The organism is Pseudomonas edaphica (genome assembly GCF_965277385.1).
Classification (GTDB): Bacteria; Pseudomonadota; Gammaproteobacteria; order Pseudomonadales; family Pseudomonadaceae; genus Aquipseudomonas; species Aquipseudomonas edaphica.
This window is the reverse complement of the sequence record NZ_OZ255725.1, coordinates 2,862,854-2,918,438: the sequence shown is the minus strand read 5'-3', so window position 1 is coordinate 2,918,438 and position 55,585 is coordinate 2,862,854. Positions and strand designations below refer to the sequence as shown.

52 protein-coding genes, 2 tRNA genes and 1 pseudogene (1 of these 55 only partly in view) are annotated in these 55,585 nt (G+C 60.3%); 21 read left to right on the top strand and 34 right to left on the bottom strand.

What is annotated here, in order from left to right; translation table 11 throughout:
- From ACQY47_RS13235 to ACQY47_RS13215, 5 genes are all read right to left on the bottom strand, one after another.
- On the bottom strand, positions 1-174 hold the 5' portion of the coding sequence (locus ACQY47_RS13235; RefSeq protein WP_428557223.1) for an EamA family transporter. 690 nt of this gene lie to the left of the window's left edge; 174 of the gene's 864 nt are visible here — the first part of the coding sequence; the start codon lies at positions 172-174; its stop codon lies off the left edge, out of view.
- Between the two features lie 158 nt (positions 175-332).
- Positions 333-689 (bottom strand): DUF1493 family protein, encoded by a 357-nt coding sequence (locus ACQY47_RS13230; protein WP_017135374.1) that lies wholly within the window; start codon positions 687-689, stop codon positions 333-335.
- 269 nt (positions 690-958) lie between these two features.
- Entirely contained in the window at positions 959-1,591 is a 633-nt protein-coding gene (locus ACQY47_RS13225; RefSeq protein WP_225933021.1) for a DUF1493 family protein, read from the bottom strand.
- On the bottom strand, positions 1,591-2,112 hold the full coding sequence (locus ACQY47_RS13220; protein WP_239694285.1) for a hypothetical protein: 522 nt from the start codon (positions 2,110-2,112) through the stop codon (positions 1,591-1,593). The genes ACQY47_RS13225 and ACQY47_RS13220 overlap by 1 nt, the downstream gene beginning before the upstream one ends.
- Before the next feature lie 535 nt (positions 2,113-2,647).
- A complete protein-coding gene (locus ACQY47_RS13215) occupies positions 2,648-3,685 on the bottom strand; it encodes a S8 family serine peptidase (protein ID WP_428557222.1) in 1,038 nt (345 codons plus the stop codon).
- Between the two features lie 163 nt (positions 3,686-3,848).
- Here ACQY47_RS13215 and ACQY47_RS13210 point away from each other — a divergent pair, with 163 nt between their 5' ends.
- A complete protein-coding gene (locus ACQY47_RS13210; RefSeq protein WP_428557221.1) occupies positions 3,849-5,786 on the top strand; it encodes a RecQ family ATP-dependent DNA helicase in 1,938 nt (645 codons plus the stop codon).
- A 23-nt stretch (positions 5,787-5,809) separates the two neighbouring features.
- Positions 5,810-6,241, top strand: coding sequence for an acyl-CoA thioesterase (locus tag ACQY47_RS13205; RefSeq protein WP_428557220.1), 432 nt, complete (start codon positions 5,810-5,812; stop codon positions 6,239-6,241).
- A gap of 157 nt (positions 6,242-6,398) precedes the next feature.
- Here the strand turns inward: ACQY47_RS13205 and ACQY47_RS13200 are convergent, their stop codons facing one another.
- The 3 genes from ACQY47_RS13200 to fdhD all read right to left on the bottom strand — a co-directional run bounded on the left by ACQY47_RS13200 (position 6,399) and on the right by fdhD (position 10,389).
- Positions 6,399-6,878 (bottom strand): YMGG-like glycine zipper-containing protein, encoded by a 480-nt coding sequence (locus ACQY47_RS13200; RefSeq protein ID WP_017135379.1) that lies wholly within the window; start codon positions 6,876-6,878, stop codon positions 6,399-6,401.
- A gap of 326 nt (positions 6,879-7,204) precedes the next feature.
- On the bottom strand, positions 7,205-9,553 hold the full coding sequence (locus tag ACQY47_RS13195; RefSeq protein WP_170039542.1) for an FdhF/YdeP family oxidoreductase: 2,349 nt from the start codon (positions 9,551-9,553) through the stop codon (positions 7,205-7,207).
- A complete protein-coding gene (gene fdhD, locus ACQY47_RS13190) occupies positions 9,550-10,389 on the bottom strand; it encodes a formate dehydrogenase accessory sulfurtransferase FdhD (protein WP_428557219.1) in 840 nt (279 codons plus the stop codon). Before fdhD ends, ACQY47_RS13195 begins: the two co-directional genes overlap by 4 nt.
- Before the next feature lie 234 nt (positions 10,390-10,623).
- On the opposite strand from fdhD, the gene lysM reads away from it, so the two are divergent.
- Complete coding sequence (lysM, locus tag ACQY47_RS13185) at positions 10,624-11,064, top strand: peptidoglycan-binding protein LysM (RefSeq protein ID WP_138453661.1); 441 nt, start codon at positions 10,624-10,626, stop codon at positions 11,062-11,064.
- Between the two features lie 154 nt (positions 11,065-11,218).
- Here lysM and yrfG read toward each other — a convergent pair whose 3' ends face one another.
- Positions 11,219-11,881 (bottom strand): GMP/IMP nucleotidase, encoded by a 663-nt coding sequence (gene yrfG / locus ACQY47_RS13180; protein WP_428557218.1) that lies wholly within the window; start codon positions 11,879-11,881, stop codon positions 11,219-11,221.
- Between the two features lie 87 nt (positions 11,882-11,968).
- On the opposite strand from yrfG, the gene nudE reads away from it, so the two are divergent.
- Both nudE and cysQ read left to right on the top strand, forming a co-directional pair.
- Positions 11,969-12,535, top strand: coding sequence for an ADP compounds hydrolase NudE (gene nudE / locus ACQY47_RS13175; protein ID WP_017135384.1), 567 nt, complete (start codon positions 11,969-11,971; stop codon positions 12,533-12,535).
- Positions 12,532-13,368 (top strand): 3'(2'),5'-bisphosphate nucleotidase CysQ, encoded by an 837-nt coding sequence (cysQ, locus tag ACQY47_RS13170; RefSeq protein WP_017135385.1) that lies wholly within the window; start codon positions 12,532-12,534, stop codon positions 13,366-13,368. The genes nudE and cysQ overlap by 4 nt, the downstream gene beginning before the upstream one ends.
- Before the next feature lie 128 nt (positions 13,369-13,496).
- Here the strand turns inward: cysQ and ACQY47_RS13165 are convergent, their stop codons facing one another.
- From ACQY47_RS13165 to rfbB, 5 genes and pseudogenes are all read right to left on the bottom strand, one after another.
- Positions 13,497-13,952 carry a thioesterase domain-containing protein gene (locus ACQY47_RS13165; protein ID WP_428557217.1) on the bottom strand — a complete coding sequence of 152 codons (456 nt, stop codon included), beginning with the start codon at positions 13,950-13,952 and terminating at the stop codon, positions 13,497-13,499.
- A gap of 17 nt (positions 13,953-13,969) precedes the next feature.
- Positions 13,970-15,355 (bottom strand): sigma-54-dependent transcriptional regulator, encoded by a 1,386-nt coding sequence (locus ACQY47_RS13160; protein ID WP_017135387.1) that lies wholly within the window; start codon positions 15,353-15,355, stop codon positions 13,970-13,972.
- A complete protein-coding gene (locus tag ACQY47_RS13155; protein ID WP_017135388.1) occupies positions 15,352-17,160 on the bottom strand; it encodes a sensor histidine kinase in 1,809 nt (602 codons plus the stop codon). Before ACQY47_RS13155 ends, ACQY47_RS13160 begins: the two co-directional genes overlap by 4 nt.
- Positions 17,161-17,225: 65 nt before the next feature.
- Positions 17,226-17,420 (bottom strand): annotated as a pseudogene (locus ACQY47_RS13150) (dTDP-4-dehydrorhamnose 3,5-epimerase family protein); the annotation flags it as partial.
- A gap of 88 nt (positions 17,421-17,508) precedes the next feature.
- Positions 17,509-18,591, bottom strand: coding sequence for a dTDP-glucose 4,6-dehydratase (rfbB, locus tag ACQY47_RS13145; RefSeq protein WP_138450815.1), 1,083 nt, complete (start codon positions 18,589-18,591; stop codon positions 17,509-17,511).
- Positions 18,592-18,897: 306 nt separating this feature from the next.
- Here rfbB and aguA point away from each other — a divergent pair, with 306 nt between their 5' ends.
- Together aguA and ACQY47_RS13135 are read left to right on the top strand one after the other, a co-directional pair.
- A complete protein-coding gene (aguA, locus tag ACQY47_RS13140; RefSeq protein ID WP_428557216.1) occupies positions 18,898-20,004 on the top strand; it encodes an agmatine deiminase in 1,107 nt (368 codons plus the stop codon).
- Between the two features lie 234 nt (positions 20,005-20,238).
- A complete protein-coding gene (locus tag ACQY47_RS13135; protein WP_017135392.1) occupies positions 20,239-20,457 on the top strand; it encodes a hypothetical protein in 219 nt (72 codons plus the stop codon).
- 309 nt (positions 20,458-20,766) lie between these two features.
- On the opposite strand, the gene ACQY47_RS13130 is transcribed toward ACQY47_RS13135, so the two are convergent.
- Positions 20,767-22,854 carry a TonB-dependent receptor gene (locus ACQY47_RS13130; protein ID WP_099549511.1) on the bottom strand — a complete coding sequence of 696 codons (2,088 nt, stop codon included), beginning with the start codon at positions 22,852-22,854 and terminating at the stop codon, positions 20,767-20,769.
- A gap of 408 nt (positions 22,855-23,262) precedes the next feature.
- On the opposite strand from ACQY47_RS13130, the gene ACQY47_RS13125 reads away from it, so the two are divergent.
- From ACQY47_RS13125 to ACQY47_RS13115, 3 genes are all read left to right on the top strand, one after another.
- Complete coding sequence (locus tag ACQY47_RS13125) at positions 23,263-24,549, top strand: OprD family porin (RefSeq protein ID WP_056860697.1); 1,287 nt, start codon at positions 23,263-23,265, stop codon at positions 24,547-24,549.
- A gap of 338 nt (positions 24,550-24,887) precedes the next feature.
- Positions 24,888-25,109 carry a tautomerase family protein gene (locus ACQY47_RS13120; RefSeq protein WP_428557215.1) on the top strand — a complete coding sequence of 74 codons (222 nt, stop codon included), beginning with the start codon at positions 24,888-24,890 and terminating at the stop codon, positions 25,107-25,109.
- Positions 25,106-25,807, top strand: coding sequence for an SDR family NAD(P)-dependent oxidoreductase (locus ACQY47_RS13115; protein ID WP_428557214.1), 702 nt, complete (start codon positions 25,106-25,108; stop codon positions 25,805-25,807). Before ACQY47_RS13120 ends, ACQY47_RS13115 begins: the two co-directional genes overlap by 4 nt.
- 264 nt (positions 25,808-26,071) lie before the next feature.
- On the opposite strand, the gene ACQY47_RS13110 is transcribed toward ACQY47_RS13115, so the two are convergent.
- The 3 genes from ACQY47_RS13110 to ACQY47_RS13100 all read right to left on the bottom strand — a co-directional run bounded on the left by ACQY47_RS13110 (position 26,072) and on the right by ACQY47_RS13100 (position 27,302).
- Positions 26,072-26,356: a DUF3077 domain-containing protein gene (locus tag ACQY47_RS13110; protein ID WP_068931363.1), complete on the bottom strand. Its 285-nt coding sequence runs from the start codon at positions 26,354-26,356 to the stop codon at positions 26,072-26,074.
- Positions 26,357-26,865: 509 nt separating this feature from the next.
- A tRNA-Thr gene (locus tag ACQY47_RS13105) sits at positions 26,866-26,941 on the bottom strand.
- 127 nt (positions 26,942-27,068) lie between these two features.
- Positions 27,069-27,302, bottom strand: a complete 234-nt coding sequence (locus ACQY47_RS13100) for a DUF2790 domain-containing protein (RefSeq protein ID WP_428557213.1) — start codon at positions 27,300-27,302, stop codon at positions 27,069-27,071.
- Positions 27,303-28,025: 723 nt separating this feature from the next.
- Here ACQY47_RS13100 and bcsQ point away from each other — a divergent pair.
- Positions 28,026-28,925 carry a cellulose biosynthesis protein BcsQ gene (gene bcsQ / locus ACQY47_RS13095; protein ID WP_236446701.1) on the top strand — a complete coding sequence of 300 codons (900 nt, stop codon included), beginning with the start codon at positions 28,026-28,028 and terminating at the stop codon, positions 28,923-28,925.
- Between the two features lie 241 nt (positions 28,926-29,166).
- On the opposite strand, the gene ACQY47_RS13090 is transcribed toward bcsQ, so the two are convergent.
- The 5 genes from ACQY47_RS13090 to ACQY47_RS13070 all read right to left on the bottom strand — a co-directional run bounded on the left by ACQY47_RS13090 (position 29,167) and on the right by ACQY47_RS13070 (position 33,375).
- Positions 29,167-30,354, bottom strand: coding sequence for a methyltransferase (locus tag ACQY47_RS13090; protein ID WP_428557212.1), 1,188 nt, complete (start codon positions 30,352-30,354; stop codon positions 29,167-29,169).
- Positions 30,335-31,024 carry an ABC transporter permease gene (locus tag ACQY47_RS13085; protein ID WP_026013808.1) on the bottom strand — a complete coding sequence of 230 codons (690 nt, stop codon included), beginning with the start codon at positions 31,022-31,024 and terminating at the stop codon, positions 30,335-30,337. The genes ACQY47_RS13090 and ACQY47_RS13085 overlap by 20 nt, the downstream gene beginning before the upstream one ends.
- 38 nt (positions 31,025-31,062) lie before the next feature.
- On the bottom strand, positions 31,063-31,758 hold the full coding sequence (locus ACQY47_RS13080) for an ABC transporter permease (protein WP_017138658.1): 696 nt from the start codon (positions 31,756-31,758) through the stop codon (positions 31,063-31,065).
- 77 nt (positions 31,759-31,835) lie between these two features.
- Entirely contained in the window at positions 31,836-32,588 is a 753-nt protein-coding gene (locus tag ACQY47_RS13075) for an ABC transporter substrate-binding protein (RefSeq protein ID WP_017138657.1), read from the bottom strand.
- A gap of 13 nt (positions 32,589-32,601) precedes the next feature.
- Positions 32,602-33,375: an ABC transporter ATP-binding protein gene (locus ACQY47_RS13070; protein WP_017138656.1), complete on the bottom strand. Its 774-nt coding sequence runs from the start codon at positions 33,373-33,375 to the stop codon at positions 32,602-32,604.
- Positions 33,376-33,929: 554 nt separating this feature from the next.
- Here ACQY47_RS13070 and gabP point away from each other — a divergent pair.
- The gene (gene gabP, locus ACQY47_RS13065; RefSeq protein ID WP_099549508.1) at positions 33,930-35,321 is read left to right on the top strand and encodes a GABA permease; all 1,392 of its coding nucleotides are present in this window, start codon (positions 33,930-33,932) and stop codon (positions 35,319-35,321) included.
- Between the two features lie 280 nt (positions 35,322-35,601).
- On the opposite strand, the gene ACQY47_RS13060 is transcribed toward gabP, so the two are convergent.
- Entirely contained in the window at positions 35,602-36,015 is a 414-nt protein-coding gene (locus tag ACQY47_RS13060) for a hypothetical protein (RefSeq protein ID WP_017138654.1), read from the bottom strand.
- Between the two features lie 72 nt (positions 36,016-36,087).
- Complete coding sequence (locus tag ACQY47_RS13055; protein ID WP_428557211.1) at positions 36,088-36,996, bottom strand: alpha/beta hydrolase family protein; 909 nt, start codon at positions 36,994-36,996, stop codon at positions 36,088-36,090.
- Between the two features lie 169 nt (positions 36,997-37,165).
- Here ACQY47_RS13055 and ACQY47_RS13050 point away from each other — a divergent pair, with 169 nt between their 5' ends.
- Together ACQY47_RS13050 and ACQY47_RS13045 are read left to right on the top strand one after the other, a co-directional pair.
- Positions 37,166-38,131, top strand: a complete 966-nt coding sequence (locus tag ACQY47_RS13050) for an arsenic resistance protein (RefSeq protein ID WP_428557210.1) — start codon at positions 37,166-37,168, stop codon at positions 38,129-38,131.
- 88 nt (positions 38,132-38,219) lie between these two features.
- Entirely contained in the window at positions 38,220-39,827 is a 1,608-nt protein-coding gene (locus tag ACQY47_RS13045; protein ID WP_428557209.1) for an ArnT family glycosyltransferase, read from the top strand.
- 8 nt (positions 39,828-39,835) lie between these two features.
- Here the strand turns inward: ACQY47_RS13045 and ACQY47_RS13040 are convergent, their stop codons facing one another.
- The 5 genes from ACQY47_RS13040 to ACQY47_RS13020 all read right to left on the bottom strand — a co-directional run bounded on the left by ACQY47_RS13040 (position 39,836) and on the right by ACQY47_RS13020 (position 44,405).
- A complete protein-coding gene (locus tag ACQY47_RS13040; protein ID WP_058422640.1) occupies positions 39,836-40,510 on the bottom strand; it encodes a hypothetical protein in 675 nt (224 codons plus the stop codon).
- A 166-nt stretch (positions 40,511-40,676) separates the two neighbouring features.
- A tRNA-Phe gene (locus ACQY47_RS13035) sits at positions 40,677-40,752 on the bottom strand.
- A gap of 103 nt (positions 40,753-40,855) precedes the next feature.
- Positions 40,856-41,128 carry an oxidative damage protection protein gene (locus ACQY47_RS13030; RefSeq protein WP_056860676.1) on the bottom strand — a complete coding sequence of 91 codons (273 nt, stop codon included), beginning with the start codon at positions 41,126-41,128 and terminating at the stop codon, positions 40,856-40,858.
- On the bottom strand, positions 41,125-42,192 hold the full coding sequence (gene mutY, locus ACQY47_RS13025) for an A/G-specific adenine glycosylase (RefSeq protein ID WP_138449385.1): 1,068 nt from the start codon (positions 42,190-42,192) through the stop codon (positions 41,125-41,127). The genes ACQY47_RS13030 and mutY overlap by 4 nt, the downstream gene beginning before the upstream one ends.
- Positions 42,189-44,405: an AsmA family protein gene (locus ACQY47_RS13020; protein ID WP_017138647.1), complete on the bottom strand. Its 2,217-nt coding sequence runs from the start codon at positions 44,403-44,405 to the stop codon at positions 42,189-42,191. The genes mutY and ACQY47_RS13020 overlap by 4 nt, the downstream gene beginning before the upstream one ends.
- 326 nt (positions 44,406-44,731) lie before the next feature.
- Between ACQY47_RS13020 and ACQY47_RS13015 the strand changes: the two genes are divergently transcribed.
- The 7 genes from ACQY47_RS13015 to ACQY47_RS12985 all read left to right on the top strand — a co-directional run bounded on the left by ACQY47_RS13015 (position 44,732) and on the right by ACQY47_RS12985 (position 50,727).
- On the top strand, positions 44,732-46,393 hold the full coding sequence (locus ACQY47_RS13015; RefSeq protein ID WP_099549501.1) for an OFA family MFS transporter: 1,662 nt from the start codon (positions 44,732-44,734) through the stop codon (positions 46,391-46,393).
- Between the two features lie 324 nt (positions 46,394-46,717).
- Positions 46,718-47,311 carry an imidazoleglycerol-phosphate dehydratase HisB gene (hisB, locus tag ACQY47_RS13010; protein ID WP_017138645.1) on the top strand — a complete coding sequence of 198 codons (594 nt, stop codon included), beginning with the start codon at positions 46,718-46,720 and terminating at the stop codon, positions 47,309-47,311.
- Positions 47,311-47,949, top strand: coding sequence for an imidazole glycerol phosphate synthase subunit HisH (hisH, locus tag ACQY47_RS13005; RefSeq protein ID WP_017138644.1), 639 nt, complete (start codon positions 47,311-47,313; stop codon positions 47,947-47,949). The genes hisB and hisH overlap by 1 nt, the downstream gene beginning before the upstream one ends.
- Complete coding sequence (locus tag ACQY47_RS13000) at positions 47,949-48,209, top strand: DUF2164 domain-containing protein (protein WP_122305409.1); 261 nt, start codon at positions 47,949-47,951, stop codon at positions 48,207-48,209. Before hisH ends, ACQY47_RS13000 begins: the two co-directional genes overlap by 1 nt.
- A gap of 92 nt (positions 48,210-48,301) precedes the next feature.
- A complete protein-coding gene (gene hisA / locus ACQY47_RS12995) occupies positions 48,302-49,051 on the top strand; it encodes a 1-(5-phosphoribosyl)-5-[(5-phosphoribosylamino)methylideneamino]imidazole-4-carboxamide isomerase (RefSeq protein WP_122718177.1) in 750 nt (249 codons plus the stop codon).
- A gap of 83 nt (positions 49,052-49,134) precedes the next feature.
- Positions 49,135-49,905, top strand: coding sequence for an imidazole glycerol phosphate synthase subunit HisF (gene hisF / locus ACQY47_RS12990; RefSeq protein ID WP_017138643.1), 771 nt, complete (start codon positions 49,135-49,137; stop codon positions 49,903-49,905).
- Between the two features lie 66 nt (positions 49,906-49,971).
- On the top strand, positions 49,972-50,727 hold the full coding sequence (locus tag ACQY47_RS12985; RefSeq protein WP_395600390.1) for a substrate-binding periplasmic protein: 756 nt from the start codon (positions 49,972-49,974) through the stop codon (positions 50,725-50,727).
- On the opposite strand, the gene ACQY47_RS12980 is transcribed toward ACQY47_RS12985, so the two are convergent.
- The 4 genes from ACQY47_RS12980 to ACQY47_RS12965 all read right to left on the bottom strand — a co-directional run bounded on the left by ACQY47_RS12980 (position 50,680) and on the right by ACQY47_RS12965 (position 55,444).
- Positions 50,680-51,954, bottom strand: coding sequence for a Vps62-related protein (locus ACQY47_RS12980; RefSeq protein WP_428557208.1), 1,275 nt, complete (start codon positions 51,952-51,954; stop codon positions 50,680-50,682). The genes ACQY47_RS12985 and ACQY47_RS12980 overlap by 48 nt on opposite strands.
- Before the next feature lie 63 nt (positions 51,955-52,017).
- Positions 52,018-52,803, bottom strand: coding sequence for a divergent polysaccharide deacetylase family protein (locus tag ACQY47_RS12975; RefSeq protein WP_428557207.1), 786 nt, complete (start codon positions 52,801-52,803; stop codon positions 52,018-52,020).
- Between the two features lies 1 nt (position 52,804).
- Complete coding sequence (locus tag ACQY47_RS12970; protein WP_170039035.1) at positions 52,805-54,118, bottom strand: S41 family peptidase; 1,314 nt, start codon at positions 54,116-54,118, stop codon at positions 52,805-52,807.
- Positions 54,119-54,148: 30 nt separating this feature from the next.
- Positions 54,149-55,444 carry a murein hydrolase activator EnvC family protein gene (locus ACQY47_RS12965; protein WP_017138638.1) on the bottom strand — a complete coding sequence of 432 codons (1,296 nt, stop codon included), beginning with the start codon at positions 55,442-55,444 and terminating at the stop codon, positions 54,149-54,151.
- Positions 55,445-55,585 lie beyond the last annotated feature (141 nt).

Here is a 55,585-nt window from a genome sequence, read left to right as displayed (position 1 = left end):
AGATTTGAACAGGAAGGCCGGGAAGATCACCAGCAACAGGGTCATGATCAAAAAGCCGAGGGCTTGGCCGAAATACACCGCGCGTTTAACGCCGACGGCTCGGGCGTTGAGGCCCACGAGAAAGTCCGTGCCGCCCCAGAGCAGGGCGGCCAGCAGGCCCATTATTACGTCCATGTAAGGTCCTTGTCGTTGTGTCAGCAACTTCAGTGTGGGAGCCGGGCTTGTCGAATCGTCGCACCGCCGCGATTCAGGCGACTCGGTCTGTCAGTAATACCGAGGTGATGCCATCGCAGGCAAGCCAGCTCCCACACCGGTATTCGGTGGTCTTGGGATCAGCTCAAGTTTTCCAGGGTTTGCGTATCCCAACTATGGGTCTTGATCGCCAGGTAGAGCATGCCGATGGTCAGCGGCACCTTATCGCCCCGGCCCTTGGCGCGGCGCTTGAGGAACACATCGAACACCGGCGGTTTGAAGTAACGATAAGCATCGTAGTCGCCCAAGTCGAGGGCAAACTCTTGCTCCATCGCTTCCATCAATTGCTTGGCCTCGGCGCCGTCGCAGCCGAGCTCGAGGTTGATCGAGGTTTCGAGGCGCAGGGTCTTGTGCTTCGGCAGGCCGATTTCTTCGTGCAACAGTTGCAGAAGCTGCTGCATCACGGGGTCTTCGGGGAAGTTGGGGGCCAGGTTCATGGTGGGGGCACGCAGGAGTGGGTGGGGGGGAGGATTGCGTTGGCGACGGAATTTGTTTCGGGTGATGAAGAGTGCCAAGCCTATCAAGAATACGAAGATAGGGAGCAAGGGCATTCTAAGGATTACTGCCATGTAGGGTAATAAGAACGTCAATGCCAGGCCGGTTACGAGGCACGTGATTGCAAGGCGTTTTCTCAGAATAGAGTCAGTGATCTGGTAATGCAGTAAAAGGTAAAAACCAAAGAAACAGGCTATTTGCAGGACGATATTCATGACTCTTGAAATCTCCTTGCTTCGAGTGCCCGTGTGTTCCAGCGTTTGGCTTTGACGGCCTGGTAGAGCATGTCGATGGTGAGCGGGATTTTGCCTTTGCTGCCTCTGTCCACATGTCTCAAATACATGTCAAAGCCTCGACGCTTGAAATAGCGATTGCTCCTGTAGTCTCCGAACGTCATGCCGAAATCTTGCTTCAGTGCGGCCATCAATTTTCTAGCCTCAGAGCTGCTGCATCCGAGATCATGATTTATTGAAGTGCTGAGGCTGAGAGCTTGATGTTTGGGCAGGCCCACGTCTTCATTCACGAGCTGCAGGAGGTGACGCATGACGGGGTCGTCGGGAAAGTCGGCTGCCAGGTTAAGTGTGGGGGCGACGAGCAATGGGTGAGAGGACCTGATTCGGCTATAACGGTGCCGATCCAGATATAGGCCCGAGCCTAATAGCAACGCACCTATAGGCAGGCTTGGGAGTCGAACTTCCTGTGCCCAGTAAGGGAGCCATATTGCGCAGATCAGGCCCACAGCGAACAGTAATAAACCGACATATTTTCTAAGGTTTTTGGACCTCATTTTGTTGTCCAGGACAACGCTCACCACGATAAAAATGATCCATTGGACGTATTCCATCAACGTCTCCCTCCTCCCTGAAATTGAATGACCATTGCAGACATTGAGCGCTGAGGACCTATTCCTCCGTCTACCTGAGCTTCACTTCCGACGATCACATCACCTGCGTGATAACTGCGAATGATGTTTTTGGTGAATAGACCCACTGTGACGCCGACAACGCGTGCTACAGGTTTCGAAAGCGGGTGAAGGGGAACGCTGAAGGCCCCAGCCAGTAGCAAGGTGACGATGGTCCCGCGTTCGTTAAGCAGTTCAGCTTGTTGTCGGGTCAGTGGCTTGGAGATCGCGACTGTCATCTTGCAAGGCAAATCTCGGGCGAACATCTTTTCGTAGAGATCCACCAGTCGATAGCGCACTTCGTTTGCCGAAGTACCAGCTTCCAGCAAGCAGAGGTTTGTCAAAGCGTGCTTGTGGGTGGGTAAAACGGTAAGGCGAATCACCGTGAAGGTGACGCCGTAATGGCCGATGTATTGAGTCCTTTCGATATTCACGGGTTTTTGCCGGGACAGTTGAGAGGTCACCAGTTTCGGTCATATGAAGGGAGGTTATGTAGAGGGTGAGATAGCTGTTTTAAGCAGTTTGGGAAGAGGACTACACGGGGTTTGTCTGCTTCCCACAAAGCTTTCCGGCATTTGCGATTTGACAGTGATTTTTTTGGCAACACCCAGCCAATGTGGGAGCCGGGCTTGCCCGCGATGGCGGTGTGTCAGGCAGGGAAATATTGCCTGACACACCGCCATCGCGGGCAAGCCCGGCTCCCACAGGTTTAGCTCAGTGGCTGGCTTGGTTGGGGCTGCGTGTCGACTGCCGGTTGCAGTTGAACGTGCTGCGCTGCTTCCAGCAGATCACAACCATCCTGCACCAGCAGATATAGGGCGTTGTTAGATCGTTCCCACGCTCCTGCGTGGGAATGCCTCCCGTGACGCTCTGCGTCACCAATGCCTAAGCTTAAAGCCGTGCGCGGAGGTGGGACGCGGAGCGTCCCGGGCGGCATTCCCACGCAGAGCGTGAGGAACGATCAGTCAGAACGGCTTCATGGGACGGCCATCGCCAAGCCTACAGACGCGAAGCCGCATCCAGGTCCATCAACCCGCGTCCGTAGGCTTCGCTGTTGGCATAGATGCCCGTCCGATTGGCGGTGCTGAGCAAGCGTTCGCGAACCTGCTGCGGGGTCATTTCGGGAAAGCGGCTCTGCAATGCCGCCAGGGCGCCGCTGACCAACGCGGCGGCCGGGGAAGTTCCAGCAGTCGGCCCATAGCTGCCATCTTTCTGTGTCGTCAGCAGGCCCGCACCACCATCGCCACCCGGTACGGCAATGCACCAGCGCGCGGCAAGCCCGCAGTAGTTGGACTTGAGGTTGATCGCGCTACCATCATTTTTGAGGGCCATGACGGCGATCCAACCTTTTTCCAGTTCCGGCACCAAGGCAGGCAGGCCGGGTTCGGCAAGAGGCTCGCGTTTGACCTCGTTGCCGGTGGAGAACACAAAGACCGCGCCTTCAGCCACCAGGTGTTTGGCCGCCTCCAGTGAGTCGCCCATCAGGCGTTCATAGATCGGCACTTCATTGGTGTTGGCTTCAATGGGGTTTGCCCAGGAGTTACTGAAAAAGCGTGCGCCTTGGGCATGTGCCAGGCGCCAGCCCTGGGCAATTTCGCTGTCGAAATAAAACGGCTCCTTATCGTCGCCGAAGCGCATGGGGATTAACTGGGCGTTGAAGGCGATCCCGTGCATGCCTTGAGCGTTCTTGTTGGCGGCGAGAATACCGGCCATTTGCGTGCCGTGGCACTTGATGTCGACAGTGCCAGGCTGTTGGCGAACAAAGTCGTAACCGATGTCGGCCAAGCGCCCTTGGAACTCAGGTAATTCACTGTTGAGGCCTGAGTCTATCAGCGCCACTTTCACGCCTTGGCCAGTGCCGCCACGCGCATAGAGGGTGGATGCCTTGACGATGGGCAGTGCATTTGCGGCGAAGTATTCGGGCGTTTCAAAGGCATGCACGGCCAGTTGCTCGGAGGTGGGTTTCGGCGGCGTTGCACAGCCCATCAGCAGAAAGGGCATTGCGAGGAGCAAAGAAAACGGTGGCATGCGAGACATTCACGACTCCTTGTCGGGGCTTGTAATCAAGCGTGCTACTGTCTGCATTTTTGCGCGGTCTTGCTGGTTTTCTCTGTATCAGTTTGTAGCGTTTATCCCCGACCGTTTACCGATCGCTGGTCTATGTTTTTGACTCGTTCAGCGGTCAACGGAGTGACAGCTTATGCACAACACCCTCCAACAGGTCTTTGGTTACCCACAGTTTCGTTTGGGCCAGGAGGCCGCGATCAGCGCGGTGCTGGCCGGTCGTTCGGCTGCGGCTATTTTCCCCACCGGCTCGGGCAAGTCTTTGTGTTATCAGCTGTCGGCGGTGCTGTTGCCGCACCTGACGCTGGTGGTGTCGCCGCTGTTGGCGCTGATGCAGGACCAGTTGGGTTTCCTGCAACGCCATGGCATTTGTGCTGGCAGTATCGATTCGGCGCAGAGCCGTGAAGATGCCAATGAGGTGATGGCCCGCGCGCGTTCGGGTGAGTTGAAGATTTTGATGATTTCCGTGGAGCGCTTAAAGAACGAGCGCTTCCGTAACTTCCTGCAAAGCGTGCAGATTTCCTTGTTGGTGGTGGATGAGGCGCACTGTATTTCCGAATGGGGCCACAACTTCCGCCCGGACTATCTGAAGCTGCCGGACTACCAGCGCCAGTTCAATATCCCACAAGCGTTGCTGCTGACGGCTACAGCCACGCCCAAGGTGATTGCCGACATGCAGGCCAAGTTCGCCATTGCGCCGGATGATGTGATCACCACGGGCTTCTACCGGCCCAATCTCAACTTGTTGGTAGAGCCGGTGAGCGGCCACGACAAACGCCGGCGCTTGGTCGAGTGGATGAGCGCGCGGGCCAATCAGCCGAGCATCGTTTACGTCACGTTGCAAAAAACCGCCGAGCAGATTGCCGAACACCTGAACCGCAATGGCATCCAGGCCGAGGCGTATCACGCCGGGTTGCCCCACGATAAACGCGAAGGTATCCAACAGCGTTTCATGGGCGGGCGCTCCAATTGCATTGTTGCCACCATCGCGTTCGGCATGGGCATCGACAAGAGTGATATTCGCAACGTGGTGCACTTCGACCTGCCCAAGTCTATCGAGAACTACAGCCAGGAAATCGGCCGCGCCGGGCGTGACGGGCAGCCGTCCGACTGCCTGGTGCTGGCCAACCGTGACAGCCTCAATGTGCTGGAAAATTTTGTGTATGGCGACACACCGGAGCAGGAGGGCATTCGCCGTGTACTGGAGGAGTTGCAAGCGGCGCGAAGCGAAGGCCAGTGGGAGTTCCTGCTGAGGTCGCTGTCGGACCACAGCAACATCCGCGAGCTGCCGCTCAAGACGCTGCTGGTGCAGTTGGAACTCAAGGGTGTGATCGCACCGCGCTATGCGTTTTACGCCGAATACCGCTTCAAATACCTGATCGAACCCGAGGCGTTGCTGGCGCGGTTTTCCGGCGAGCGGCAGCAGTTTGTCGCGGCGATCATCCAGGTGTGTAAACGCGCCAAAACCTGGGCGACGGTGGATTTCGATGCGCTGTACCAACAGCACAATGCCGAGCGCAGCCGTGTGGTGAAGGCGCTGGATTACTTCCAGGAGCAGGGTCTGATCGAGCTGGAAAGCAAGCAGATGACCGAGGTCTACAGCCTGCTCGATACCGACTTTGATCCGCGGGTGCTGAGCGCCGAGTTATACACAGGCTTCAAGCACCATGAAGTGACGGAAGTGGCACGGATCCACGCCATGCTTGAGCTTTTTGCTACCGAGCATTGCCTGGGGCAGCGCCTGGCCAAGTACTTTGGCGATGAAAATGCCCCTCAACGCTGCGGGCATTGTTCGGTTTGCCACGGCCATGTCGCACATTTGCCGCCGCCGCCGAGTTTGCCGCCACTTGTGGATAAAAACTTCATGGAGCTGTGCGGTGATTTTATCCACAGGCATCATGAGCACACCATGAACCTGCCAGAAGCGGAACGGCTGACGCGGTTTCTCGGCGGTATCAGCGTGCCGCTGTTTACCAAGCTGAAGGCGCGGGCCATACCGGGGTTTGCGGCGCTGGAGGATTACCCTTACGCCGAGGTGCGTGAGTGGGCGCAAGCCCACCTGAATGACTTGTAAACCCACTTTCCAGAGAACCGCCCATGCCTGACTCAATGCCGCAACGCGCCGATTACCGTCACTTCCAGCCGATCATCACGCGTTGGCACGACAACGATGTGTATGGCCATGTGAACAACGTCACCTACTACAGCTTTTTCGACACGGCGGTGAATACCTACCTGATTGAAGAAGGTCGGCTGGATATTCATGACGGTGAGGTGGTGGGGTTTGTGGTGAGTTCGGCGTGCGATTATTTCGCCTCGATCGCGTTTCCGGATCGCCTCGACATCGGCCTGCGCGTGGGCAAACTCGGTAACAGCTCGGTGCAATATGAGTTGGCGGTGTTCAAGGCCGGCGAGGTTGAAGCCTGTGCGGCGGGGCGCTTTGTGCATGTGTTTGTGGATCGGGCGTCGAACCAGCCGGTGGCGATTGCGGGGAAGTTGCGCGAGGCGTTGGAGCGGTTGGTGGTTTGAGGCCCTTTTTCATGCAATGAAAATCAAATGTGGGAGCTGGCTTGCCTGCGATAGCGGTGGGTCAGGACGCACATCTAACCCTGACCCACCGCTATCGCAGCGATGCGGCGACCCGACAAGCCAGCTCCCACAGGGGGCCAGCTGTGTTCTTTAGAACTTACCGATGACGGTAGTGATGCTTGTTCTTGCGATGCCCATAGGCATGCCCGCGTCCACGGTGGTCATCTCGATCGTAACGACGGTTGTCACGCCCGCGGTAGCGGCGGTCGTCGTCATCGCTCTTGTTGCCCATGTAGTTGCCCAGCGCGCCACCTGCACCACCGCCGGCTGCTGAGCCGACCAGTGCGCCGGTGCTGCCGCCCATGCTGCGGCCCACGACGTTGCCGCCGGCTGCGCCCAGTGCGCCACCAATGGCGGCTTCGCCACGGCTGCGTCTATCGGCACCCACCGCACTGCCGCCTGCGCCACCCAGGGCTGCGCCGATGGTGGAACCTGTGTTGCCGCCCAACTGCTGGCCGACAACCGAACCTAGAACCCCGCCCAATGCGCCGCCCACACCGGCTTCGGTGGTGCCACCGGCCATGGCTGCGCCACTGACCAGGCCAAGGGACAACAAGAGAATCGAGGAGAACTTCATAGAGAGACCTCAAGAGGATGACGGCGCGATCCTGAGGTTGTATCGAGGCGCTGACAATCGAAAACCGACCGGCGGTAGAGGTTGTATACAATTCGCTAAGTTGCTGTTTTGTATAGGGAACTTAAGTCTATTTTGTGAGTCTTTAGCTACTTCGGAAGGGCCGCTTTTATGCAAAAGCGGCTTTTTTTGTGCCTGAGTAAAACTGCCGGCATTGTTCTCTTGTGGCGAGGGAGCAAGCTCGCGCTGGGTTGCGCAGCGACCCCAACATTATTACGGGCGCTACGCACCCGAGCGGGAGCAAGCGCCCTCGCCACGATGGGCTCTGCTTAGGCTGAACGGGCCATGATCAAGCCACTGTCGCTCGCCGCTTCCAGGCAAATCGCGACGAACTTCGACGTCGGCGTATGGCTGCCATCCCCGGTGCTTTCCAGCGGCACCAGCGGGTTCACTTCCGGGTAGTACGCCGCCGCCTGGCCCGCCGGAATATCAAACGCCAGCAAGGTAAAGCCCTTCACGCGGCGCTCGCGGCCATCTTCCCACAGCGACACAATGTCAGCCTTCTGACCCGGCTTGAAGCCCAGGCGGATGATGTCGGCTTCGTTGACGAACAGCACGTCACGCTGGCCTTTGACCCCACGGTAGCGGTCGTCCAGGCCATAAATGGTGGTGTTGTACTGATCGTGGGAACGCATCGATTGCATGATCAGGTCCGGCACCCGCCCTGTGGCGTGGGTGCGTTCGTGGATCAGGTCTTTGGGCAGCACGTTCGGACGGAAATTGGCGCGGCCCGACGGCGTGTTCCAGCGGCGTGCGCCGGCGGAGTTGCCCAGGTAGAAACCGCCTGGGTGTTTGATGCGTTCGTTGAAGTCCTTGAAGCCTGGGATGGTATCGGCGATCAAGTCGCGGATGCGCCCGTAGTCGGCCACCAGCCAGTTCCAGTCCACCGGCTTGCTGCCCAACGTGGCGGCGGCAATCCCGGCCAGAATCGCCGGCTCGGACTTCATCAGCTTCGACAGCGGCTGCAGCTGGCCATTGGAGCCGTGCACCATGCTGAACGAGTCTTCCACTGTCACGGCTTGCGGGCCGTCGGCCTGGATATCGATGTCGGTACGGCCCAGGCACGGCAGGATCAGCGCGTCTTTGCCGTGCATCAGGTGGCTGCGGTTGAGCTTGGTGCTGATCTGCACGGTCAGGTCGCAGCTGCGCAGGGCTTCAAAGGTGCGCGGGCTGTCTGGCGTGGCTTGGGCGAAGTTGCCGCCCAGGCCGATAAACACCTTGGAACGGCCTTCGAGCATGGCGTGGATCGCTTCGACCACGTTGTGGCCATTGGTACGCGGCACCTGGAACTGGAAGCGGCGCTCCAGCGAATCCAAAAACGCCACCGGCGGGCGTTCGTTGATGCCCATGGTGCGGTCGCCCTGCACGTTACTGTGGCCGCGCACCGGGCACAGCCCGGCGCCTGGACGGCCGATGTTGCCGCGCAGCAGCATCAGGTTGGCGATTTCCTGGATGGTCGGCACCGAATGGCGATGCTGGGTAATGCCCATCGCCCAGCACATGATCACGTTTTTGCCTTTGGCGTACATGCGCGCCGCTTGCTCGATCTCGACCAGGGTGAGGCCGGACTGCGCGACGATTTCATCCCATGGGGTGTCGTCGATCTGGCCCAGGTACTCCAGCACGTTGACGCTGTGTTCATTGAGGAAGTCGTGGTCGAACACCGCCTCTTTGCCTTCGGCCTGGGCCTGGCGTTCCCACAGCAGCAGGAACTTGGCCATGCCGCGCAGGATGGCCATGTCGCCACCCAGTGCCGGGCGGAAGTACGCGGTGTTGGTCGGTTTGTCGCCGTTGGTGAGCATTTCCAGCGGGTGTTGCGGGTGCTGGAAGCGTTCCAGGCCACGCTCTTTGAGCGGGTTGATGCACACCACCTGGGCGCCACGTTTTACCGCTTCGCGCAGCGGCTCAAGCATGCGCGGGTGGTTGGTGCCGGGGTTCTGGCCCCAGACGAAAATCGCATCGGCATGTTCGAAGTCATCAAAGGTCACGGTGCCTTTGCCTACGCCCACGCTTTGCGCCAGGGCGACGCCGCTGGCTTCGTGGCACATGTTCGAGCAGTCCGGGAAATTGTTGGTGCCGTAGGCACGCACAAACAGCTGGTACAGGTACGCCGCTTCGTTGCTGGCCCGGCCCGAGGTGTAGAACTCGGCCATGTCCGGGCTTGGCAGGGCGTTGAGGTGCTTGCCGATCAGGTCAAAGGCGGCATCCCAGCTGATGGCTTTATAGCGATCGGTCTCGGCGTCGTAGCGCATCGGCTCGGTCAGGCGGCCCTGGTATTCCAGCCAGTAGTCACTCTGCTCCAGCAGTGCAGTCACGCTGTGCTTGGCGAAGAAGGCCGCGTCCACACGGCGCTTGGTGGCTTCCCAGTTGACCGCCTTGGCGCCGTTCTCGCAGAACTTGACCATGCCGCTTTCCGGCGAGTCGCCCCAGGCGCAGCCAGGGCAGTCGAAACCGCCGTTCTGGTTGGTCTTGAGCATCATGCGCAGGTTTTTCATGGCGTTGTCGCTGGTCAGCCAGGCCTGCGCCACGCTGATCAGTGCACCCCAGCCGCCGGCCGGGCCTTTGTAAGGCTTGTAGCGCGGAGTCGGGGTTTGGTCGGCTTGGTGATGCAGGCTCATGGCTGGTTCTCCATCGCAGGGCTGTAGACCCGCGGCGCACTTTTCTGCGGCAGGTGGATGAGATTGAGGTTGTGCCGGCGCGCCCATTGCAGGGCCAGGCCGGTGGGCGACGACAGGCTGACCAGGGTCTGGATGCCTGCGCGCAAGACTTTCTGGATCAATTCGAGGCTGCAGCGGCTGGTGACAATGGCCAGGCCGCCGTCGGTCGGAATTTTTTGGCGGATCAGCGCGCCGATCAATTTATCCAGGGCGTTATGTCGGCCGATGTCTTCGCGGCCCATCAGCAACTCGCCCTGGTTATTCATAAAGATCGCCGCATGCACCGCGCCGCTGTACTGGCCCAGGGGCTGAAACGCGCTGATGCGTTGGCGCAGGCCGTCGAGCCATTCGGCGGGCGGCAAGGGCGCACCGGGCAGCACTTGCAGGTCCGGCAAGGCTTGTTCTACGGCCTCTACGCCGCACAGGCCGCAGCCGCTGGTGCCGGCCAACTGGCGGCGTTGCTGCTTGAGGTTCCAGAAGGCGCGGCTGGAAATCTGTACGTGAGCGTATTGGGCAGAGCCCGTGCCGCTGAGTTTTAGATCATAAATATCGCTAACGTCGGCGATAATGCCGCTGCCGATGCTGAAGCCGACGATAAAGTCTTCCAGGTCGGTGGGCGTCACCAGCATCACCGCCTGGCTGATGTCGTTGTAGGCAATCGCCAACGCCACTTCTTCGGCCAATGCAGTGCTGGCTACTTCCGTGTGTTCCAGATTGCAAAACTGGTAGCTCTGGCTGGCGGCTGGCGCTGGCGTTTCGAGGGCAGGCGCCGCGCAGACTGGGCGCTTGGCGTTCATGGGGCAGTACCACCGAGGGAATGATCAATGTTTAGACTAGGCGCGACAAAGGGTCGCGTCTAATCGGCTGTACTGATCTATTGATAGATGGCGTCGATCAAGGCGCGTGTTGCGGGCTTATTCCTGCCAGCGCGCAGGCTAGCGTGTTTGGGTCTTTGGCGTGCCTGGAACCCAAGACTGCAGGACTGGTCTAGTCTTGGGCATCTGGAACTTAAACCCCAAGGAGAGCGCACCATGAGTATTTTTAGCTTTGTTAAGGAAGCAGGCGAGAAGTTGATTGACCTGTTGACGCCGGGTAACGCCAATGCGAGCGATGAGCTGAAGGATCACATCAGCAAGGTAGGGCTCGGAAATCCGAACATCACCGCAACCGTTGAGGGCGACAAAGTCACCGTTAAAGGTGAAGTTGCCACTCAGGAAGAGAAAGAGAAAATCATCCTGGCTGCGGGCAATATCGCCGGTGTTGGCAGTGTGGATGACCAGATCACCGTGACTGGCCCGGCCGCGGCAGCCGCCCGTTTTGTCACCGTTGCAAAAGGTGACACGCTCAGCGCTATTTCCAAGCGCGAATATGGCGATGCCAACAAATACCAAAAAATCTTTGAGGCCAACAAGCCGTTGTTGTCGCACCCGGACAAAATTTACCCAGGGCAAGTACTGCGTATTCCTGAGTAACACACAGAGCTAACTGTGGGAGCAGCTTTGTGTGGGAGCCGGGCTTGCCCGCGATGCAGGCAGCGCGGTGTGTCAGTCACACCGCGGTGATGCAATCGCAGGCAAGCCAGCTCCCACACTGGCCAGCTCCCACATTCACATTCCCACATTTACATTAGAGCCCGGCAATCAGATCTCGGTAATCATCGACTGCCGCAAACTCCCCTGTGTCCTTTGGCCCTTTCTTACTGTCCGGCTCTTTGACCGCCAGCAAATGCCCCACGCCAAACTCGCGCGCACTGCGCAGGATCGGCAAGGTGTCATCAATAAACAGGCTGCGGGACGGGTCGAACTGGATGTCGGCTTGCAACGCATCCCAGAATTGCCGGTGTTCCTTGGCGAAACCGTAGTCGTGGGAACTGATCAACCGCTCGAAATACGGCGCCAGTTCAATGCGCTCCAACTTCAATGACAGCGAATCACGATGGGCGTTGGTGATCAAAATCACACGCTTGCCGGCCTGTTTGATTGCCGCCAGAAAGGTGTCCGCGTCCGGGCGCAGGGCGATCAGGTGGGCGGTTTCCAGTTTGAGTTCGCGCACCGGAATGTTCAGCTCGGCACTCCAGAAATCCAGGCAATACCATTGCAACTGTCCGGCGTTACGCTCGAACAGCGGCTGCAACTCCATGTCGGCCATGGCCCGGCTCACGCCGTGCAGTTGCGCGTAGCGCTGGGGCAGGTGCTCCATCCAGAAGTGGTTGTCGAAGTGCAGGTCGAGCAAGGTGCCGTCCATGTCCAGCAGGACGGTGTCGATGGCGTGCCAGGGCAAAGAGGGCATGGGGCGTTCTCATGTAAGTAAAGATATCCGACACAGACAATCGGAAAAGCCACGGTATAGTAACCCGATCACGCCAAGGAGCCGCTTATGCGCCAGAAACCCACCGTCCTCGCCCGCGAAATAGTCGCCAGTAGCCGTTTGTTCCGCGTGGAGGAAGTGCAATTGCGCTTTTCCAATGGCGTAGAACGGACCTACGAGCGCCTGGTAGGCCGCGGTGCCGGTTACGGCGCGGTGATGATCGTGGCGATGATCGATGCCGACCACGCGTTGCTGGTGGAAGAGTACTGCGGCGGTACCGACGAATATGAATTGTCGTTGCCCAAGGGCCTGATCGAACCCGGCGAGGACGTACTGGCGGCGGCCAACCGCGAGCTCAAGGAGGAGGCCGGTTATGGCGCGCGCCAGTTGGAGCACATTACCGAACTGTCCTTGTCGCCTGGCTATATGAGCCAGAAAATCCAGGTGGTGCTGGCCACCGAGCTGTATGAAGAGCGCCTGGAAGGCGATGAACCTGAGCCCATGCGTGTGGAGCGCGTCAACCTGCGCGAGCTGTCGATGCTGGCGCAAAACGAGCAGTTCAGTGAAGGCCGTGCATTGGCGGCCCTGTATTTGGTACGAGACCTGTTGACCCAGCGTGGAGCTTTTGTCGCATGAGCGAACTGTTTTTAGGCCATCCGTTTATTGCCCCTGTGATCGAGCTGGCACGCCAGGCAGGTGAAGTCATCCTGCCGTATTGGCGTGCGGACGTAGCGGTCACCGCCAAGGCGGATGATTCACCGGTGACGGCGGCCGACCTGGCGGCTCACCATCTGATCCTGGCGGGCCTTACCGCTCTGGACCCGAGCATCCCGGTGCTGTCCGAAGAAGACGCCGATATCGACCAGAACGTGCGTGCCGGCTGGCAGCGCTGGTGGTTGGTGGACCCGCTGGATGGCACCAAGGAGTTTATTTCCGGCAGCGAAGAATTTACCGTCAACATTGCGTTGATCGAGCAAGGCCGCGTGGTGTTTGGCGTGGTGTCGATGCCCACCAGTGGCCGTTGCTACTTCGGTGGCGCGGGCCTGGGCGCGTGGCGCTCGGACGTGAGTGAGGCGCCCAAGCAGATCCAGGTACGCCAGACCCCAGCGGCCGGCGAGGCGTTTACCGTGGTTGCCAGCCGCCGCCATAGCAGCCCGGAACAGGAACGCTTGCTCAGTGGCTTGAGCGAAGGTTTGGGTGAGCTGAAATTGGCGAATATTGGCAGCTCGCTGAAGTTCTGCCTGTTGGCCGAAGGCAGTGCCGATTGCTACCCGCGTCTGGCGCCGACGTCGCAGTGGGACACTGCCGCAGCCCAGGGTGTGCTGGAAGGGGCGGGGGGTGAAGTGTTGGAGTTGAGTGGCGCGCCGTTCAGCTATCCGGCGCGGGCTTCGTTGTTAAACCCGTTCTTTCTGGCGTTGCCGGCCAAGGCAGCGTGGCGCGAGCGCCTGCTGACCCTGGCCCGTTCTTGAGGCCACAACAGGTCAAAATGTGGGAGCTGGCTTGCCTGCGATAGCGGTAGATCAGTCACTAATGAGGTGACTGTAAGACCGCTATCGCAGGCAAGCCAGCTCCCACAGTTGGTTTTGTGTTGTGACGGTTAGCGGTGCAGGACGTATTGGCCAGTAAAGTTGACTGCTCGTTCTTCACTGCCCTCATTCACAATCCACGTCTCCAACGCCAACCGCGCCCGGCCATAGCGTTTGTATGTCGCCACAAAGCGCTTCCACACCTTGTCTTCCGGCGCCGCGCAAATAGCGATCGCATCCTGAGTCACAGGCAGTGGATAACTGATCTGTCCTTCCTGAATCACGATATGCCCGTCTTCGACACCTTCTTCGCGCAGTTTCAGGTGTAGCCAACCCCAACCCGCCAATACGGCGCCGCAATAGAGGCTGCCGCCAAACATGGTGCTCTTGTGGTTGATATTGGCCTGTAAGGGCAGGTGCAGCTGCAGTTGGCTGTGTTGCCAGCCGAGCACCTTGAGGCCCATTTCCCGGGTGAGGGGGATGTCGTGGTGAAGGATCGATTCCAGGTAGCGGCTGTCGCGGTTCATGGCGGTCTCTTGGCGGGTCATTCGTCGTCGGCGCTGTGGCTGGCGCTGTCGGCGAAGTTCAGGCCGTGCTTGCGCAGTTTGTCGTGCAGGGTTTTGCGCGGGATGCCCAGGGCTTCGGCGAGGCTGCGCACCGAGCTGTGGGGGCGGGTCAGCTCGGCGGCGATCAGGCTTTTTTCGAACTGCTCGACCTGATCGCTCAAACCGCCAGAGGTTGACGTCAGCACGCCCGCGGCGGGGTTGTCCGCCGTGGCGTCCAGTGCCAGTTCGAGCCCAAGGGCAAAGCGCTCGGCTGCATTTTGCAGTTCGCGCACATTGCCCGGCCAGCTGTGGCGCAACAGCAGGGCACGTTGGCCCGGTTGCAGCTCGTGCAACGGCAGGCCGTGGCGACTGCTGGCTTCGTCGGCAAAATGCTGGAACAACATCAGTGCGTCTTCACCCCGCTCGCGCAGTGGCGGAATGCGCAGCGGCGCGACGTTGAGACGGTAGTACAAGTCGGCCCTGAAGCGTCCCTGGTCGGCGGACTGGCGCAGGTCTTCCTTGGTGGCGGCGATGATGCGGATATCCAGCGGGATCAGCTGATTGCCACCCAGACGCTCGACCACTCGCTCCTGCAACAAACGCAGCAATTTGACCTGCACATCCAGGCTCATGCTTTCGATTTCATCGAGGAACAGCGTGCCGCCATTGGCGAACTCGAACTTGCCGATGCGGCGTTTCTGCGCGCCGGTAAAGGCGCCCGGCTCATGGCCGAACAGTTCGCTTTCGACCACCGATTCTGCCAGGGCACCGGCGTTTATCGCCACAAAAGGCCCACTGCGGCGGCTCGACAGGTCATGCAGGGCGCGGGCCACCACTTCTTTGCCGGCGCCGGTTTCGCCGAGGATCAACACATCGGCGCGGGTTGCCGCCAGGGCGCCGATCTGCTCGCGCAAGCGCAGCATCTGCGGCGAATGCCCGACCAGGCGCGTGCTCAGTTGCTGGCGATCACTGAGGGCCAGGCGCAGGCTGCGGTTATCCAGCACCAGGCGGCGCAAAGCCAACGCGCGGCGCACGCTGTCGAGCAGGGCATCACTGGCGAACGGTTTTTCGAGGAAGTCATAGGCCCCGGCGCGCATGGCCTGCACCGCCAGCGGCACATCGCCGTGGCCGGTTATCAGCAGCACCGGCAGGTCCGGGTCCTGGCCGTGCAGTTCAGCCAGCAGCTCCAGGCCGTCCATGCCGGGCATGCGGATATCGCTGACCACCACGCCCGGCCAATCGCGGGACAGGCGCGCCGTGAGGCCCGTGGCTTCGCCCAGGGTCAGGACTTTCAGCCCGGCCAGGTCCAGGGTCTGGCACAGAGCCTGACGCAAGTGTGGATCGTCGTCGATCAACACCACCTGGATCTGGTTATCGATACTCATACACTGCGGTCCTCGGACGGTTGCAGACTCACGCCCGGCGAGCCGGCACGCAATTTCAGGGTTAACAGTGCGCCACCTTCCTTGTGGTTGGCGAACAACAATTCGCCGCCAAAGGCACGCATCAAGGTGTCACAGATCGCCAGGCCCAACCCCAAACCCTGGGTGCGGGTCTTGGTGGTGTAGAACGGCTCGCTGGCGCGGCCCAGGGCTTCCATGCAAAAACCTGGGCCGTTGTCGCGAATGTACAGGTTGACGCCCTGTTCGGTGGTTTGGGCACTCAGCCACAGTTTGCGCGGCGGGCCTTTTTCGGTGAGGGCGTCGAGGGCGTTGGCCAGCAGGTTGCCGAGCACCTGGCGCAGGCGGGTTTCGCCGGCTTGCACCCACAAGGTCGCCTCGGGCAAGTCGCGGATCAACTCGACTTCCATCGAGCGCCGCCGTTTGGCCAGCAACGCCAGGGCATCGTCGAGTGCCGGTTGCAGGGCTACGCTTTCCGGGGCGTGGCGGTCGCGGCGGGCGAAGGCGCGCAAGTGCGCGATGATCGAGGCCATGCGCCCGGTCAGTTCGCTGATCAGCTTGAGATTGCCACGGGCGTCGTTGGTACGTTCGTGGTCGAGCAGGATCTCGGCGTTTTCCGCGTAACTGCGGATCGCCGCCAGCGGCTGGTTGAGTTCGTGGCTGATACTCGCCGACATGGTGCCCAGCGCCGACAGCTTGCCGGCCTGCACCAGGTCATCCTGGGCGCGCACCAGTTCCTGCTGGGCGTGCTCACGCTCCAGCACCTCCTGTTTGAGGCGGCGGTTAAGGCCTTCGAGGTCGCTGGTGCGCTCGATCACACGCGCTTCCAGTTCGCGGCGGGCCTTGGCTTCGAAGGCGATGCGCTCCAAGTAGTGGCGACGGCGCTGCATCATCAAACCCAGCAGCAACATCAGCACCAACAGCGTCGCGCCGCCAACGGCCACTACGGTGCGCACCGGGCGATTGATCAGCGAGCGCGGTGCAAGAATTTCCACGGTCCAGCCGGTCTCGGCGATGGCCGTGGATTGGCGCAGCCATGCCGTGGTGCTCAACGCCAGCGGTTGCGGGTCGCGGGTCGGGTAGGGCTGTATGGCGATGATTGCCTGGCGCTCTTGCGCCGTGAGCGGCCGGGTCGCCCGGAATCGCCATTGCGGGCGTGAGGTGAGGATGACCACGCCGTTGTGGTCGGTCACCAGCAGTTGCTCGGGGGTTTTGCCCCATAGACTTTCGGTGTGGTCCAGGTCAACCTTGACCACCAGCACGCCGATTATTTTGGCGCCATCGCGTACAGCGGCGGCGAAGAAGTAGCCGCGTTTGGCCGAGGTGGTGCCCAGGCCGAAAAACCGTCCCAGGCGCCCGGCCATGGCTTCGCTGAAATAGGGCCGGAACGAGAAGTTACGGTCGACAAAACTGTCCTGCTTGTCCCAGTTGGAGGCGGCGAGGGTCTTGCCGGTGGTGTCCATCAGGTACATCACTTCCACCCCGGCCTGGGCGGCAACGTCCTTGAGCAGCAGGTTGGCGTTGGTCAGGTTGGCGCTGACCTGCGGCGCATCCAGCGCGGTGCGCAGGGCCGGCAAGTCACCGAGGATCTGCGGCAGCACTTCATAGCGGTGCAGGGTGCCGAGGAGGTTGGCGACGTACAGGTCGAGGGTCTGACGGTTTTGCCCGGCGAGTTCGCTGCGGTAATAGCGCTCGGCCAGATGCTCCAGCGGCCACAGCAGCGGTGCCAGGCACAACGCCAATAAGGCGAGGCTGCGCCAGCGAGGTCTACGCGGGAGGGGTGGAGTCATGGGAGTCATGCGCCTGTGGGAACAGGCGCATTATGCCTAGGGCCGGCGTGCAAGGCACTCGCCGGTCATGCAAACAGATCGGCGTCTGCCAATGCCTTGCCGTTCTGATCCTTGGCGGACAAGGTCGGTGCGCCCTCAAACTGCCAGTCAGTCTTGAATTCCGGGTCGTCCCAGCGAATACAACGCTCTGCCGAAGGCGTGTAGTAATCGGTGGTTTTGTAGAGGAACTCGGCAGAGTCGCTGAGCACCACAAAACCATGGGGTCGAGGATCAATACTTCGGGCAACTCCGTAGCGATCACACTCATCGGTTGCACTCGCCGGGTGAACAGGTCGTGTGATCAAAACCTTATGCGATCAGGTCTTTTGGGTCGGTATTGCCCAGGCGCTCGCCTTGATAGCTGCCGTCCTGGACCCTGCGGCACCAGTCCAGGTTATCGAGGTACCACTGCACGGTTTTGCGCAGGCCGGTTTCAAAGGTTTCTTCCGGAACCCAGCCCAGCTCGTTTTCGATCTTGCTCGCGTCGATCGCGTAGCGCTGGTCGTGGCCTGGGCGGTCTTTGACGAAGGTGATCAGGTCGGTGAACTTCTCCACACCGGCCGGGCGTTGTGGCGCCAGTTCTTCGAGCAGGCCGCAGATGCCGCGTACCACGTCGATGTTCTTTTGCTCGTTGTGACCGCCGATGTTGTAGGTCTCGCCGACCACACCTTCGGTGACCACTTTCAACAAGGCGCGGGCGTGGTCTTCGACGAACAGCCAGTCGCGGACCTGCAGGCCGTCGCCGTAGACCGGCAGTGGCTTGCCGGCGAGGGCGTTGAGGATGACCAGCGGGATCAGTTTCTCGGGGAAGTGGAACGGCCCGTAGTTGTTTGAGCAGTTGGTCAGCAGCACCGGCAAGCCATAGGTGCGCTGCCAGGCGCGGACCAGGTGGTCGGAGGCGGCTTTACTGGCCGAATACGGCGAGCTGGGTGCGTAAGGCGTGGTTTCGGTGAACAAGTCATCCACGCCGTGGAGGTCGCCGTACACTTCGTCGGTGGAAATATGGTGGAAACGGAACGCGCTCTTGGCCGGTTCTTCCAGGGTCTGCCAATAGGCGCGGGTGGCTTCCAGCAGGCTGTAGGTGCCGACGATGTTGGTCTGGATAAAGTCCGAGGGGCCATCAATGGAACGGTCGACGTGCGACTCGGCGGCCAGGTGCATGATGGCCTGCGGCTCAAAGCGCGCCAGCACGGCGCTGACGGCGGCCTGGTCGATGATGTCGGCCTGCACGAACTCATAGCGGCTGTTGGCGGCGATGCTGGTGAGTGACTCCAGGTTGCCGGCGTAGGTGAGTTTGTCCAGGTTGAGCACTTCGTGCTCGGTGTGTTGAATCAAGTGACGAACCAGGGCAGAACCGATGAAGCCGGCGCCGCCGGTAATGAGAATGCGCATTCAGAGAGCCTTTTTTCCAAGACAGAGATTAAGCCAGAGCATAGCTTGAGTGGCGCAACGGGGCGGCGCAAGCATACTCGGGTGAAGAAGGGTTGCCTTGATCGCCTGCGCGAGTTGGGTTTCCATAACGCAGCGTGGATTTCTTTGTCGACATGTTGTCGAAGGTGCTCGATGAGCAACTATAGGTAGTCGATTGTTATCGACTAAGGCTTGTCATACTTGTCGGCTATGATCTTTTATCACTTCTAAAGCCGATTTTTATCCGTTATAAAGTCGACCTTCACCCCATTCGGAGTCCTGAACGCCATGACCACCCTGCACAGCACACCTCGCGCCGATGGCTTCTACATGCCTGCCGAATGGGCGCCACAAACCCAAACCTGGATGATCTGGCCCGAGCGCCCGGACAACTGGCGCCTGGGCGGCAAGCCGGCGCAGGCGGCTCATGTGGCGGTGGCCAAGGCCATTGCGCGCTTTGAACCGGTGACCGTCGCAGTGTCTGCCGGCCAGTACGAGAACGCCCGTGCGCGCCTGGATGTGCCCAATATCCGCGTGGTGGAAATGTCCAACGACGACGCCTGGGTGCGCGACACCGGCCCGACCTTTGTGATCAATAACAGCGGCGAAGTGCGCGGCGTGAACTGGGATTTCAACGCCTGGGGCGGCTTTGACGGCGGCCTGTATGCGCCGTGGAGCCGCGATTCGCAGGTGGGCGGCAAGATCCTCGAGATCGAACGTGCGCCGCGCTACCGCACCGAAGGCTTCGTGCTGGAAGGCGGTTCGATCCATGTCGACGGCGAAGGCACCGTGATCACCACCGAAGAATGCCTGTTGAACCGCAACCGCAACCCGCATCTGGACCGCGCGGCGATCGAAGCGGTGCTGCGTGACAATTTGGCGGTGGATAAAGTCATCTGGTTGCCGGACGGCCTGTTCAACGACGAAACCGACGGCCATGTGGATAACTTCTGCTGCTACGTGCGCCCTGGCGAAGTGTTGCTGGCCTGGACCGATGACCCGCAAGACCCTAACTACGCGCGCTGCCACGCCGCCATGGCCGTGCTGCAAAGCAGCACGGACGCTAAAGGCCGCCCGTTCACAGTGCATAAAATGCTGATCCCAGGCCCGTTGTACGCCACCGAAGAAGAATGCGCCGGTGTCGATCCGGTAGACGGCTCGCAGGAGCGTAATCCTACTGTGCGCCTGGCGGGCTCCTACGTGAACTTCCTGATCGCTAACGGCGGTATCATCGCGCCAAGCTTCGACGACCCGCTGGACAGCCAGGCCAAAGAGATCCTGCAGAACCTGTTCCCGCAGCACGAAGTGGTGATGGTGCCGGGCCGTGAACTGTTACTGGGCGGCGGCAATATCCATTGCCTGACCCAACAACAGCCGGCACCGCACAAAAACTGAGTGCGGTTGTAACAGCGTTTGAGTGAACGCCGAGCGCTACTTGTTTATAGCGCTTGCAGCAAGCCCGCAGCCTGGCTAGGTTGCGGGCTTTTTTGTGTCCGAATGCCTATAAACACGGGACATTGGCATAGCTCTTGTATCGGTGTTGCCACAGTGTCCCAAGGTGATGACTGCACAGTTCTGTCACAAACCTTGAGTAAGTTAGCCGCTCACGCAGTAGGAGAGAGCGCTGAAATGAATGCCGATATCAACCCGATCTACACGCGCCCGTTCCACCCGACGCGGGTTAGCGGTGATGCCATCCATGCGCTGGCGCTATGGTTGAAGGCAAACGGCTCGCGACAGGTGAGGCAGCAACAGCCTGATGTGCGCAGTGTCATGAGTGAGCGCTACCCGGCGGGGTTGTTCAGTGAGGATGAGCTGCTGGCGTTGTGCGAACTACTGAAAACCTGAAGAACACCTGAAGAACACCAAGATCAACTGTGGGAGCTGGCTTGCCTGCGATGGCGTTCTGTCAGTCAGCGGCTTTCCAGCAGACACACCGCTTTCGCAGGCAAGCCAGCTCCCACACTGACCGAGTGAAATTTAGAAGTTGTAGGTGCCTGTTGCCCGCAGGCTCGCTGAGCTAGCGCAAAAACTGAAGACCACTGAGATCAATAGTGGGAGCTGGCTTGCCTGCGAAGGCATTCTGTCAGCCAGCGACTTTCCAGCATATACACCGCTTTCGCAGGCAAGCCAGCTCCCACATTGACCGAGTGAAACTTAGAAATTGTAGGTGCCTGTCACTACCAGGCTACGTGGCTCGCCCGGTTGGATCTGCGCTGCACTGGTGGCCGAGGCGTAGTAGTTTTTGTCCGCGATGTTGTTCAGCGCCGCACGCACGTCCCATTCTTTCTGGCGGAACCCGGCCAGTGCATCCCAGCGGCCGTAACCAGGCAGCACCACAGTGTTGAGGTTGTCGGCGTAACGGTCGCCCACCAGCGTCAGGCCGGTTTCTGCGTACCAACCCATCTCCGGTTTCCAGGTGATAAACAGGCTGGCGTTACGCTTGGCGACGTCGCTGATGCGTTTGCCTTCAAAGCCGTTGTTGTCCTTCACCACCTTGGCATCCTGCAGGCCGATGCCGCCGCGTACATACCAGTTGCCGACGACTTTGCCGGTGGCGGTCAGCTCCACGCCGCGTGAGCGTTGCTCGCCGGTGAGCAGGGTGATGGTGCGGTCCAGTGGGTCGCTGGTGCGGCGGTTGTAGAGCTCCAACTCGTACACGGCCAGGGTGGTGCTCAGACGGTCGTCGAGCCAGTCGCTTTTAACCCCGATTTCCTTTTGCTTGGTCAGCTCGGGGCTCAGGTCGTTGACGGCGCCTGCAGCATTGGGGGTGATGCCGATCAAGCCGCCGCCGGCCGGCGAGAAGGTTTTGCTCCATGAGGCATAGAACGAGTGGTGTTCCAGCGGCGTCCAGACCAGGCCGATGCGCGGGCTGGTGCTGTGGCTGTCGACCGCCTGCTGGGTGTTGAGCAGCTTGCTGGTGGTGTCCACTTCAAAGTGGTCGTAACGCAGGCCGGCCAGCACTTGCCATTGATCGTTGAGGCGCAATTGGTCCTGCACGTAAAGGGCGCGGCTTTCGACTTCGGTGTGGTTGTTGCTGGAAACACTCATGCGCCCGGTGTGGCTCAAGTGGCGGTCGGGCTGGTTGAGGTCCAGGCTCGGCACGGCCTGGCCGCCACGGTTGGTGGCGGTGGCGCTGTACAACTTTGGATCACGGCGCTGGCTGCCCAGCTCCAGGCCGGTGAGCAGGCGGTGCTCCAGGCCGAAAGTGTCGAACCCGCCTTCCAGCTCAAGGTTGTTGAACACGTTGCGGGTGTTCAGGTCTTGTTGCCAGCGCTGGCGCGAGACTTTGTTGGTTTTTGGGTCGTAGCCGACCTGGTAGGTGTTGTCGAAATCGCTGTCGAGCTTGAACACGCCGAGGGTGTGGCGCAGCTGCCAGTTGGCGTTGAGTTCATAAGCCAGCTTGGAGCGCAGGGACTGGGATTTGTCGTCGATGTAATCGCGGCTATCGAAGTAGGTCGTGCTGCGGCTCACATCGGCCGGGCGGCCGTTGACCCCGGGAATGCCACGGTCCGGCGTGCGGTTGTAACGGCTGTATTCGTATTGCACCAGCCAGTTCAGGTCCGGCGTCAGTTGCCAGCTCATCGACGGCGCGAACAACTGACGATTGCCGCTCACACCGTCGCGAAAGCTGTTGTTGTCCTGGTTGCCCATGTTCAGGCGCAGGCTGATGTTATCCGTTGGGTCGGTGCTGAGGTCGGCATACAGGCTGCGCAGATCCTGGCTGCCGCCTTGGGCTTCGATGCTGGAGGTGTGGCCCGCCTGGGGCAGTTTGCTCACGCGGTTGACGATCCCGCCCTGGCCGCCGCGCCCGTACAACACGGCGGCCGGGCCTTTGAGCACTTCGATGCGCTCGATGTTATGCAGGTCGCGCACGTACTGGCTGTCGTCGCGGATGCCGTCCAGGTAGAAGTCATTGCTCGCGTCAAAACCCCGGATACGCAGGCTGTCGAAGCGCGTATCGGCGCCGCTGCTGACGTTGGGAATGCCGCTTAACGCCTGCCCCAGGTCGTTGGTGCCGTAGGAACGCAGGCTTTCGGTTTTAACCGAGTCGATGGCCTGGGGCACGTAACGCACCGAGGTGGCAGTACGGGTGGCGGTGTTGGTCTCCTTGACGCGCGGGTCGTCTTCGTCGGCTTCGGCGCTCACCGACGTTTCGGGCAAGACCGTGGCGGCACAGGCGAAACCGGCAGACAGCAAAACAGAAAGCCCAAAAGTGATGGGCGTCAGGCGAGAGGCAGGCATGGGAAGTCGATCCAAAAGTGTTGGAAAAAGGAAAGTGCGCGAATGGTAATGCTTTGCATTTGCGCAGGTTATCTATTCCCAAACATACCCTCGTCAAAAATGTTACATAATGTGTTTTCTTGACGAATCAGACGATTTTTCAGGCTCGAGCGAGGGCCTTGGAATGCACCGCTTAGAATTATTTCGCCTAAATACAGACGATTCACGAAATTGACACATAGTTCAACGCGCGCATAGGATTGCGCCCAACGCCTGTGGCTCACCGCCATGACTCATCCAATAAAAAAAGGCCCGCGGCAGTTCAGTCGTCCGCGGGCCTTGTTTTTTCTGGAGGAAGTCGACACCAGAAAAGCGACACGGAGCCTGGTGTCACAGCGCGTACTCAACCAGTAATAAGGAATATAAGAAATGTTGAAGCAACGGATGAGTCTGATCGCTCTGGGGATTTTGAGCGCATCGACAGCAATGGCTAACGACCAGGAGCAATCCAAGGGTTTCGTGGACGACAGCCACCTGAACATCGCAGCACGTAACGCCTACATCAGCCGTGACTACAAAAACGGCAAGCAAGACAAAGCCGAATGGGGCCAGGGCTTCATCGGCAAGTTCGAATCCGGCTTCACCCAAGGCACCGTCGGTGTGGGTGTGGACGTGATCGGCCAATACGCTATTCGCCTGGACGGTGGTAAAGGTCGCAGCGGCGCTGGCGGTATCGACTTCTTCAAGCAAGGCGACAGCGGCGAAGCCGCCAACGACCTGGCCAAGGGCGGCGCTGCCGTGAAGTTCCGTGTCTCCAACACTGTACTCAAGTACGGTGACCAGATGCCGGCTGTGCCTGTGCTGCAGTACGACAACTCCCGTCTGTTGTCGGAAACCTACACCGGTACTTCGATCGTTTCCAAAGAGATCGCCGGCCTGCAACTGGACGCCGGTCACTTCACCAAGGAAGCTCGCAAGAGCGCCGAAGGTTCTGACAGTGGCGCGCTGAAAAGCATCGACTACATCGGTGGTAGCTACAAATTCACCGAAAGCCTGTCGGCCGCGTTGTACGCCTCCAACATGCAGGACGTGCTGAAGAAGCAATACGTCAACGTCAACTACGTGCTGGCCCTGCCAGAAAAGCAATCGTTGACCTTTGACTTCAACGGCTACAAAACCAAGCTGGACCGCAGCTTCGCCCTGGAAAACCAAGGTGATGCGGACGCCCGCGACAACAAAATCTGGAGCCTGGGCGCTACCTGGGCTGTTGGCCCGCACAGCTTCACCCTCGCTCACCAGCGCAGCACCGGTGACACCGGCTACCTGTACGGCGGCTACCGCAACGCTGGCGGTATCGGCGACGGCGGCAATACCATCTTGCTGGCCAACTCCTACTGGTCCGACTTCAACGGCAAGGACGAGCGCTCCTGGCAAGCAGGCTACGGCCTGGATTTCAGCGCCTTCGGCGTGCCTGGCCTGACCTACAACATCGCTTACGTGCGCGGCACCAACATTGACGACGGTTCCAACCGTGGCAGTGGCACCGAGCGTGAAATCTTCAACCAGTTCAAATATGTCGTTCAAAGCGGCCCAGCCAAAGACCTGAGCCTGCGCGCTCGTGCGTCGTGGTTGCGCGTCTCCAGCAACGCCAGCAACTACAACGTAGGCGGTAACGAAATCCGTCTGTTCGCCGACTACCCGATCAACGTTTTCTAATTGATCGCACGTCGCGCCTGATGCCAGGCGATAAAAAACCCCGACTGGTTCGGGGTTTTTTTATGCCTTTGGATCAGCGACGGTGATCGTTCCCACGCTCTGCGTGGGAACGCCTCTAGGGACGCTCCGCGTCCCGCCGTCAACGATCAAGGGTAGTTTTTTATCAGTTTTGCGGACGCCAGCGGGAGGCGTCCAATCGTGTAGAAGTACCGCGGGAACTTGTTACACCACATCACTAATGTAGTACTCAAACCCCCATTTATCTCGACTCAGCGCACGCCTAAATTGACCCCACTGCCGGCCCATCACCCCGATGCCCGCCCATTGGAGCCATCACCATGCCCTTCGTCAGCCTGCGCATCACCCGTGACGGCGTGACCCCTGAGCAAAAAGCCCAGGTCATCGCCGAGTTCACCGAAACCCTCGAACGCGTGCTCAACAAGCGCCCGGACCTGACCCACATCGTCATCGAAGAAATCGACACCGATAACTGGGGCTACGCCGGCATCACCACCACCGAATACCGCACATCCCAAGCCCTTACCGGAGAAACACAATGAGCAAAGTCGTGATCATTACCGGTGCCTCCCAAGGCATCGGCGCCGCCGTGGTTCAAGCCTACCGCGCCCTCGATTACCGCGTGGTGGCCACCTCGCGTTCGATCCAGCCATCCACCGACCCGAACATCCTCACGGTGCCCGGCGACATCGCCGACCCGGCCACCGCCCAGCGCGTCATCCGCGAAGCCCTGGCCGCCTTCGGGCGCGTCGACAGCCTGATCAACAACGCCGGCATCTTCATCGCCAAACCCTTCACCGCCTACGCCCAGGACGATTACGCCAACGTGCTGGCAGTGAACCTCAACGGCTTTTTCTACATCACCCAACTGGCCATCGCCGAGATGGAAAAGCACGGCGCCGGCCACGTCGTCAATGTGACCACCAGCCTGGTCGATCACGCCATCGACGGCGTGCCTTCGGTACTCGCCAGCCTCACCAAAGGCGGGCTGAACGCCGCGACCAAATCCCTGGCGATTGAATACGCCAAACGCGGCATTCGAGTGAACGCGGTAAGCCCGGGCATCATCAAGACGCCGATGCATGGCGAAGACTCCCACGCTGCATTGGGGCAACTGCACCCGGTAGGGCGTATGGGCGAAGTGAGTGATATTGCCCAGGCGATCACCTACCTGGAAAGCGCCGGGTTTGTCACCGGTGAGATCCTGCATGTGGACGGCGGGCAAAGCGCCGGGCACTGACACGCTGACGCGCCTGGCCTAACCCGGCCGGGAGTGGTCATCCCGTGGCGAGCGCCCGAAAAAGCCCTTATAGGCCCGGCTGAACGCGGCCTCGGACTCATAACCAATCGCAAAACCCACCTCGCCGATGCGCCTTCCTGCTGGGCCGGCGTTGCATGAATAGCCCTTAGCGCCCGAGCGATACGCACATCCGACAAGCAAGCGCTTCTATGTGGGAGCCGGGCTGAGCTGCGACAGCGCCCGCCCGGCGAGCCCATTTACCGCTTACTGCTCAGCATTACAGGGCGACGCCAACACCTTCACCACATCATCAATCACCGCCTTGCTCATCTCCTGCAAATAATGCGACGCCCAGGCATAACGGTCCGTCTCCTTCGTCATCGCCGCATCCTCTGCGAGCAACTTGGCGACGTGAAGCAAATCGGAAACGTGGTGCAAGGCTTCATGCAGGGAAACACCGCTGTTGACGCGGAACAGAGGTTGGTCGGAGTGAAAGGAGAAAGGGGTGACGCCGAGGGTGGTGAGTGCGGGTGGGTTTGTTGCGGTCATTGGTGGAACTCCCATATTGAGTGAGAGCAACACGTTCGTTGTGACAACGAATGCGTGGCGCTAGTGGCGCCTGCATCAAATCGGGTTCTCAGGCCCGGTCGCTGGGTGGTAGCGACGGGGGAAGGTTAGCTTGGTGAGGGGTGGGGAGCAATCGGGAAAATTGATGGGTTGTTTTCTCGGTCGGTTGAGGCGGTTCGAATAGGTGGCTGGTGAAATTATTGGTTTTATGAGGGCGGCATAATTATTGGCTAGCCATAATTATGAATTAAACCTGGGAGGCGGGGTGAGGGTGGCTTTTGGTGGTCCGGTGGGTTTGGAGAATACGTCTCCCGGGGCTGACGTTGAGCTGAGCAAGGCATCATAGAAGTCGAGATTTGGACTGAGGCAAGCAGCCCGAGATTTTAAGTGTGGACACTTTTTGGGTATTTCGGCCAAAACAGTGATCTGACTTTTTGCGGTTTCCCAAACCTCAGAAACCACAAAGCCCCGCATTGCGGGGCTTTGAGATATGGTGCCGGCACCAGGAGTCGAACCCGGGACCTACTGATTACAAGTCAGTTGCTCTACCAACTGAGCTATACCGGCGTGTTAGGGCGACGATTATAGCGATTGCCAAGCTTCTGTAAACCCCTGAATTCTGACTATTTTTGCAGAAACCAAGGTTTTTTTACGCTCGCTGCTTTTTCTTACCCTCGGGAGCCTTAAATCCGACTCAATTGCCGTCGCCACACTGGTCGGTAAATTTCATGTACGTCAACACCTGCGTCTCGCCGTTAGAGTCCAGGTAGGTCATGCGCGCGTTCACCACGCCGCATCCCGAGCGGGTGTCTTCGGTGGTCGACAGCACCCGTTGAATATCCGGCTTTTGACTTGCCTCGGCATGGGCGGTGAAGGTCAGGCCAAGCAGGCTGGCGGCGATTAGGGTTTTCCAGTTGTTGGTGTTCATGGTGTTGGCCTCTGAGGTGCAGTGGTGGGGTGAGGCCATTGAATGCCGGGGAGGTATCCGGGCTGTGTCGCGCAGGGCGGGTTTTGTTTCGTTGTGTATGGCGTGTGGATCTATGTACTTGTTGATACGAACGGCGAGCTTGTATTGGTTAAAAAACACACAGTGATCGCGTCGTGCGTTGTTTTATAGGTGTATATCTCCTGGCAAAAGAACAGCCATAAAAATGGCGTAATGCCGCTCATCTTCAAACCTGGCAGGCGTTGCCCAGGCGCGGGTTTGCCGGCTGGCCACCTTTGGTGAAACCGATGCTGTGCAGCGGCAAAGCCTTAATCGCTGGCGCGGCCAGGACCGGACATTTCTCGCCAAGCGCCTGGCCGCTTCGTTTCACCGTTTGGCCAAGAAGCACGAGGTGCTCGTGCCGTACCTTGTGGGGGAGGCGCAGGCCTATGGGCGCGACCCGTTTGACCCAGCGTTGAATAGCGGCGGCTGCCAGGATGTAACTGCGTTATGCCGTGCGGTGAGCTTTCGGATGCATTTGCCTAGAAATAGCCATTAAATTGACTATTTACCGTTTGTCTAAAAAATGATCAGTTAAAACACCAGAATAATGACACCTGCCTGCATGTGACACAGAATGCCTCACTAAGACGCCCATAATAAGACCTGCGGTAAGTGCCTGCTTGCCGACCTTCACGTCTTTAGCTGCGTCGTGAGGAGCTGCCCATGAGCCTTAGCGAAGAGCTGTTGACGTTGTTCGGTAAGAACGTCAGCCATGATGCCGAAGGCATCAATGCACGCATGCACGTTTTTGGCAGTGTGCCCGCTAACGAAAACACCCATTCCCAATCGACTCATCCAGCAGCGCTGCGCCCCAAAGTGGTGGCGTTGGTGTCGATCAATGGTGGTGTCGGCCGCAGCACTCTGGCCACGGCGTTGAGCAGCGGTTTGCAGCGCCATGGCGAATCGGTGGTGGCGCTGGACCTGGACCCGCAGAATGCCTTGCACCATCACTTTGGCTTCAGTGCGACATTGCCGGGTATCGGCCGTACCAGCCTGGAGCATGGGCAGTGGAGCCCGCTGCAGCAGCTTGGCTTTGCCGGTTGCCAGGTCATAACCTTTGGCGATATCGACATTGAGCAGCAGGAAAGCCTCGAGCGCTGGCTCAAACATGAACCCAGCTGGTTGGCGCAGCGCCTGGCGGCCCTGGGCTTGAGCGAGCGGCAGACGGTGATCATCGATACGCCCGCCGGTAACAACGTTTACTCCCATCAAGCGCTGAGCGTGGCCGATGTGGTGCTGGTTATCACCCAGGCCGACGCCGCCTGCCTGGGTACCCTTGATCATTTGGATGGATTGCTCGCGCCGCACCTTGAGGGTGAACGCCCGCCAGTGGTGCATGTGGTGGTCAACCAAGTGGATGAGAGCAACGCCTTTAGCCTGGACATGCTGGAGGCGTTCAAACAGCGGCTGGGCAAAGCGCCGCTGGAGATGCACCGCGATATGGCGATCAACGAAGCGTTGGCGTTTGCGGCCGACCCGTTGGATAACGCCACAAAGCGGCTGGCTGGCGACGATATCAACGAGATTTGTCGCGTGCTGAAAGCACCGAAAAGAACCGCATAAATCGCGCTTTATGCAGTTAGCGCCAGATGCTTATGCACAATCGGTTGGTCGGGCCTGTCACGAAACAGCCATTTTGTGGAGCCGTTCTCAACACGCTGCAACTGCCTGTTTTGTGTGCGTTTTATTTTGTGAACAAAAAATGACCAGGGTGGGTTTTGGTCTGTAGCGCTGATGGCTACGGCCTCTGTAAAGAATTCATCAACAGAGTTATCCACAGGGCGCGTGTAGGAAGTTTCGCCCTTTAATCGCGCTCCGCCAGCACCATCAAGTTGCGCGGCGTTAGCGTAGGTTCGCAGAAAGTGCCTATCTCAACCTTGTAGCCCTGTTCTTTCAAGAACAGCGCGCGATCCAAGACCAGCCACAGTTCCAGCGGCCGCCGAAACAATCCTCTGACCAACTCCAGGTTGCGCACCTCGGCCAAGCGCCGCCAGCCGTGTGCCTCCAGCGCCGCCCAAGCCTGTTCACCTGTGGATAAATCCTTGAGACGCGCCAGTTCCCGGCAGTAGTCAGCGAAGGGTTTGCCCAGCCAACTGGCAGGCAGGGAAGGCGTGGGCAGGTACTCATCGCAGCCACGCAGCTGGCGTTGCAACTGATCGAAACCCAGGCGCCGGGCCATGGACGTGTCCCGTTGCTGGCGCACGCGATTGCCGGCGGTGACGGTTTCGCTCAGCGGTAACCCCAGGTCATCGACCGAAAGCTGTAGTAACGAGGCGCGCCCGGCCGTCGACAAGGCCTGATAGCGCTCGGCGCCGATGCGGTTATAGCAGCAAGGTGCCAGCGCGAGCTGCTTGCAGCCCGTCGCGCTGGCCACGTGCAACAGCCGCACATGCAGATCGCCGCAGGCGTGTAAGGCGACGGGCGTGTGCTCGGCACTGATCGCCACATCGGCCATCACGTCTTGCAGGCGATGGGTGATGGCCAGGCCGTGATGGTCGCTCAAGGCCTGGCCCGAGGCGATCAGCGCCGGGTCGTACTCGAGGCAGGTCAGCTGTTGGCCAGGTTGCAGCAAGCGGCGGCCGAGGTGGCCTTTACCGGCGCACCAGTCCAGCCAATGCTTGGGTGTTGCGGCAAACTTCAGCGCGGCGCCGAACGCTTCAATTTGCTGCCATTTACGCCCTGGCACATCCACGTTCAGGCGATGGCGGGCAGGCTCCAGCCTGTGTGCGGGTAACTTATCCACAGCGCTGAGCTGCGCTGCCTGAAAAGCCAGCTGTGGAAATGGCGCAGGCGCCGGCAGGTCATAGGGGTGGTTGTGACTGGCTTCGGCATCGGCCAGCGAGCGCTGGCGCAGCCATTGGGCCAGCTCGGGGTGCTGGTGTTCCCAGGGTAAGTGCAAGTGCGTAAAGGGCCGTGGTCGCCACAGCCCTTGGTGCTCGATTAGAAACGCATCCAGCGCCGCAAAGCGAGCCTCAACGTCCCTGGCAAGCATCGACGCGCAGCCAGCGTTCGAGCAGTTTGAAGCCCCGCACCAGGATGTAGGCCATCAGCAGGTAGAACAGCCCGGCGGCGAAGAAGATCTCCACCGGCAGGTAGGTGCGGGCGATGATGGTGCGCGCCATGCCGGTCAGTTCCAGCAGGGTGACGGTGCTGGCCAGGGCGCTGGCCTTGAGCATCAGGATCACTTCGTTGCTGTACGCCGGCAGGCCAATGCGCGAGGCACGCGGCAGGATGATGTAGAACAGCGTCTTGGGTTTGGACATGCCCAGGGCGCGCGCCGCTTCGATCTCACCCGGCGGGATGGCCTGGATAGCGCCGCGCAGGATCTCGGCGATATAGGCGGCGGTGTGCAAGGTCATGGTGGCCGTGGCGCACCAGAACGGATCGCGCAGGTACGGCCACATGAAGCTCTCACGCACGGCATCGAACTGCGCCAGGCCGTAATAGACCAGGAACAACTGCACCAGCAGCGGCGTGCCACGGAAGAAGAAAATATAGGCGTAGGGCAGGGCGCTCACGTACCAGCGGCGCGAGGAGCGCGCGATACCCAGCGGAATCGCCAGCAGCAAACCGGCGATCACGGCGATGGCCACCAGTTCCAGGGTCAGGGTTGCGCCTTGGGCCAGTTTGGGCAGCCACTTGATGATCACGGCCCAGTTCAGGCCCAGGTCGAAGTGCGACAGCCAGCTGTAGTCACCGCTCATTGGGTGCTCCTTGCAAAGCCGCGGGCGGCGCGTTTTTCCAGGAAGTACATGCCGGTCATGGCCAGCACGGTGAGGCCCAGGTACATGAAGGCTGCCACCATAAAGAAGGTGAACGGCTGCTTGGTCACGGTCACGCCGATTTGTGCGTGACGCATGATTTCTTCAAGGCCGATCACCGACACCAGCGCGGTGTCTTTCATCAGGATCATGAACAGGTTGCCCAGGCCCGGCAGGGCGATGCGCCACATCTGCGGCATGATCAAGCGGGTGAAAATCCGCACCTTCGACAGGCCCAGCGCCACACCGGCTTCGCGGTGGCCTTTGGGAATGGCGAGAATCGCACCACGGAACACTTCCGTGGCGTAGGCGCCAAAGCACAGGCCCAGGGCGATAACCCCGGCGGCAAAGGCACTGAGAGAAAGGTCGGGGTTACCGAAAAACTCGCCCAGGGCACGCATCAGGTTGACGGTGCCGAAGTAAATCAGCAGCACCCACAACAGCTCGGGAATGCCACGAACGATGGTCGAGTATGCACCGCCCAGCCATTGCAACGGCTTGTACGGTGAAGTCTTGGCCAAGGCGCCGGCAAGGCCGAGCACCAGCCCCAGGCACAGGGCCGTGAGCGCCAGTTTGACGGTCATCAGCGCGCCAGCGGCAAGCGCCGGGCCGAATCCGTAGAGATCGAAATTCATGTTGTTTTCATATCGCGGCAGGCATTGCTGAAAGCCGGCGCGCAACTTATAGAAGCGCGCCGGTCAGGCCGTTCAGATCATTCGATGCTGAACGGGAAGTACTTGTCGTTGATCTTCTTGTAGGTGCCGTCTGCCTTGATCTCTGCCAGGGCTTTGTTCAGGCGCTCGCGCAGTGGGTCGCCCTTGCGTACGGCGATACCGATCTTGTCGCTTTCTACCACCGGGTCGCCTTTGAACTCATAGGCCGAACCGTCTTTGCTCTTGAGCCATTCGTACTGCACGTACTTGTCGGCGAGAATCCCGTCCAAACGGCCGGAAGTCAGGTCGAGGTAGGCGTTTTCCTGGGTGTCGTAGAGCTTGGCGGTGGTGTCCGGCAGCTTGTCTTCCAGGTAAGTACCGGCCAGCGTTGCGCGCTGTGCACCGATGATCTTGCCTTTCAGGTAACCGGCGTCGGTCTTGAAGTCGGCTGTGGCTTTAGGTGCGATGAATTGCAGCTTGTTGGAGTAGTACGGGTCGGTGAAGTCGACGGCTTGCTTGCGCTCATCGGTGATCGACAGCGAAGACACCAGGAAGTCGAACTTCTTCGCGTTCAGGGCTGGGATGATGCCGTCCCAATCAGACACATACACTTCGCATTTTTCGACTTTCATCTTGGCGCACAGGGCGTCGCCGATGTCTTTGTCAAAGCCCACGACGTTGCCGCTGGCGTCTTTATTGTTGAAGGGCGGGTAGGCCGCTTCGATCCCCATTTTCAAGGTTTCTGCCATGGCCGTGGCGCTGAACGCCATCGAAACGGCCGCGGCCAGAAGGAATTTTTTATAGTTCTGCATGCATGTTGCTCCGTTAGCGGTTGCTGGACATGAATTGTTTGCAGCGCGCCGAAAGCGGGTTTTCAAACACCTGCTGTGGCGATCCTTGCTCTTCGACCAGGCCCTGGTGCAGGAACACCACTTCACTGGAAACCTGACGGGCAAAGCCCATTTCATGAGTGACCAGCAGCATGGTGCGGCCTTCTTCGGCCAGCGCGCGGATCACATTAAGTACTTCCTGGACCATTTCCGGGTCAAGCGCCGATGTCGGCTCGTCGAACAGGATGACCTTGGGCTGCATGGCCAGGGTGCGCGCAATGGCAGCGCGTTGTTGCTGGCCGCCGGACAGTTGCGCCGGGTAGGCGTGGCGCTTGTCGCTGATGCCGACCTTGGCCAGCAGGGCTTCGGCCACTTCTATCGCTTCGGCCTTGCTCTGGCCGAGCACACGGCGGGGCGCCTCGATGATGTTGTCGAGGATGCTCATGTGCGGCCACAGGTTAAAGTTTTGAAACACAAAACCGATTTCGCTGCGCAGGCGGTTGATCTGTTTGCCGTCGGCGGCCATCAGTTCGCCGTTTTTCGCGGCTTTTAGCTTGAGCTCTTCACCGGCCACCAGGATCTGGCCCTGATGCGGGTTTTCCAGCAGGTTGATGCAACGCAAAAAGGTGGACTTGCCGGAACCGGAGGAACCCAGGATCGAGATCACGTCGCCGTCGCGGGCGGTCAGCGAGATACCTTTGAGTACCTCCAGCTCACCATAGCGTTTATGCAAGTTGCGGATTTCAAGCGCGGGCGCGGCCTCAGCCATGTGCGGTCCTCATTGTGTTCAGTGCATTCTTGCTGTTGGGCCGCCTTCCTGGCGAGGCGCCAAGCTAGCATAGCGTTCGGATGGCAGCCAACAGCGCTGCGGACGGTTAACGGGTGGTCTGCGGCAAGGTGTCGCATCGGCACAGCAGCGTGTCGCGCTATCAACAACCTACAGACGTCTGAACCCGATAAATCCACAGGCTTCGCGTAAAAAAGGGCGCGATGGTGCCAGCTTTGGCCGGGTGTTGGAAGGGTTAACCGGGCAAACGGTCCTTATCAGCCCTTTTATGGAGCGTCACGTACTTTTTGTGTGTGTTTTTGGTGCGTATTTTCGTGTCGCAGTTGGGTCGCACGGTAACGCTATAGCGGAATGCCATAGTTCTCAACGACTTGCGTGAGCTAATGAATTGTCCTACAGCCCGCGTCAATCGCGGCTCTGTAATATTTTGGCGCAAATCTTGCGTAAAAAATAAAGAACGCCCCGTTGGTTTCTTTTCACGAGAAGGATCGCAGGCCGGGCGGACCGTTTTCGCAATTCCTCGCAAAGGTGTGTCAATGAGTAGTACGCAAAGCTCCAATGACCTCGAACAGGGGCTCAAACCGCGTCACGTCACCATGCTGTCGATTGCCGGCGTTATTGGTGCCGGTTTGTTTGTCGGCTCCGGCCACGCGATTGCTGCCGCCGGCCCCGCCGTGCTGCTGGCTTACGCCGCTGCGGGCACGCTGGTGGTGTTGGTGATGCGCATGCTCGCCGAAATGGCCGTGGCCTCCCCGGACACCGGTTCGTTCTCCACCTATGCCGACCGTGCGATCGGTCACTGGGCCGGTTTCACCATCGGCTGGTTGTACTGGTGGTTCTGGGTGCTGGTGATTCCACTGGAAGCCAACGCCGCCGCGACCATCCTGCATGCCTGGTTTCCCGATGTGGCGATCTGGGCGTTTACCCTGATCATCACCTTGCTGCTCACGGCCACTAACCTGTTCAGCGTGAAGAACTACGGCGAGTTCGAGTTCTGGTTTGCGCTGATCAAAGTCGTGGCGATCGTAGCCTTTGTGATCCTGGGCCTCGCGGCGATCTTCGGCTTCCTGCCGACCAGCCAGGTCAGCGGTGTTTCGCACCTGTTCGACACTCAGGGCTTCATGCCTAATGGCATGGGCGCGGTGTTGGCGGCGATCCTGACCACCATGTTCTCGTTCATGGGTACCGAGATCGTCACCATCGCGGCAGCGGAATCGAAGAACCCGGGCCAGCAAATCACCAAGGCCACCAACTCGGTGATCTGGCGGATTGGTTTGTTCTACCTGCTGTCGATCTTCATCGTGGTGTCCCTGGTGCCATGGAACGATCCGACCCTGGCGGCGGTAGGTTCCTACCAGACCGTGCTGGAACGCATGGGCATCCCGAATGCCAAGCTGATCGTCGACCTGGTGGTATTGGTTGCCGTGACCAGCTGCCTCAACTCGGCGCTGTACACCGCCTCGCGCATGCTGTTCTCCCTGGGCCGTCGCGGTGATGCACCGGCCGTGGCCAAGCGCACCAACAAAAGCGGCACGCCTTACTGGGCGGTGTTGCTGTCGACCGGTGCTGCGTTCCTGGCGGTATTCGCCAACTACGTGGCGCCGGCTGCGGTGTTCGAATTCCTGCTGGCCAGCTCCGGCGCTATCGCGTTGCTGGTGTACCTGGTGATCGCCGTATCGCAACTGCGCATGCGGCAGAAGCGTACCGCTGCAGGCGAGAAAATCGTCTTCAAAATGTGGCTGTTCCCGGGCCTGACCTACGCGGTGATGGTGTTCATCGTCGGCACGTTGACCATCATGCTGTTCCAGGAAGCCCACCGCGTCGAGATCATCGCGACCGGCATTCTGAGCTTGTTGGTGGTGCTGGCGGGGCTGATCGTGGCGAGCCGTCGCAAGGCGCAGAAGGTAGGCGCTGCGGTACTCAATTGATGTGATGAACTGCGGTGCGCAGTGCGCCGCAGTTCAAAAAAGTGTGGGAGCGGGCTTGCCCGCGATGACGGGCTGGCAGTCGATAAATTCTTCGCCTGATACACCGCCATCGCGGGCAAGCCCGCTCCCACAGTTGTTTTGTGTCAGTCCGCAGTATCAGCCAGAAACACTGAACCCTGTGGGAGCCGGGCTTGCCCGCGATGACGGGCTGGCAGTCGATAAATGATTCGCCAGACACGCCGCCATCGCGGGCAAGCCCGCTCCCACATTGTGTTGTGTATCAGTCCTGGGAGTTGGCCAGCGCCTGGGATGCCGCCACGTAATCGGCCTGGAACTGCGGGGATTCAATCCACGCCAGCGCCGCGGCTTCATCCTCGGTGTCCGTCGCCCACTGGCGATACTCGATCAGCGCCGCCAGGATAAAATCTGTCGCGTCTTCTTCGCCTTCCTGCTCCAGCACCACGGCCAACAGTGGGTGCGCCAGGAATGCAGCACACAACGCTTGCTGGCTGCTCTCGCCGGCTGCGCGCATCTCGACAAACAATTCGGTCAAATCCACCGACTCAAGGTCAATGCGGCTGTCGTCGCCAGCGAACGCATCCGGCTTGGTCGCGACGGCGCGCTGGGTGCGGTTTTGCTTGGCCTTGGCCTTGGCCCGGTGGGCACGTTTTTGCTGCTTGTTCGGCGAGGCCATGGGCTCAACGTCCTTGGGTTCTTAATCGGGGTGGGGTATTGAAGCGCAGGTTGGGGGAAATCCCAAGGAAATCTAGACGCGCACGCCGGGTGTGCCGGGCGCCAATTCGCCTTTCTGCAGCCATCCCAGCGCAATCGGCCACAACCGGTCCTGATATTCACTGCGAAAGAAAGCGAAATGCCCGACGGCTTTTTCGCCGATATCCTCGGGTGCGATTCGCAGGTGAGTGCGCGCGCTGTTTTCAAAATAGCCCAGCAGCCGCTCAATAGCCGCCACAGTCCCAAACGGATCGTCAGTGATGCTAATGGCCAGCAACTGCGCCTTCACCCGGGCAAAGGGCAGCGCGCCCAGGCCGCGCCCGCTGGGGCGCGTTTCATAGCGCGGTGTCGGCATGCTCCAGTCGCGCACCACGCCTGCCGGCGTGTCCTCCAGCCAGCCCATGCGCTTGCCGGGGAAGTAGCCGCACAGGGCCGTCACCAGCGGCATCACCACATGCCACTTGGCAAACATGCGCCAGCGCCCGCTCGCCGCGTAATCGCGCCAGTACGCAAACTGCGCGCCGACCGTGACGATGCGCCGAATCACTGCGCCGCAAGCACCGAGCCCTGCCGCGCACCCGCCGAAACTGTGGCCGACCACATCAATCGGCTGCCCCGGAAACTCCCGCTGTGCGCGCTGCAGCATCGCCTCGAAATCCAGCACGCCCCAATCCGACCAGGATGCCTTGAAGCCTCGCAACGCGCCGCTGCGGGATTCGCCGATGCCACGGTAGTCGTAGGTGATCACGTCGAAGCCGTTGGCAAACAGGTAGTCGGCGAAGCGTGAATAGTGGCGGCAGCGGACCGAGGTGGCGGCGTTGATGATGACGACCGGGCGTTCGAAGTCGGTGCGCGGGTGGCGCCAGGTGAAGCCGCCAATCAGGTAGCCGTCGGCGGCGGGCTCGCAGAATGTTTGTGGGGCAGGGCGGGTGGGCAGGTTCATGAGTCGGCTCGATACTTGCGCTTTTTGGTACGGGCTTGATCCGCGCGCTTTTATAAGAAGCCGAAACTAACAAATTTAGCGCGTGATGGGCGCAGGAAATGTCGCGATGCTCGACCTCGGCGCTCCCGGTGCTTAGGCTTGCGATCAATTGATCAACCAGAGTCAGCCCATGACCCGTGACACCCTCGAACACAACCAAATCCCGATCTACTTCGTCGCCGTGCTCCTGGCGGCCGCATTTGGCGTGTTCGCCCCCTTGTCAGCCCAAGGCCTTGGCGTGCTGGTCACGCCTGCCATTGCAGTGCTGATGTACGCCATGTTCCTGCAAATTCCGTTTCTGGACCTGCGCCAGGGCCTGGGCAACGAACGCTTCATCGGCGCATTGCTGCTGGCCAATTTCATTCTGGTGCCCTTGCTGGTGTGGGCGTTGACCCGAGGCCTGGTGGAACGCCCGGCGTTGCTGGTGGGCGCGCTGCTGGTGTTGCTCACGCCGTGTATCGATTATGTGGTGGTGTTTACCCATATCGGCAAGGGTGACTCGCGGCTGATGCTGGCGGCGACGCCGGTGTTGTTGTTGCTGCAATTGGTGCTGCTGCCGGTGTACCTGAGCTTCATGCTGGGCGCCCAGTCCGCCGTGGTGGTGGCGGTGGGGCCGTTTGTCGAGGCGTTCCTGTTGCTGATTGTGCTGCCGATGATCCTGGCGGTGCTGACCACCTGCCTGGCGCGGCGCTCAAGCATTATCAATGTTTGGAGCAACGCCTGGGCCTGGCTGCCGGTGCCGGCGATGGCGTTGGTGCTGTTTGTGGTGATCGGCTCGCAGATCACTTCGGTGGTGCGCGATATTGCGTTGTTGTTGCCGGTGATCCCGGTGTACCTCGGCTTCCTGTTGCTGGCGCCGCTGATAGGCGCGCTGGCTGCGCGGTTGTTTGCGTTGCCTGCTGTTACCGCGCGGGCGGTGACCTTCAGTGCTTCGACGCGCAACTCATTGGTGGTGCTGCCACTGGCGTTGGCCCTGCCTGAAGACGTGCGCGGGCTGGCCGCAACGGCGGTGATCCTCCAAACCCTGCTTGAGCTGGTGGGCGAGCTACTCTACATCCGGCTGATTCCCGCGCTGGTGTGGCGCGCCGGTCGATAAGTCCATAAATACTCGGATTTGTTCAGGCGTTATTCAGGGGTGGAGTCGGCACCATGGAGTCGGCGTACCCCACCTGAAAGGACATTCGATGGATCACCGCAGCCGTTATCGCCTGGAGTCTCTGGGCCTGTTTCTGATCGCTTTATTGCTGTTTACCTTGGGTATCTGGGACGAGCAACCCCAAGGCTTTGACGGGCGATGGGCGTTGTTCATGCAGGAAATGTTTCGCCATGGCGCGAGTCTTTTTCCTACCACCTACGGCCAGCCGTACCCGGACTATCCCGGCACTGCGACTTTCTTCAGCTTTGTGTTTGCTCGCCTGTTCGGTGCGCCGAACCACCTGGCCAACGTACTGCCGACGGCCCTTGCTGCGGCGGGCGTGATCGCCCTGATCTATCGCCTGCTGGTGCCGTTCAGTCGGCCTTGGGCATTGCTGACGGTGCTGCTGACGCTGCTTACCACCCAATTGCTCGATAAGTCGCGCTCGGTCTGCCTGGACCTGATGGTCGCGCTCTTATGCGTAGGCGGCTTCTACCTGCTGCACACGGGCGAGCGTCTCGGGTCACGGCTTCGACAGTTGGCGGTGTTCCCGTTGTTTGTGCTGGCCTTCGCGATTCGTGGGCCTTTGGGGCTTATCGAAGTCTGCGGCGTGGTGTGCGTTTACTGGGCGCTGGGCAAGCCGGGCGAGCGGGTCAAGCAGGTGTTGATCCATGGTTTTGTCGGGCTGCTGTTGCTCGGGGCCTGCTGGTGGGCGCTGATGAAGCTGGCGCGTTTCAGCGGTGGCGAGGCCTTTGCCGACGATGTGTTCAGGATGCAGGTCAGTGGGCGCCTCGACGAGTCCGGCGAGCCGTTCTACTTCTACTTCAAGCTGAGTTTGTATCGCTATTTCCCGGTGGTGCCGTTGGCGTTGGCGGCGATGATCGCGCTGCGGCATCGCTGGTCTGAGCGCTGGGTCAACGAAGACGTGCAAATGGTGGTGCGGCTGGCGGCCTGTGGCCTGATGATCCTGCTCGGGCTGTCGGTGCCGCACTTCAAGCGCGCTTACTACATTCTGCCGATGGTGCCGATGTTTGCCGCTGTCGCCGCCTATGGGCTGCTCCAGGCGCAAAACTGGTTCGTTGGCGTGCGCCGCTGCTACGAATGGCTTGTCGTGGCGCTACCGGCGTTGTGCGTGGTGGTGTTGTTTATCTGTCGGCACACCTGGCAGAAGCACGGTTACTGGCCCGACGTGTCGCTGCCGCCGTTGATTGGCGTGTGGGTGGTGCTGCAAGTGGCGGCGCTGGTTGCCTGGCGTCGCCCGTTGCGCCTGGTGTGGCTCAGTGTGATCGCCTTGGCGGCGCAATGGTTGCTGCTGGTGGTGGTGATCGACCCGGCCAAGGACCTGCAATACGACACCCGCAAGTTTGTCAGCCAGGTAGAGGCATTGCGTGCGTCGCAGCCGGGGCCATTGGTGTTTGTCGACCTTGGCCGCGACACCTGGGCTATCCGCTACATGATGAACCTGACGCACGATGAGCAACCGCTGTTCGTCGCCGGTAACGAGCCCGAGAAGCTCGCCACCCTGCCGCGTCCATCCTGGGTGCTGGTGCCGCGCAAAGAAGCAGCGCTGCTCAAGGGCACGCCGATGGAGCAGCAGGCGCCAAACTTCGAAGGGCGGCTTAACGACAACCCGCTGATGGTGTTTCTACTGCAGTAGCCAGGCGCCTACTTGCACTGGTAGCCCTCGGGCATCGTCACGGTGTAGTTGCGCTGCACGCGGTCCTGGAAGTTGAGGTTCTGCAGGCCCTGTTCGACCAGGAAGGCTTCGATCTTGGCGGCCTGGCAATCTTCGTTGTAGGACATCACCCGCAACACGTACACCGCGCGCCGGCTTGCTTCGTCACGCGCGGTGGCAGTGAAGGTAGTGAGCGTGGTGTAGCCGGTGCGCTCCGAGGTGCCCACCGGGCCGTAGGTGGTGTTCGGCTTGCTGGTGCAGGTCAGCTGGTCGGCTTTCTTTTTGTTCTTCTTGCACTCGGTGGTGGTGCTGGTGGGCACCTGGCCGTAATCGGTGGCGGTATAGCGGTAAGTGACCTGCTTGCTGTCGACGTCCAGGATGATGGTCATTTTGATTGGCCCATGGTTCTTGGGCAGGCTGGCATCGGTGTACACCTCGCGAAAGCCCTGGTCCTTCATGGCGCTGACCATGTCCCGCAGGTAATAGCGGGCATTGAGCGTGTTTTGCGCGCTGCCGCCCACGGACGTGGTCACCAGCACCAGTGCCTGTCGATCAAAGTGATAGTCCGGATCGGGGGTTGCGTTGATCGAGACATCCATTTGTGTGGCGCAGCCACTGAGCAACGCCGTCAGCAGCAACAGCGCGCAGAACAAGTACCGGTTCATCAAATAACTACCTTGCAACAGAAAATTCAGTAACAGCTAAACGATCGAGCAGCGGGATAAATAACCCTCGGGTGTGAATCGGGCGGGGCATTGGCCCGCGGCCACTAAATCGCAGGCAATAAAAAACCCCAAGGAATCATCTTCGCTTGGGGTTTTTCGGTATTAGTGGTGCCCAGAGACGGAATCGAACCGCCGACACGGGGATTTTCAATCCCCTGCTCTACCGACTGAGCTATCTGGGCAACGGGGCGCATTAAACGGGTTTTTCAGGGGGTCGTCAAGCAAGTTTTCAAAAAATATTTAATTATTACCGTCGCTTACGTGCCGACCCCGGTTTTTGATCAATTATTGAGCAGGCGGCACGTAACCGTCGGCCTTGGCGTAATCCTCGCCGGAAAAGAACTTGTCCATTTCGCCCGCCAGGTATTTACGGTCTTCGGCGTTCATCATGTTCAGGCGTTTTTCGTTGATCAGCAGGGTCTGGTGTTTCAGCCAGTCACCCCAGGCTTGGGCAGAGATATGCTCGAAAATGTCCTGGCCCTTGGCACCTGGGTACGGAGGGCGTTCCAGGCCTGGCAGTTCTTCTTTGTACTTGCGGCACATTACGGTGCGGGTCATGACGAAACTCCTGCGTTCAATACGTCGGCCGCGCGCTTCAGCAGTTTTTTCACCGGGGCGGCAAGGCCCAGGCGCGGCGGGGTGGCGAGGTTATACCAGAGCCAGTCGGCCTCGGCCACGTGATGGGCGGATTCCTCGACCTGCACCAGCCAGGGCTCGATGGCCAGCTGGAAGTGGCTGAAGGTGTGGATCAGCCCCGGCAGCGCCTGTTGCTCGCCCAGTGCCAGCGCGTGCTGGTTGGCTAGGTGTTCCAGGTCTTGCAGGTCATCGAGTTCCGGCAAGCTCCACAAGCCGCCCCACAGGCCCGTGGACGGGCGACGGTAAAGCAGAATCGCGCCCTCGGCATTGGCCAGCAGTGGCATCAGCGTGCGCTTTTGCGGGATGGTCTTGCGCGGCTTGGGGATCGGGTAACGCGTCTCCAGGCCGAGCATGTGGGCTTCGCAGCCTTTTTCCAGCGGGCACAGCAGGCAGCTTGGTTTGCTGCGCGTGCAGAGGGTGGCGCCCATGTCCATCATTGCCTGGGTGTAGGCGTTGACGCGGTCGTGTGGCGTAAAGCGCTCAGCGGTGGCCCAGAGCTGCTTCGCGACCTTGGGTTCGCCGGGGTAGCCCTCTTGCGCAGTAAAACGCGCCAGCACGCGTTTGACGTTGCCGTCGAGGATCGGCGCGCGCAGGCCCATGCTCAAGCTGGCGATGGCACCGGCGGTTGAGAGGCCAATGCCGGGCAGCTCAGTGAGTTTTTCCACATCCTTGGGGAATTCGCCGCCGTATTCAGCGACCACAATCTTGGCAGTCTTCTGCAGGTTACGTGCACGGGTGTAATAACCCAGGCCCGTCCACAGGTGCAGCACTTCATCTTCCGGCGCGGCGGCCAGGGCTTCGACCGTCGGCAAGGACGCCATGAACCGGTCGAAGTAATTGAGCACGGTGCTCACCTGGGTCTGTTGCAACATGATCTCCGAGACCCACACCCGGTAAGGCGTGATGCCCTGTTGCCAGGGCAGGTCATGGCGACCATGGCGGTCGTACCAATCCAGCACCGCCTGTGAAAACTGCTCGTTTCTCATCGTTTGAACAGGCCTTTAAGGGCGTCTTTAAGCTGCGGATTAACCTTGTCGAGCTTCTCTTCGATTTTGTCGCTGAGCTTGTTGCCGGCGGCTTTGATGGCGACCTGGGTCAAGCCGTCCTTGTCCAGGCGGCAGGCCTTGGCGCCCAGCTCCAGCGGGCCACGGCAGCGCAGCGGCACTTCGATGTTCTGGAAGTTGGCGCCGACCTGGCAGGCCGGGTCCGGCACGTCGCGCTGGTCGCCTTCGACGATGATGCCAACGCGGTAGTCCATGCCCAGCACGCGCAGGTCGACGTCACCGTTGCCGTTGACCGCCAGGCCCGGGATGCGCACTTTGAGGTCCGGGTTGCTCGCCACCCCGTTACGGAAGTTAAGCGTGCCGCGCAGTTCCTGGAACGGAGTGTCCTTGCCCTGTGGCGTGGTGCTCAGGGTCTTGCGGTTGAGCAAGGCAATACCGGTGCACAGTTGCTGTTCAATGTTGGCGTTGAGCAGCGCGCCGTTATTGATCACAAAGCTGGCGGTACCGTTAAGGCTGTCGATCAGCGCTTTTTGGCTGTTGCCACGGCCGGTGAGGTTGCTGTCGAGAGTAACCTGGCCTTTGACCGGTGGGTTTTGCCCCTGGGCTTGCAGGATGCGTTCAACCGGCACTTGCTTGATGTGGGTTTGCAGCGCCAGCAGCGGGATGTCCTGGCGCACATCGAGTGTGCCGTTGGCCTGGAAGGTGCCGTTGTAGAGGCCGCCGCTCAAGGTGTCGAGCTTGAGCTGGCCATCGGCGCCGGAGGCTTTGAGCGCTGCATTCTGGATCGGCAGCTTGCTCAGGGTCAGTTGCCCAAAAGCCAGGTCGGCGTTGACGTCCAGGGTGCGCAGGCGGGTCAGTGGCAGCAGCTTGTCGGTGCTCCACGCGCCTTTGGTCGGAGCTTCCGGCAGTGGTGTGGTGCCACCGGCGGCCATGGCGCCGGCTTCGCTGTTCTGCACTTCGGCCTGGCGGGCAGCGGTTGCACCTTTGGCCGATTCGGACTTGGCCGGCAGGTAGTTGTCGGCGTTGAAGGTGTCGCCCTTGAGTTGCACGCGCAAGGCTTGCTTGGCGAAGTCATCCACGGCGATGCGACCGGTGAAGGTGCTGCCGTCGAGTTTCAGGTTCAGGTCTTCCAGCGCCACGCTGGTCGGGGTGCCCTTGAGGCGGCTGACCAGCTCGACCTTGCTCAGGCTGCCGTCAGCCATGGGCGGCAGCGGGTGGCCGATGCTGTCGAGGAACTTGGCCAGGTCAAACTGGGCAATCGACAACGCGCCGCTGACTTGCGGGGATTTGTTCAGGTCATTGACCTTCAGTTCGCCCAAGGCGCGCAGTTGGTTGGCGGAGAGCTTGAGGTTGGTCCATTCGGCGATGTTGGCCGCCAGGTCCACCAGCAATTGGCCCTGGGTGGAGAAGGTCACGGTCTTGCCTTGCAGCGGCTCGCCGGTGGCTTCGCCGCTGAGTTTCATGTCTTCGAACTGGTAGCGCTGCAGGGCACGCTGGATGCGCAGGTTGCCGTTCAGTTCGGTTTTGACGCGCATCAGCGGCTGGTTGCTGCCCAGGAATGCAGTGAGTTTGAGTGGAATACTCGCGCCTTCGTGCACGGCGCCGGCGCTCAACTGGATGCTTTCGGCACTGAACTGTTTGCCGGTTTGTTCATCGTTGTATTCAACGCGGGCGTTGTTGATGGTCAAGCTGTCGATGTCCAGGCGGATCGGCTTGGGTGGCTTTTCCGGTTCGGGTTCGGCGGGGGCTTGCGCTGGGGCAGGGGCGCTGGCGATGTCGGCCGCGTCGGGCACATTCTTGCCGATGTCTTCCCAGTTGCCGTGGCCTTGCTTGTCACGGTTAAGGCGCAGGTTGAGGCCTTCGACACGCACATCGCTCATCTGCACTTCGCGGCGCAGCAGTGGCAGCACGCGCACCGACAGGCCGAGCATTTGCAAGTCGGCGAACGGTTGGGTCGGGGTGGTCAGGGTTGCCACGCTGGCTTCGTGCAACTCAAGGCCCAGCCAGGGGAACAGGCTCCAGCCAATATCGCCATTGAGCGTCAGCTCGATGTGGGCCTTGTCGCGGGCAATCTGGCGAATCTCGTCTTTGTAGTCGTTGGGATCGAAGAGGTGGGTCAGGGCAAAGCCCAGGGCCACAATGATCAGCAACAGCCCGAGGAGTACCAGACCCAGGATTTTGCCGAACGCTTTCATGGGCGAGTCCTTGTATGTCGATTTCAAAATTTAGCCGCAGAGTATAACGCCCGAAGGCCTGCGTCAGTTCACGCATCGTTACATTGTATCCAGGGACGGCAAAATAGGATTTTGCCGTCAGGCAGATCAGGTTGAGTGAAAAAGGTGATGTCAGTTTGGTTTTTCTGTCATCCACTGGTGCTAATCTTCGCGGGTTCGTCTGTCGTCTGCGACACAGCGTCGCGCTTAAAAGGAGCTTTACTCAACAACAACGGCCAACGCTCTGCGTGCAAGGTCGAGGGAGAGAGCGCCTGACGGACACATACTAATAACTGGGGGAAACACCAATGAGCACTAGCACTGCGGCCGGTAGTACTGCCGCGCAGCCCGCGTTCCTGTCCAAGGAGCGCATTATCGCCAAGCCCGGCTTCAACCGCTGGCTGGTTCCGCCGGCCGCCCTGGCCATCCACCTCTGCATCGGCATGGCCTACGGGTTCTCGGTGTTTTGGCTGCCGCTGTCCAAGGCTCTGGGTATCACCGCGCCGGTCGCCTGCGCGCCGGACATGAGCTTTATCGCGCAAGTCTTCTCGTCCCAGTGCGACTGGCCCATCTCCATGCTGGGCTGGATCTACACGCTGTTCTTCATCTTCCTGGGTTGCTCGGCAGCCATTTGGGGCGGCTGGCTGGAACATGCCGGGCCACGTAAGGCGGGCGTTGTATCGGCGTTGTGCTGGTGCGGCGGCCTGTTGATCTCGGCGCTGGGGATTTATACCCACCAGATCTGGCTGATGTGGATCGGCTCCGGTGTGATCGGTGGTATTGGCCTGGGCCTGGGTTATATCTCGCCTGTATCGACCCTGATCAAGTGGTTCCCGGACAAGCGCGGCATGGCCACTGGCATGGCGATCATGGGCTTCGGCGGTGGCGCAATGGTGGGGGCACCGTTGGCCGCAGCGCTGATGGGCCACTTCGCCTCGCCAACCAGCGTGGGTGTGTGGCAGAGCTTTGTAGTCATGGCCGTGATTTATTTCGTGTTCATGATCGGTGGTGCACTGTCCTACCGCGTTCCGCCGACCGGCTGGAAGCCTGAGGGCTGGACCGCGCCGGCGAAAAAAGCCAGCAACGCGATGATTACCCACCGTCACGTGCACGTGAACGTGGCGTGGAAAACCCCGCAATTCCGTCTGGTATGGCTGGTGCTGTGCCTGAACGTGTCCGCCGGTATCGGCATCCTCGGCATGGCGTCGCCACTGCTGCAGGAAGTGTTCGGTGGCAAGTTGCTGGGTGTGGATGTGCCGTTTGGCCAGCTGGACGCAGGTCAACTGGCTTCCATTGCGGCCATCGCTGCAGGTTTCACCGGTCTGTTGAGCCTGTTCAACATCGGTGGCCGGTTCTTCTGGGCGTCGTTCTCCGACTACCTGGGCCGTAAAAACACCTACTTCGTGTTCTTCGCCCTGGGCTTTGCCCTGTACGCGTTGATCCCGAACCTGGGGCATCTGGGCAACGTGGCGCTGTTTGTGGCGGCGTTCTGCATCATCCTGTCGATGTACGGCGGCGGTTTTGCGACTGTGCCTGCGTACCTGGCCGACCTGTTCGGCACCCAAATGGTCGGCGCGATCCACGGTCGCCTGTTGACCGCATGGGCGGCGGCCGGCGTGCTGGGCCCGGTATTGGTGAACTACCTTCGCGAATACCAACTGAGCATCGGCGTTCCGCGCGCTGCGGCTTACGACATCACCTTGTACATCCTTGCAGGCCTGCTGGTGCTGGGTTTCCTCTGCAACCTGCTGGTGCGCCCGGTGGCCGACAAGTACTTCATGACCGACGCTGAACTGGCTGCCGAGCAGGCGCTGGGCCATGACAAAGGCGCCGATGCCAGCACTTCGCTGGAGTGGAAAGCGGCCCCTGGTACTGTGCCGATGGCTGTTGCCGCCTGGCTGGTGGTAGGTATTCCGTTGGCGTGGGGTGTGTGGGTGACCCTGCAGAAGACGGCGGTGTTGTTCCACTGATGCCGCTGTAGTCGGGCGAGCGCGGCTCCTACAGGAACCGCGCTTGTGTGGGAGCTGGCTTGCCTGCGATAGCATCACCACGGTGTGGCCGACATACCGAGGTGTCTGCATCGCAGGCAAGCCAGCTCCCACACAAGCCAGCTCCCACACTGGATCTCTACTCGTTTCAAGACAGCGGCGGGGCGCACCATCCTGGAGCGCCTGCTTGTATGCACATGTCTATCCCCGACACTCCATCAGTCTTATCCCCTTCGATGTTTCTGTTTAGCGCCCGCGCCCCTATAATGGCTGCCTTTTTCGCCCAATGATTTTGCGGAGCTGGTGATGGCCGAACGTAAGGTATCCGTCGAGCGCGACACTCTGGAAACCCAGATCAAAGCCTCGATCAACCTGGATGGCACCGGAAAGGCCCGATTTGATATCGGTGTACCTTTTCTTGAGCACATGCTGGACCAGATCGCCCGTCATGGGCTGATCGACCTGGATATCGTCAGCAAGGGCGACCTGCATATCGACGACCACCACACGGTGGAAGACGTAGGCATCACCCTCGGCCAGGCGTTTGCCAAGGCCATCGGCGACAAAAAAGGCATCCGTCGCTACGGTCACGCCTATGTCCCGCTGGATGAAGCGCTGTCGCGTGTGGTCATCGACTTCTCCGGCCGCCCAGGCCTGCAGATGCATGTGCCGTATACCCGCGCCACCGTGGGCGGCTTCGATGTCGACCTGTTCCAGGAATTCTTCCAGGGCTTCGTCAACCACGCACTCGTCAGCCTGCACATCGACAACCTGCGCGGCACCAACACCCACCACCAGATCGAAACCGTGTTCAAGGCATTCGGCCGCGCACTGCGCATGGCCGTAGAGCTGGATGACCGCATGGCCGGGCAAATGCCGTCGACCAAGGGCGTTCTGTAATGCAGACGGTCGCGGTTATCGATTACGGCATGGGTAACCTGCACTCGGTGGCCAAGGCGCTCGAGCACGTGGGCGCCGGCAAGGTGCTGATCACCAGCGACGCCAATGTGATTCGCGAAGCCGACCGCGTGGTGTTCCCCGGCGTCGGCGCGATTCGCGATTGCATGGCCGAGATCCGCCGCCTGGGCTTTGACAGCCTGGTGCGCGAAGTCAGCCAGGACCGCCCGTTCCTCGGCATCTGCGTGGGCATGCAAGCCTTGCTCGACAGCAGTGAAGAGAACGGCGGCGTCGACTGCATCGGCCTGTTCCCTGGCCAGGTGAAGTTCTTTGGCAAAGACCTGCACGAAGACGGCGCGCACTTGAAAGTGCCCCATATGGGCTGGAACGAAGTCAGCCAGACCGTCGATCACCCGCTGTGGCACGACATTCCGGACCTGGCGCGTTTCTACTTTGTGCACAGCTACTACATCAATGCTGGCAACCCGCGCCAAGTGGTGGGTGGCGGGCATTATGGCGTCGACTTCGCCGCAGCGCTGGCCGACGGTTCGCGCTTTGCCGTGCAGTTCCATCCGGAGAAGAGCCATACCCATGGCCTGCAATTGCTGCAGAACTTCGCCGCGTGGGATGGTCGCTGGTAATGGCCAAGAAGCCGAAGCCGCCGATCTTGAACCTCACGCCCGAACAGGAGCGTGAGGCGACCGACAAGATCAAGCGTTTCATGGAGGACCGCTTCGAGCTCAAGTTGGGCTCGTTTGAGGTCGCCGAGATTCTTGAGCTGTTCACCACCGAAGTGGCGCCGCACTATTACAACAGGGCGATTTTCGACACGCAGACGCTCCTTAAAGAAAGGTTCGAAAGCATCGAAAGCGACCTGTGGTCGCTCGAAAAAAGCAGCTGAAAGCTCCAAGCTTTAAGCTGCAAGAATTGATACGCGTGCTTGCTTGCAGCTTATAGCTTGCAACTTGCAACTCTTTTGACGAAGGAAAAAGCATGCTGATTATCCCCGCTATCGATCTCAAGGACGGCGCTTGTGTACGCCTGCGCCAAGGCCGCATGGAAGACTCCACCGTGTTCTCCGATGACCCGGTGAGCATGGCTGCCAAATGGGTAGAAGGGGGCTGCCGTCGTCTGCATCTGGTGGACTTGAACGGCGCCTTCGAAGGCCAGCCAGTCAATGGCGAAGTGGTTACCGCCATCGCCAAGCGCTACCCGAACCTGCCGATCCAGATCGGCGGCGGCATTCGCTCCCTGGAAACCATCGAGCACTACGTCAAGGCTGGCGTGAGCTACGTGATCATCGGCACCAAGGCCGTGAAAGACCCGGCCTTTGTCGCCGAAGCCTGCCGCGCGTTTCCGGGCAAAGTCATCGTGGGCCTGGACGCCAAAGACGGTTTCGTCGCCACCGACGGCTGGGCGGAAATCAGCACCGTGCAGGTCATCGACCTGGCCAAGCAGTTCGAAGCCGACGGCGTGTCCGCCATTGTTTATACCGACATCGCCAAAGACGGCATGATGCAGGGCTGCAACGTGCCGTTCACCGCTGCGCTGGCCGCTGCAACCAGGATCCCGGTGATCGCCTCCGGTGGCATTCACAACCTGGGCGATATCAAGTCGCTGCTGGACGCCAAGGCGCCCGGCATCATCGGCGCCATCACTGGCCGCGCGATTTATGAGGGCACGTTGGATGTGTCCGAGGCTCAGGCTTTGTGTGATGGCTACGCGGCCAACTCCAAGTCGTAAGCCGCAAGCTGCAAGTAAAAGCAGATCTGCTTTTACTTGCAGCTTGTAGCTCAAAGCTTGCAACTCTTATCGGAGATAAGCCCATGGCGCTGGCCAAACGCATCATCCCTTGCCTGGACGTCGACAACGGTCGCGTGGTCAAGGGCGTCAAGTTCGAGAACATCCGCGATGCCGGTGACCCGGTGGAAATCGCCCGTCGCTACGATGAGCAAGGTGCCGACGAGATTACCTTTCTCGACATCACCGCCAGCGTCGACGGCCGCGACACCACCCTGCATACCGTCGAGCGCATGGCCAGCCAAGTGTTTATCCCGCTGACCGTGGGCGGTGGCGTGCGTACCGTGCAAGACATCCGCAACCTGCTCAACGCCGGTGCGGACAAGGTCTCGATCAACACCGCTGCCGTGTTCAACCCGGAGTTCGTCGGCGAAGCCGCGCAGCACTTCGGCTCGCAATGCATCGTGGTCGCTATCGACGCCAAGAAGGTGTCCGGGCCGGGCGAAACCCCGCGCTGGGAGATCTTCACCCACGGCGGTCGCAAGCCGACCGGCCTGGACGCGGTGGAATGGGCGATGAAGATGGAAGCCCTGGGCGCCGGTGAAATCCTGCTGACCAGCATGGACCAGGACGGCATGAAAAACGGCTTCGACCTGGGCGTGACCCGCGCCATCAGCGATGCGCTGGGCATTCCGGTGATCGCCTCCGGCGGCGTCGGCAACCTGCAGCACCTGGCCGACGGCGTGATCGAAGGCCACGCCAGTGCGGTGCTGGCGGCGAGCATTTTCCACTTTGGCGAATACACCGTGCCTGAGGCCAAAGCCTATATGGCCGCGCGCGGTATCGTCGTTCGCTAAACGCTGCTGGACACCCTGGCAGGCGCGGGGCACTCTCTGCGCTTGCCATGGATTCCGGTAGCCTTCATGTTCAAGACCCTTCTGCTTGCTCTCGCCAGTACGTCCATTCTGTTGACGGGCTCGGCTCACGCCGAAGAACCGTCTGACGCCTCCCTGGTGTTGCTGACGGAAAACTTCCCGCCTTACAACATGGCGAAAAACGGCAAGAACTTCGCCAAGGAAGAAAACATCGAGGGCATCGCCGTCGATATCGTGCGCGAGACGTTCAAGCGTGCGGGCATTTCCTACAACCTGACTCTGCGTTTCCCTTGGGAGCGCATCTACAAACTCGCCCTGGAAAAGCCCGGTTACGGCGTCTTTGTGATGGCGCGCCTGCCGGACCGCGAAGCCCTGTTCAAATGGGTCGGCCCCATCGGCCCGGATGACTGGGTGATGCTGGCCAAGGCCGACAGCAAGATCGAGCTGACAGACCTTGAACAGGCTCGTCGATACAAGGTCGGCGCCTACAAAGGTGACGCCATTGCCGAGACCCTGGAAAAGCAGGGCCTTAACCCCATCGTTGCGCTGCGTGACCAGGACAACGCGCAAAAACTGGTGGATGGGCAGATCGACCTGTGGGCCACCGGTGATCCGGCGGGCCGTTATCTGGCTCGCCAGGTGGGGGTGACCCAGCTGAAAACCGTGCTGCGCTTCAACAGCGCCCAGTTGTACCTGGCGCTGAACAAAGACGTGCCGGATGAGGTGGTGGCCAAGCTTCAGGCGGCACTCGAGCAGTTACGGGGTGAGGGTGGTGTCGATCAGATCATGGCCCGTTACCTCTAGTTCGGGCTCTGCTTGAGGTGACTCATCAGGCAGCACCTCTGCGTTTGGAGACTCGCTCATGTACACGTGGTCACCATTGGTATAGCTGGCGGTGCTTGAAACCTGACTGCCGTCCTGTCGCAGCAGGCGGTATTCGCTTTGGACAAGGTACGCCGCAACGGCTTTTTTCGGCGGAACATAAGTGATGATTTCCAGCGACGAAGCCTGGTCCCAGCCTTTCGCCGAGCGCTGCGTGTGTGTGAAGTCGCGATCCAGGTGCGCCGAAAAACTCAATTCAAAGACGTGTTCGCCCACCGGCCACTCTTTGCCCAGACCGATACTGGTGTTGGCCGCCAGTGCCTTGGCAGTCCCGCTTAGTTCACCTTTCGCGGCCGTCCACATGAATGGCTGACTGGTAGCTTCGGTGTTGTGCCCAAAGCCGACACACAGGTGGCGGTCCGTGCGCTCCAGGCGGTAGGTGGGCGATGCCTGAAACTGTTCGATCACGGCCAACTCCGGGTCTTTGACACAGAACCATGGCAGCTCACACACCTGAGGCGCGTGGACGGACTCATCATTGCCCGGGCTTTCGTACCCGCTGAGCGTGGGCGGTGGCGGCAGGTCGTGCAGTTGCGCTGTCAATGTCAGGCGCAGTGAATAGGTCTCAAGGCTTGGCTTGGCATAGTCGCCATGGCCTATGAAGGTGCCGGGGGCGAGGTATATTTCGCCGGCGGGAGCATTGGGAGGTGTCACCGACCAGAGGCTTAAGTCGTTGGTGGCGCCGCTGCCTTTATCGTCCCAGATCAATTCGCCCGTTTGAGCGGCCATCACCAGGTCTTTTCGCACGCACCGCACGGCATGGCGTGAGGGTTTGTCGTAGTCCACGCCGTACACCAGCCCCATCGCCACATAGCCCTCTGGCGGCAGCGGGCGCCAGATAGATGCATTGCTCAGCGCTCCGGAGCCTTCATCCTGCCACACCAATTGATAATCGACGGGCGCACGCAGGGCCGTGCCGTCGACGTTGTTCGCGTCGCTGACGACGGCGACAACGTTGCCGTGGTTGATATTGCGATAGTGGTCGACCGCAATATCACCCAAGGTAAAAAACGGTCTCAGTGCATCGGAGGCGGTGCTCGGCCGCCAGAGGCCGACGGCTTTGTGCGCGCCCGACCCCTTGTCGTTCCACAGCGGCAGAAACTCGCTGGTAAAGCTGATGAGCAGGTCATTGAATTGCAGAGGCTTCATGGAGGGCTCTCCAGTTGATGGGAGCATCAACTATCGAGCAGTGCACTCGGCGCCGAGCGGTAACTATCTACGCGCCGGAAGATACGTCCCGTTTTTACCGTGTGCAGCCATGGCTAGGTTGCTGCGCACGCTGATCATCAACTTGATATCAATCCAGTCGATGCCCTGGGCCTTGAGCTTGGGCAACTCACGCTCCAGTACCGCCAGCGTTTGCGGGTAAGGGTGGCCGATCATCACCACCGAGCCCTGCCTGTGCGCCAGCTTGATCGCGGTTTGCAGTTGTGTGGCAATCGCCGCTTCGGTGCGTTCGTCATCCAGGAAAACATCCCGCGACACATGCGCCAGCCCGATCTTCTGCGCCTCGGCGGCAGCGACGGTCTGTGCGCTGGTGCGGCTGTCGACAAAGAACTTGTTGCGCCGTTGCAGCTCGGCCATCAGCCACGCCATCGCCGCTGGCTGGGCGGTCATGCGGCTGCCCATATGATTGTTGATGCCGGCGGTATAGGGCACAACCTTGAAGGCGGCGTCCAGGCGTTTGCCGAGTTCTTCGATGGACAGGTCGGGGTGCCAGGCGAACGGGCCGGTGGCCGGGTCCATAGGCATATGCAGGATCACGATCTTGCCGGCCTTGTGCGCCTCACGGGCAAATTCGGCGGCGTGGGGCGTGTCGGGCATGATCGCCGTGGTCACCGGCCCAGGCAGGGCCAGCACACGACGGTCCCTGGGCAGGTTTTGTCCCAGGTCGTCGATGATAAGGGTCAGGTAGGCTTTTTGCGGCTCGCCTGCAGGGGTCGCATGGGCGACGCCTGCCAGGCTGCACAGCACAGCGATGATCAGGGCAAAACGCATATCAACGGCTGCGCGTAATGCTCAGGCCTTTAAGCAGGCTCAGCGCCTGGGCCAGTTGATAGTCGTCGTCCTGCGGCATCGGCTTGGCTTTGCTGCCGCTGCCGGTCGGCTGGTCGGCGCCGCCGTTGCCATTGCCCAAGTGACCTTGAAGGTCGGCCTCTTTGTAGTACTCGCTGTCGACCTCGTTGGTGATCTTGGCCCTGCGCACCTCGATGTCCGGCACGATGCCCTGGGCCTGGATCGAGCGACCGTTCGGCGTGTAGTACAGCGCCGTAGTGATCTTCAGTGCGCGGTCATTGTTCAGCGGCAATACGGTTTGCACCGAGCCTTTGCCGAAGCTGGTGGTGCCCATCAGCACGCCGCGTTTCTGGTCTTGCAGGGCGCCGGCGACGATTTCCGACGCCGAAGCGCTGCCGCCGTTGATCAGCACGGCCAGTGGCACGCCTTCGCTCAGGTCGTTGCCGGTGGCCGAGAAGCGCAACTCGGAGTTGGCGATACGGCCTTTGGTGTAAACAATCAGGCCTTTGGTGATGAAGTGGTCGACCACTTCAACCGCCGACTGCAGCACGCCGCCTGGGTTGTTACGCAGGTCGAGCACGATGCCGTTGAGTTTCTTGCCGTTGTCTTTGCGCAGTTTGGCCAAGGCCTTGGCCACTTCGTCGCCGGTCTTGACCTGGAACTGGGTGATACGGATGTAACCGTAGCCCGACTCCAGCAGCTGGCTCTTCACGCTCTTGACCGTGATGGTCGCGCGGGCCAGGGTCACGTCAAACGGGTTGCCGCCGTCGCGTACCAGGGTCAGGGTGATTTTCTGGCCGAGCTTGCCGCGCATCTTGTCGACGGCTTCGGTCATGGTCTGGCCACGGGTTGGTTGGCCGTTGATCTTCACGATCAAGTCGCCGGCCTGAATGCCCGCCTTGGACGCAGGCGTGTCATCGATCGGCGAGACCACTTTGATCTGGCCATCTTCGGAGCCGACTTCGATGCCCAGGCCGCCGAATTCACCGCTGGTGCTTTCCTGCAGCTCGGCAAAGTCTTCCGGCCCCAGGTAGGCGGAGTGCGGGTCGAGGTTGCTGAGCATGCCCTTGATGGCATTTTCCAGCAGGGTCTTGTCGTCTACGGGTTCGACATAGGCTGCCTTGATCCGGTCCATGACCTCGGCAAAGGTACGCAGCTCGTCCAGCGGCAGCGGTGCCTTGGTGGTCGCTGCGGTGGCGGCGGGTGCCGGTGCAGCCTGGTCGGCAAAAGCCAGCGGCGCGCCGATCACCAGGGCGATCGTCAGGGCCAGCGAAGTGAGGCGGGACAAATGCAGCATGTCGAACGAACTCCTAATGTAGGTGCAGCCCTATCCTTGGGAACGGCACCATTGTGCAGGGTCGCTCGGGCGGCCCTGCTGACGAATAGCGAAGTACAGCGCCGGGGTGTCCTGGCCACCACTGTTACCGACAGTGGAGATGGACTCACCGGCTTTTACAACATCACCTGCCGACTTGAGTAATGTCTGATTGTGGCCGTAAAGGCTCAAATAGCCATTGCCGTGGTCAAGAATCACCAACAAACCGGCCCCGCGCAGCCAATCGGCAAACACCACACGGCCACCGTGAACGGCGTGGACCTGGCTGCCGGCGGCGGCGCTGATCATCACCCCATCCCACTTGGCGCGGGTGTCATCGCCACGGGTTTCACCAAAGCGTGCCAGCAGTCGACCATCAACGGGCCATGGAAGTTTGCCGCGGGCTGAAGCAAAAGGGCCGCCGAAGTTCTCGCCGGAGCTGGAAACCAGCGGCCCGGGCGCTGCACGCGCCGGTTTACGCGGCGCTGGCGCGTCAGTGGTAGCGGCCAGCTCGGCTTCACGCTGGCGCTTTTTTTCCGCTTCCTGCTGGGCGATCAGCGCCTTTTGCCGCGCTTCTTCAGCCTCACGTGCCTGGCGAGCCAGGGTTTCCTCGATGGTTTTGAGCACTTTGCCCAAGTCGGCCTGGTCTTGTTCGCGGGCCTGCAGCTTGGCGTCGCGGGCCTTCACGTCATTGTTGAGCTTGGCCAGGGCTTGCTGGCGCTCCTTGCGCACCTTGTCCAACTGGTCGCGCTGAGTGTCGAGGGCGGTTTTCTGATCCATCAGTTGCGACTGCTGGTCGGCGATTTCCTGCTCGACATTGGCCAACTGGCGCAGGGTTTCATTAAAACCCTTTAATTGTGCCAGGCGCGCCTTGCTCAGGTAGTCGTAGTAAGTGAGGGTGCGCGCGAATTTCTCCGGGTTCTGCTGGTTGAGCAGCAGCTTGAGGTATTCCTGGCGGCCGCTCTGGTAGGCGGCGCGGGCCTGGATCGCGATCAGGCGTTGCTGTTCAACGCGTGCGCTCTGGAGTTTTTTTTTCTCAGCGTCGAGTCGCTCCAGTTCCGACTCGCTCTTCTTTAATTCTTTTTGTAGCTCCTGGACCTGCTTCTCGAGCTTGCCCATCTCGGTTTCCGTGCCGCGCAGGTCTTTCTGCACCCCGGATTTTTCTTCCTGGAGCTTGCCGAGCAGCTTTTTCAGCTCGGTAATGTCCTGACGCGTAGCGTCCAACTGTTGTTGGGTTTGTGCGCGCTCATCGGCAAACGCCGGTTGGAGCAGGCAGACAAGAGCGAGGGAAATCAAGGCGCGAAGCATAGAGGCGGGCGACACCAGGGAAATGGACGGCCTAGTATGCCCGCCAAGCGCCGCAAAAAAAACGCCCAATTCGGGCTGGAAGGCAAGATAGGTGCCGAGTGGCGGTGGTATGGCAAAAAGACATACTGAAAAGCACCGCGC

Coding starts and splice junctions, on each gene's coding strand:
- ACQY47_RS13165 (WP_428557217.1), bottom strand. CDS start 13,952: ATGAACCGCGACAGCCGCTACCTGGAATCGATCCTTCACCACGACATC.
- ACQY47_RS12970 (WP_170039035.1), bottom strand. CDS start 54,118: ATGCTGCATTTGTCCCGCCTCACTTCGCTGGCCCTGACGATCGCCCTG.
- ACQY47_RS13130 (WP_099549511.1), bottom strand. CDS start 22,854: ATGCCTGCCTCTCGCCTGACGCCCATCACTTTTGGGCTTTCTGTTTTG.
- ACQY47_RS12985 (WP_395600390.1), top strand. CDS start 49,972: ATGTTCAAGACCCTTCTGCTTGCTCTCGCCAGTACGTCCATTCTGTTG.
- ACQY47_RS13050 (WP_428557210.1), top strand. CDS start 37,166: ATGACCCGTGACACCCTCGAACACAACCAAATCCCGATCTACTTCGTC.
- ACQY47_RS12980 (WP_428557208.1), bottom strand. CDS start 51,954: ATGAAGCCTCTGCAATTCAATGACCTGCTCATCAGCTTTACCAGCGAG.
- ACQY47_RS13075 (WP_017138657.1), bottom strand. CDS start 32,588: ATGCAGAACTATAAAAAATTCCTTCTGGCCGCGGCCGTTTCGATGGCG.
- ACQY47_RS13160 (WP_017135387.1), bottom strand. CDS start 15,355: ATGAGTATCGATAACCAGATCCAGGTGGTGTTGATCGACGACGATCCA.
- hisB (WP_017138645.1), top strand. CDS start 46,718: ATGGCCGAACGTAAGGTATCCGTCGAGCGCGACACTCTGGAAACCCAG.
- lysM (WP_138453661.1), top strand. CDS start 10,624: ATGAGTATTTTTAGCTTTGTTAAGGAAGCAGGCGAGAAGTTGATTGAC.
- ACQY47_RS13205 (WP_428557220.1), top strand. CDS start 5,810: ATGCCTGACTCAATGCCGCAACGCGCCGATTACCGTCACTTCCAGCCG.
- ACQY47_RS13080 (WP_017138658.1), bottom strand. CDS start 31,758: ATGAATTTCGATCTCTACGGATTCGGCCCGGCGCTTGCCGCTGGCGCG.
- ACQY47_RS13030 (WP_056860676.1), bottom strand. CDS start 41,128: ATGACCCGCACCGTAATGTGCCGCAAGTACAAAGAAGAACTGCCAGGC.
- ACQY47_RS13040 (WP_058422640.1), bottom strand. CDS start 40,510: ATGAACCGGTACTTGTTCTGCGCGCTGTTGCTGCTGACGGCGTTGCTC.
- ACQY47_RS13015 (WP_099549501.1), top strand. CDS start 44,732: ATGAGCACTAGCACTGCGGCCGGTAGTACTGCCGCGCAGCCCGCGTTC.
- ACQY47_RS13055 (WP_428557211.1), bottom strand. CDS start 36,996: ATGAACCTGCCCACCCGCCCTGCCCCACAAACATTCTGCGAGCCCGCC.
- rfbB (WP_138450815.1), bottom strand. CDS start 18,591: ATGCGCATTCTCATTACCGGCGGCGCCGGCTTCATCGGTTCTGCCCTG.
- bcsQ (WP_236446701.1), top strand. CDS start 28,026: ATGAGCCTTAGCGAAGAGCTGTTGACGTTGTTCGGTAAGAACGTCAGC.
- ACQY47_RS13135 (WP_017135392.1), top strand. CDS start 20,239: ATGAATGCCGATATCAACCCGATCTACACGCGCCCGTTCCACCCGACG.
- cysQ (WP_017135385.1), top strand. CDS start 12,532: ATGAGCGAACTGTTTTTAGGCCATCCGTTTATTGCCCCTGTGATCGAG.
- ACQY47_RS13215 (WP_428557222.1), bottom strand. CDS start 3,685: ATGTCTCGCATGCCACCGTTTTCTTTGCTCCTCGCAATGCCCTTTCTG.
- ACQY47_RS13100 (WP_428557213.1), bottom strand. CDS start 27,302: ATGAACACCAACAACTGGAAAACCCTAATCGCCGCCAGCCTGCTTGGC.
- hisA (WP_122718177.1), top strand. CDS start 48,302: ATGCTGATTATCCCCGCTATCGATCTCAAGGACGGCGCTTGTGTACGC.
- ACQY47_RS13155 (WP_017135388.1), bottom strand. CDS start 17,160: ATGACTCCACCCCTCCCGCGTAGACCTCGCTGGCGCAGCCTCGCCTTA.
- ACQY47_RS13120 (WP_428557215.1), top strand. CDS start 24,888: ATGCCCTTCGTCAGCCTGCGCATCACCCGTGACGGCGTGACCCCTGAG.
- ACQY47_RS13000 (WP_122305409.1), top strand. CDS start 47,949: ATGGCCAAGAAGCCGAAGCCGCCGATCTTGAACCTCACGCCCGAACAG.
- ACQY47_RS13110 (WP_068931363.1), bottom strand. CDS start 26,356: ATGACCGCAACAAACCCACCCGCACTCACCACCCTCGGCGTCACCCCT.
- ACQY47_RS13020 (WP_017138647.1), bottom strand. CDS start 44,405: ATGAAAGCGTTCGGCAAAATCCTGGGTCTGGTACTCCTCGGGCTGTTG.
- ACQY47_RS13230 (WP_017135374.1), bottom strand. CDS start 689: ATGAACCTGGCCCCCAACTTCCCCGAAGACCCCGTGATGCAGCAGCTT.
- mutY (WP_138449385.1), bottom strand. CDS start 42,192: ATGAGAAACGAGCAGTTTTCACAGGCGGTGCTGGATTGGTACGACCGC.
- ACQY47_RS13195 (WP_170039542.1), bottom strand. CDS start 9,553: ATGAGCCTGCATCACCAAGCCGACCAAACCCCGACTCCGCGCTACAAG.
- hisH (WP_017138644.1), top strand. CDS start 47,311: ATGCAGACGGTCGCGGTTATCGATTACGGCATGGGTAACCTGCACTCG.
- ACQY47_RS13200 (WP_017135379.1), bottom strand. CDS start 6,878: ATGAAGTTCTCCTCGATTCTCTTGTTGTCCCTTGGCCTGGTCAGTGGC.
- ACQY47_RS13125 (WP_056860697.1), top strand. CDS start 23,263: ATGTTGAAGCAACGGATGAGTCTGATCGCTCTGGGGATTTTGAGCGCA.
- ACQY47_RS13060 (WP_017138654.1), bottom strand. CDS start 36,015: ATGGCCTCGCCGAACAAGCAGCAAAAACGTGCCCACCGGGCCAAGGCC.
- ACQY47_RS12965 (WP_017138638.1), bottom strand. CDS start 55,444: ATGCTTCGCGCCTTGATTTCCCTCGCTCTTGTCTGCCTGCTCCAACCG.
- ACQY47_RS13070 (WP_017138656.1), bottom strand. CDS start 33,375: ATGGCTGAGGCCGCGCCCGCGCTTGAAATCCGCAACTTGCATAAACGC.
- yrfG (WP_428557218.1), bottom strand. CDS start 11,881: ATGCCCTCTTTGCCCTGGCACGCCATCGACACCGTCCTGCTGGACATG.
- nudE (WP_017135384.1), top strand. CDS start 11,969: ATGCGCCAGAAACCCACCGTCCTCGCCCGCGAAATAGTCGCCAGTAGC.
- gabP (WP_099549508.1), top strand. CDS start 33,930: ATGAGTAGTACGCAAAGCTCCAATGACCTCGAACAGGGGCTCAAACCG.
- fdhD (WP_428557219.1), bottom strand. CDS start 10,389: ATGAACGCCAAGCGCCCAGTCTGCGCGGCGCCTGCCCTCGAAACGCCA.
- aguA (WP_428557216.1), top strand. CDS start 18,898: ATGACCACCCTGCACAGCACACCTCGCGCCGATGGCTTCTACATGCCT.
- ACQY47_RS13115 (WP_428557214.1), top strand. CDS start 25,106: ATGAGCAAAGTCGTGATCATTACCGGTGCCTCCCAAGGCATCGGCGCC.
- ACQY47_RS13045 (WP_428557209.1), top strand. CDS start 38,220: ATGGATCACCGCAGCCGTTATCGCCTGGAGTCTCTGGGCCTGTTTCTG.
- ACQY47_RS12975 (WP_428557207.1), bottom strand. CDS start 52,803: ATGCGTTTTGCCCTGATCATCGCTGTGCTGTGCAGCCTGGCAGGCGTC.
- hisF (WP_017138643.1), top strand. CDS start 49,135: ATGGCGCTGGCCAAACGCATCATCCCTTGCCTGGACGTCGACAACGGT.
- ACQY47_RS13090 (WP_428557212.1), bottom strand. CDS start 30,354: ATGCTTGCCAGGGACGTTGAGGCTCGCTTTGCGGCGCTGGATGCGTTT.
- ACQY47_RS13225 (WP_225933021.1), bottom strand. CDS start 1,591: ATGGAATACGTCCAATGGATCATTTTTATCGTGGTGAGCGTTGTCCTG.
- ACQY47_RS13210 (WP_428557221.1), top strand. CDS start 3,849: ATGCACAACACCCTCCAACAGGTCTTTGGTTACCCACAGTTTCGTTTG.